The organism is Mesorhizobium sp. WSM4828, from assembly GCF_055811175.1.
In genome coordinates, this window is the sequence record NZ_JBVVQK010000015.1 from 1 (window position 1) to 57,671 (window position 57,671).

45 protein-coding genes, 2 pseudogenes and 1 riboswitch (1 of these 48 running past the window's edge) are annotated in these 57,671 nt (G+C 59.9%); of the genes and pseudogenes, 25 read left to right on the forward strand and 22 right to left on the reverse strand.

Features of this window, described 5'->3' with window-relative positions; genetic code table 11:
• Nucleotides 1–209 precede the first annotated feature (209 nt).
• From virD4 to AC0L2X_RS18065, 4 genes and pseudogenes are all read left to right on the forward strand, one after another.
• Nucleotides 210–1,901 carry a type IV secretion system ATPase VirD4 gene (gene virD4, locus AC0L2X_RS18050; RefSeq protein ID WP_473600139.1) on the forward strand — a complete coding sequence of 564 codons (1,692 nt, stop codon included), beginning with the start codon at nucleotides 210–212 and terminating at the stop codon, nucleotides 1,899–1,901.
• Nucleotides 1,902–2,241: 340 nt separating this feature from the next.
• Nucleotides 2,242–3,282 carry a type III secretion protein gene (locus AC0L2X_RS18055; RefSeq protein ID WP_473600140.1) on the forward strand — a complete coding sequence of 347 codons (1,041 nt, stop codon included), beginning with the start codon at nucleotides 2,242–2,244 and terminating at the stop codon, nucleotides 3,280–3,282.
• A gap of 244 nt (nucleotides 3,283–3,526) precedes the next feature.
• Nucleotides 3,527–3,727 (forward strand): annotated as a pseudogene (locus AC0L2X_RS18060) (type IV secretion system ATPase VirD4); the annotation flags it as partial.
• 200 nt (nucleotides 3,728–3,927) lie between these two features.
• Nucleotides 3,928–10,014 (forward strand): Ulp1 family isopeptidase, encoded by a 6,087-nt coding sequence (locus AC0L2X_RS18065; protein ID WP_473600141.1) that lies wholly within the window; start codon nucleotides 3,928–3,930, stop codon nucleotides 10,012–10,014.
• A gap of 30 nt (nucleotides 10,015–10,044) precedes the next feature.
• Here the strand turns inward: AC0L2X_RS18065 and AC0L2X_RS18070 are convergent.
• Together AC0L2X_RS18070 and virG are read right to left on the reverse strand one after the other, a co-directional pair.
• Nucleotides 10,045–10,623: pseudogene (locus AC0L2X_RS18070) on the reverse strand (ISKra4 family transposase); the annotation flags it as partial.
• A 27-nt stretch (nucleotides 10,624–10,650) separates the two neighbouring features.
• Nucleotides 10,651–11,370, reverse strand: a complete 720-nt coding sequence (virG, locus tag AC0L2X_RS18075; protein ID WP_473600142.1) for a two-component system response regulator VirG — start codon at nucleotides 11,368–11,370, stop codon at nucleotides 10,651–10,653.
• A 1,397-nt stretch (nucleotides 11,371–12,767) separates the two neighbouring features.
• On the opposite strand from virG, the gene AC0L2X_RS18080 reads away from it, so the two are divergent.
• The 11 genes from AC0L2X_RS18080 to virB11 are packed head-to-tail and all read left to right on the forward strand — an operon-like array spanning nucleotide 12,768 to nucleotide 22,182.
• Nucleotides 12,768–13,541: a type IV secretion system lytic transglycosylase VirB1 gene (locus AC0L2X_RS18080; protein WP_473600143.1), complete on the forward strand. Its 774-nt coding sequence runs from the start codon at nucleotides 12,768–12,770 to the stop codon at nucleotides 13,539–13,541.
• A 14-nt stretch (nucleotides 13,542–13,555) separates the two neighbouring features.
• On the forward strand, nucleotides 13,556–13,921 hold the full coding sequence (virB2, locus tag AC0L2X_RS18085) for a pilin major subunit VirB2 (protein WP_473600144.1): 366 nt from the start codon (nucleotides 13,556–13,558) through the stop codon (nucleotides 13,919–13,921).
• Nucleotides 13,921–14,247: a type IV secretion system protein VirB3 gene (locus AC0L2X_RS18090; RefSeq protein ID WP_473564846.1), complete on the forward strand. Its 327-nt coding sequence runs from the start codon at nucleotides 13,921–13,923 to the stop codon at nucleotides 14,245–14,247. Before virB2 ends, AC0L2X_RS18090 begins: the two co-directional genes overlap by 1 nt.
• Nucleotides 14,247–16,616: a type IV secretion/conjugal transfer ATPase VirB4 gene (gene virB4 / locus AC0L2X_RS18095; RefSeq protein ID WP_473600145.1), complete on the forward strand. Its 2,370-nt coding sequence runs from the start codon at nucleotides 14,247–14,249 to the stop codon at nucleotides 16,614–16,616. Before AC0L2X_RS18090 ends, virB4 begins: the two co-directional genes overlap by 1 nt.
• Nucleotides 16,617–16,629: 13 nt before the next feature.
• Entirely contained in the window at nucleotides 16,630–17,316 is a 687-nt protein-coding gene (locus AC0L2X_RS18100) for a TrbJ/VirB5 family protein (RefSeq protein WP_473600243.1), read from the forward strand.
• 58 nt (nucleotides 17,317–17,374) lie between these two features.
• On the forward strand, nucleotides 17,375–18,262 hold the full coding sequence (locus tag AC0L2X_RS18105) for a type IV secretion system protein (RefSeq protein ID WP_473600146.1): 888 nt from the start codon (nucleotides 17,375–17,377) through the stop codon (nucleotides 18,260–18,262).
• 22 nt (nucleotides 18,263–18,284) lie between these two features.
• On the forward strand, nucleotides 18,285–18,443 hold the full coding sequence (locus tag AC0L2X_RS18110) for a type IV secretion system lipoprotein VirB7 (protein ID WP_473600147.1): 159 nt from the start codon (nucleotides 18,285–18,287) through the stop codon (nucleotides 18,441–18,443).
• Nucleotides 18,440–19,150, forward strand: coding sequence for a type IV secretion system protein VirB8 (locus AC0L2X_RS18115; protein WP_473600148.1), 711 nt, complete (start codon nucleotides 18,440–18,442; stop codon nucleotides 19,148–19,150). Before AC0L2X_RS18110 ends, AC0L2X_RS18115 begins: the two co-directional genes overlap by 4 nt.
• Entirely contained in the window at nucleotides 19,147–20,028 is an 882-nt protein-coding gene (locus AC0L2X_RS18120; RefSeq protein ID WP_473600149.1) for a TrbG/VirB9 family P-type conjugative transfer protein, read from the forward strand. The genes AC0L2X_RS18115 and AC0L2X_RS18120 overlap by 4 nt, the downstream gene beginning before the upstream one ends.
• Nucleotides 20,025–21,158, forward strand: coding sequence for a type IV secretion system protein VirB10 (gene virB10 / locus AC0L2X_RS18125; RefSeq protein WP_473600150.1), 1,134 nt, complete (start codon nucleotides 20,025–20,027; stop codon nucleotides 21,156–21,158). Before AC0L2X_RS18120 ends, virB10 begins: the two co-directional genes overlap by 4 nt.
• Complete coding sequence (gene virB11, locus AC0L2X_RS18130) at nucleotides 21,142–22,182, forward strand: P-type DNA transfer ATPase VirB11 (RefSeq protein WP_473600151.1); 1,041 nt, start codon at nucleotides 21,142–21,144, stop codon at nucleotides 22,180–22,182. Before virB10 ends, virB11 begins: the two co-directional genes overlap by 17 nt.
• 119 nt (nucleotides 22,183–22,301) lie before the next feature.
• On the opposite strand, the gene AC0L2X_RS18135 is transcribed toward virB11, so the two are convergent.
• Nucleotides 22,302–24,833, reverse strand: a complete 2,532-nt coding sequence (locus AC0L2X_RS18135; RefSeq protein ID WP_473600152.1) for a two-component system VirA-like sensor kinase — start codon at nucleotides 24,831–24,833, stop codon at nucleotides 22,302–22,304.
• Between the two features lie 185 nt (nucleotides 24,834–25,018).
• Nucleotides 25,019–25,771, reverse strand: coding sequence for a carbonic anhydrase (locus AC0L2X_RS18140; RefSeq protein WP_473600153.1), 753 nt, complete (start codon nucleotides 25,769–25,771; stop codon nucleotides 25,019–25,021).
• A gap of 498 nt (nucleotides 25,772–26,269) precedes the next feature.
• Here AC0L2X_RS18140 and AC0L2X_RS18145 point away from each other — a divergent pair, with 498 nt between their 5' ends.
• Together AC0L2X_RS18145 and AC0L2X_RS18150 are read left to right on the forward strand one after the other, a co-directional pair.
• On the forward strand, nucleotides 26,270–26,575 hold the full coding sequence (locus AC0L2X_RS18145; protein ID WP_473600154.1) for a hypothetical protein: 306 nt from the start codon (nucleotides 26,270–26,272) through the stop codon (nucleotides 26,573–26,575).
• Nucleotides 26,576–26,783: 208 nt separating this feature from the next.
• The gene (locus tag AC0L2X_RS18150; RefSeq protein ID WP_473600155.1) at nucleotides 26,784–28,697 is read left to right on the forward strand and encodes an acyltransferase family protein; all 1,914 of its coding nucleotides are present in this window, start codon (nucleotides 26,784–26,786) and stop codon (nucleotides 28,695–28,697) included.
• Nucleotides 28,698–29,321: 624 nt separating this feature from the next.
• Here AC0L2X_RS18150 and AC0L2X_RS18155 read toward each other — a convergent pair.
• The 7 genes from AC0L2X_RS18155 to AC0L2X_RS18185 all read right to left on the reverse strand — a co-directional run bounded on the left by AC0L2X_RS18155 (nucleotide 29,322) and on the right by AC0L2X_RS18185 (nucleotide 36,106).
• The gene (locus tag AC0L2X_RS18155) at nucleotides 29,322–30,113 is read right to left on the reverse strand and encodes a hydroxymethylpyrimidine/phosphomethylpyrimidine kinase (RefSeq protein ID WP_473600244.1); all 792 of its coding nucleotides are present in this window, start codon (nucleotides 30,111–30,113) and stop codon (nucleotides 29,322–29,324) included.
• The gene (locus AC0L2X_RS18160) at nucleotides 30,104–30,709 is read right to left on the reverse strand and encodes a thiamine phosphate synthase (protein ID WP_473600156.1); all 606 of its coding nucleotides are present in this window, start codon (nucleotides 30,707–30,709) and stop codon (nucleotides 30,104–30,106) included. The genes AC0L2X_RS18155 and AC0L2X_RS18160 overlap by 10 nt, the downstream gene beginning before the upstream one ends.
• Entirely contained in the window at nucleotides 30,706–31,479 is a 774-nt protein-coding gene (locus AC0L2X_RS18165; RefSeq protein ID WP_473600157.1) for a thiazole synthase, read from the reverse strand. The genes AC0L2X_RS18160 and AC0L2X_RS18165 overlap by 4 nt, the downstream gene beginning before the upstream one ends.
• 3 nt (nucleotides 31,480–31,482) lie before the next feature.
• On the reverse strand, nucleotides 31,483–31,680 hold the full coding sequence (thiS, locus tag AC0L2X_RS18170) for a sulfur carrier protein ThiS (RefSeq protein ID WP_111545250.1): 198 nt from the start codon (nucleotides 31,678–31,680) through the stop codon (nucleotides 31,483–31,485).
• Nucleotides 31,649–32,650 (reverse strand): glycine oxidase ThiO, encoded by a 1,002-nt coding sequence (gene thiO, locus AC0L2X_RS18175; RefSeq protein WP_473600158.1) that lies wholly within the window; start codon nucleotides 32,648–32,650, stop codon nucleotides 31,649–31,651. The genes thiS and thiO overlap by 32 nt, the downstream gene beginning before the upstream one ends.
• Nucleotides 32,647–34,482, reverse strand: a complete 1,836-nt coding sequence (gene thiC / locus AC0L2X_RS18180; RefSeq protein WP_473600159.1) for a phosphomethylpyrimidine synthase ThiC — start codon at nucleotides 34,480–34,482, stop codon at nucleotides 32,647–32,649. Before thiC ends, thiO begins: the two co-directional genes overlap by 4 nt.
• A 103-nt stretch (nucleotides 34,483–34,585) precedes the next feature.
• Nucleotides 34,586–34,702: riboswitch (TPP riboswitch) on the reverse strand.
• Nucleotides 34,703–34,945: 243 nt separating this feature from the next.
• Nucleotides 34,946–36,106, reverse strand: a complete 1,161-nt coding sequence (locus AC0L2X_RS18185; RefSeq protein ID WP_473600160.1) for a porin — start codon at nucleotides 36,104–36,106, stop codon at nucleotides 34,946–34,948.
• A gap of 838 nt (nucleotides 36,107–36,944) precedes the next feature.
• On the opposite strand from AC0L2X_RS18185, the gene AC0L2X_RS18190 reads away from it, so the two are divergent.
• Both AC0L2X_RS18190 and AC0L2X_RS18195 read left to right on the forward strand, forming a co-directional pair.
• Nucleotides 36,945–37,277 (forward strand): helix-turn-helix domain-containing protein, encoded by a 333-nt coding sequence (locus AC0L2X_RS18190; RefSeq protein ID WP_473600161.1) that lies wholly within the window; start codon nucleotides 36,945–36,947, stop codon nucleotides 37,275–37,277.
• Nucleotides 37,274–38,560, forward strand: coding sequence for a type II toxin-antitoxin system HipA family toxin (locus tag AC0L2X_RS18195; protein ID WP_473600162.1), 1,287 nt, complete (start codon nucleotides 37,274–37,276; stop codon nucleotides 38,558–38,560). Before AC0L2X_RS18190 ends, AC0L2X_RS18195 begins: the two co-directional genes overlap by 4 nt.
• Nucleotides 38,561–39,047: 487 nt before the next feature.
• On the opposite strand, the gene AC0L2X_RS18200 is transcribed toward AC0L2X_RS18195, so the two are convergent.
• The 10 genes from AC0L2X_RS18200 to AC0L2X_RS18245 form a co-directional block, all read right to left on the reverse strand.
• Nucleotides 39,048–40,694 carry an MFS transporter gene (locus tag AC0L2X_RS18200; protein ID WP_473600163.1) on the reverse strand — a complete coding sequence of 549 codons (1,647 nt, stop codon included), beginning with the start codon at nucleotides 40,692–40,694 and terminating at the stop codon, nucleotides 39,048–39,050.
• 350 nt (nucleotides 40,695–41,044) lie between these two features.
• The gene (locus tag AC0L2X_RS18205) at nucleotides 41,045–42,028 is read right to left on the reverse strand and encodes a beta-ketoacyl-ACP synthase III (RefSeq protein ID WP_473600164.1); all 984 of its coding nucleotides are present in this window, start codon (nucleotides 42,026–42,028) and stop codon (nucleotides 41,045–41,047) included.
• Entirely contained in the window at nucleotides 42,025–43,290 is a 1,266-nt protein-coding gene (locus AC0L2X_RS18210) for an adenosylmethionine--8-amino-7-oxononanoate transaminase (protein ID WP_473600165.1), read from the reverse strand. The genes AC0L2X_RS18205 and AC0L2X_RS18210 overlap by 4 nt, the downstream gene beginning before the upstream one ends.
• Nucleotides 43,290–43,925 carry a dethiobiotin synthase gene (gene bioD / locus AC0L2X_RS18215; RefSeq protein WP_473600166.1) on the reverse strand — a complete coding sequence of 212 codons (636 nt, stop codon included), beginning with the start codon at nucleotides 43,923–43,925 and terminating at the stop codon, nucleotides 43,290–43,292. The genes AC0L2X_RS18210 and bioD overlap by 1 nt, the downstream gene beginning before the upstream one ends.
• Entirely contained in the window at nucleotides 43,922–45,061 is a 1,140-nt protein-coding gene (locus AC0L2X_RS18220; RefSeq protein WP_473600167.1) for an 8-amino-7-oxononanoate synthase, read from the reverse strand. Before AC0L2X_RS18220 ends, bioD begins: the two co-directional genes overlap by 4 nt.
• Nucleotides 45,058–46,026 carry a biotin synthase BioB gene (bioB, locus tag AC0L2X_RS18225; RefSeq protein WP_473600245.1) on the reverse strand — a complete coding sequence of 323 codons (969 nt, stop codon included), beginning with the start codon at nucleotides 46,024–46,026 and terminating at the stop codon, nucleotides 45,058–45,060. Before bioB ends, AC0L2X_RS18220 begins: the two co-directional genes overlap by 4 nt.
• 231 nt (nucleotides 46,027–46,257) lie before the next feature.
• Entirely contained in the window at nucleotides 46,258–47,139 is an 882-nt protein-coding gene (gene nadC / locus AC0L2X_RS18230; RefSeq protein WP_473600168.1) for a carboxylating nicotinate-nucleotide diphosphorylase, read from the reverse strand.
• 1 nt (nucleotide 47,140) lies between these two features.
• On the reverse strand, nucleotides 47,141–48,682 hold the full coding sequence (locus AC0L2X_RS18235; RefSeq protein WP_473600169.1) for an L-aspartate oxidase: 1,542 nt from the start codon (nucleotides 48,680–48,682) through the stop codon (nucleotides 47,141–47,143).
• Nucleotides 48,679–49,653, reverse strand: coding sequence for a quinolinate synthase NadA (gene nadA / locus AC0L2X_RS18240; RefSeq protein WP_473600170.1), 975 nt, complete (start codon nucleotides 49,651–49,653; stop codon nucleotides 48,679–48,681). The genes AC0L2X_RS18235 and nadA overlap by 4 nt, the downstream gene beginning before the upstream one ends.
• Nucleotides 49,654–49,718: 65 nt before the next feature.
• Nucleotides 49,719–50,684 carry an NUDIX hydrolase gene (locus AC0L2X_RS18245; protein WP_473600171.1) on the reverse strand — a complete coding sequence of 322 codons (966 nt, stop codon included), beginning with the start codon at nucleotides 50,682–50,684 and terminating at the stop codon, nucleotides 49,719–49,721.
• Between the two features lie 165 nt (nucleotides 50,685–50,849).
• On the opposite strand from AC0L2X_RS18245, the gene panB reads away from it, so the two are divergent.
• From panB to AC0L2X_RS18265, 4 genes are all read left to right on the forward strand, one after another.
• Nucleotides 50,850–51,686: a 3-methyl-2-oxobutanoate hydroxymethyltransferase gene (gene panB / locus AC0L2X_RS18250; RefSeq protein WP_473600172.1), complete on the forward strand. Its 837-nt coding sequence runs from the start codon at nucleotides 50,850–50,852 to the stop codon at nucleotides 51,684–51,686.
• Nucleotides 51,683–52,582, forward strand: a complete 900-nt coding sequence (panC, locus tag AC0L2X_RS18255) for a pantoate--beta-alanine ligase (protein ID WP_473600173.1) — start codon at nucleotides 51,683–51,685, stop codon at nucleotides 52,580–52,582. The genes panB and panC overlap by 4 nt, the downstream gene beginning before the upstream one ends.
• Nucleotides 52,583–52,688: 106 nt before the next feature.
• Nucleotides 52,689–53,414: a LuxR family transcriptional regulator gene (locus AC0L2X_RS18260; RefSeq protein ID WP_473600174.1), complete on the forward strand. Its 726-nt coding sequence runs from the start codon at nucleotides 52,689–52,691 to the stop codon at nucleotides 53,412–53,414.
• A gap of 94 nt (nucleotides 53,415–53,508) precedes the next feature.
• A complete protein-coding gene (locus AC0L2X_RS18265; protein ID WP_473600175.1) occupies nucleotides 53,509–54,138 on the forward strand; it encodes an acyl-homoserine-lactone synthase in 630 nt (209 codons plus the stop codon).
• Nucleotides 54,139–56,008: 1,870 nt separating this feature from the next.
• Here the strand turns inward: AC0L2X_RS18265 and AC0L2X_RS18270 are convergent.
• Nucleotides 56,009–56,398, reverse strand: coding sequence for a hypothetical protein (locus AC0L2X_RS18270; RefSeq protein WP_473600176.1), 390 nt, complete (start codon nucleotides 56,396–56,398; stop codon nucleotides 56,009–56,011).
• Between the two features lie 501 nt (nucleotides 56,399–56,899).
• On the opposite strand from AC0L2X_RS18270, the gene queC reads away from it, so the two are divergent.
• The gene (gene queC, locus AC0L2X_RS18275) at nucleotides 56,900–57,598 is read left to right on the forward strand and encodes a 7-cyano-7-deazaguanine synthase QueC (protein ID WP_473600177.1); all 699 of its coding nucleotides are present in this window, start codon (nucleotides 56,900–56,902) and stop codon (nucleotides 57,596–57,598) included.
• Nucleotides 57,598–57,671, forward strand: partial view of a 6-carboxytetrahydropterin synthase QueD gene (gene queD / locus AC0L2X_RS18280; protein ID WP_065010611.1) — the 5' end (the start) only. 283 nt of this gene lie beyond the right edge of the window; 74 of the gene's 357 nt are visible here — the first part of the coding sequence; it begins with the start codon at nucleotides 57,598–57,600; its stop codon lies off the right edge, out of view. Before queC ends, queD begins: the two co-directional genes overlap by 1 nt.

Here is a 57,671-nt window from a genome sequence, read left to right on the forward strand (position 1 = left end):
CCCACCCCCCATCCATATAAACACCCCGGGGGCGCTTCCCCCTCTGATTTTTCCTTAAAAAAAAAAACCCCCCGGGGGGGGGGGGCGCCCCCCCCCCCCCCCCCCCCCCCCGCTCCGGCATCGATCTGTCGAGCGGCGACATCGCGCGACGTCGGTCCAGTGTCTGAAGCGGGCGCAGCATTAGCTACGGCTAATCCGGCAATGGGACAATGCCTTCAACAAAAACGACGCCCCCCAACATAGCCATTAGCATCGCGTGCTCGCTCGCCTTGGGCTTCTGCGCGGCAAGTCTGTACGCAACGTTCCTTCACGGGGGTGGCGGCGAGGCTTTGATGACGTTTGACGTCCGTGCCTTTTGGTTTGAGACGCCCTTCTATCTGGGTTTCGCAAGCCCCGTCTTCTATCGGGGCGCAGCTATCTTGCTCTCGACGTCCGCGGTCGTCTTGCTGATTCAGCGGATCGTATTACGCCGCAAGCTCGAACACCACGGGACGGCTCGTTGGGCTCGAGTGGATGAAATGCGACGCACGGGATATCTGCGACGATACCGTGGCGTGACAGGGCCGGTATTTGGGAAGACAAGTGGCCCTTTCTGGCCTGGCTACTACCTGACCAATGGCGAGCAGCCTCACAGCCTTATTGTTGCACCAACCCGTGCTGGCAAGGGCGTCGGCATAGTCATTCCAACGCTCCTTACATTCAAAGGCTCGGTGATAGCTCTCGACGTGAAGGGGGAGCTCTTTGAGCTTACCTCGAGGGCGCGCAAAGCCGCAGGCGACAACGTGTTCAAATTCGCGCCGCTGGATTCGGAGCGGCGCACCAACTGCTACAATCCGCTGTTGGATCTTATAGCGCTGCCTCCACAGCTGCAATTCACCGAAGCCCGCCGCTTGGCCGCAAACCTGATCACGGCCAAGGGGGAGGGCGCGGAAGGTTTTGTCAGCGGCGCGCGAGATATCTTTGTCGCCGGGATCCTTGCCTGCATCGAGCGGGGTACGCCAACAATCGGCGCCGTCTATGACCTCTTCGCCCAGCCGGGGGAGAAGTTCAAGCTCTTCGCGCAACTCGCCATGGAGACCCGGAACAAAGAGGCACAACGCATCTTCGACGACATGGCGGGGAACGATACAAAAATCCTGACCTCCTACACGTCCGTCCTCGGCGATGGCGGGCTCAATCTGTGGGCGGATCCGGCTGTAAAGGCAGCTACAAGTCGCTCGGACTTTTCGGTCTATGATCTTCGCCGTCGCAGAACGTGCATCTATCTGTGCGTCGGTCCGAACGACCTTGAGGTGATCGCGCCTTTGATACGCCTGTTCTTTCAGCAAATCGTTTCAATTCTACAGCGGTCGCTGCCCCGCCAAGATGAAAAGAACGAGGTTCTCTTTCTGCTCGACGAGTTCAAGCACTTGGGTAAGCTGGAGGCGATCGAGACCGCAATTACGACCATCGCGGGCTACAAGGGGCGTTTCATGCTCATCATCCAAAGCCTTTCGGCACTGACGGGGGCTTATGGAGAGGCTGGCAAGCAGAATTTTCTGAGCAATACCGGCCTGCAAGTGTTTATGGCCACTGCCGATGACGAGACCCCAACCTACATTTCCAAAGCCATCGGTGAATACACGTTTGAAGCCAAGTCGATTTCCTACAGCCAGGCGCGAACGTTCGATTGGAACATTCAGAATTCGCATCAAGGTGCACCGCTGTTGCGTCCCGAACAGGTTCGGCTGCTCGATGAAGACTACGAGATTGTTCTCATCAAAGGGCTGCCACCATTGCAATTGAGGAAGGTGCGATATTTTTCGGACCGCATCCTTAAACGCATCTTCGAAAGCCAGACAGGCGCCCTCCCGGAGCCGGCACCCTTGATGGAAGCTCATCCAGATGACACTGACGGTTAAGCGCCTCTCGCGTATCCCGTCCCTCGGCGATCAGAAACTCCACTACAGGTGAACGGCTATGGGAATTTGCATTTCCAAATCCTCCGGATCGACTCGACATGCGGAAGAGTCGCCGCGAGAATCCACGGCAGCGCTGAGGGTCTCCCTGGGCACGCCTGCCGACAGGTTGCGACGGGGCGGAGATGCGCCTCTGGAGCCACATCAGATCCAGCAGGCCGCCTATCATATGGGAGCGTGTGTCGTCGGTGACGACGTCACCAGCCCGATAAGACTCGCGACAGCGGGGCAAACAGTTCACGACGTTCGCCTGCTGCTCAAGCATGGCCGGGGAAACGTTAAGGTGGACGACATTCCCTCTCGCGGCCACAACAGCATCGGATCGTCGGTTGCAATGAGGGGAGCAGACGACAACATTAAGGTTGCAGTGGCCGTAGTCATGGGAGCGGCGTGCTGCAATCAGACCGCTCCCCTTTCCGCTATCGTCCACGCCCCACACATGGCGGCCGACGAGCGGAGTATGACCTCTAGTGCTTCCGTGTCAATGAAAGAGATAACCCGCGAAGGTGATGAGATCCCAGTCAAGACGGGTCACATTTGGAACGAATTGCGGCGCGGAAGCCGCGACCCGAGGTCGACCGTGGTCATGGATGCCTGGGCCAACGGTCCCGCTGTTCGGTTGAAAGACAGCGCATGGAGCGGAGTGCCGGTCAAGGAAGGTCATTGGTCGATGGACAAAAGCACCGCCGAATTCCTGAAAAACCGTGTTGAGGGGTTGATTCCGTTCGTGCATCCGGACACAAATGAACAGACTGCCAACGATTTGCGCCGGAAGCAAAACGCACCCGTATCGTGGGAAAAATATGCAGAAGTACAAGTGATCTCACCTGAGTTCGCTGATAGTGTACGCAACGCATTGTCCCGTATTCCTGAAGACCATCAAAAGGAAATCGCATCACTGATGATTCAGGAAGCGTACGGAATGGATCCTTCCTCGCGCACGCACCAAGACGCAGTGGAATCAGTTCTGGTGGCCGTCAACCAACTGGACTCGCTGCCCCGGCCTCCTGTCGAGCCGCCGCAATTGGCGGCGTATCACCAGTTCGACGCAAATCAACAGGCCCAAGCTTACGCAGTTCCCGGCATGCAAGATATCTTGCCGCACATGCCTCCGCCGCAGCATGCAGCAGAGGAACGGAATGCGAATCTGGACGGCCACATAGCAGGTATTGCGGCGTCAGTCCGTGATACAGTAAGCCCGCAAACCTCCCGTCAACAGTTGCGGCGGGGTGGTGAAATCGGGCAGTCCCTAAGTCACGCCTATAATCACGCCCGCGAGGATCTAATGGCTGGCTCCAGAAGCAGAGATCGCTCAGGCCGTTGAGGTCTCGGCTATGGTAAGTGACGCCGTCTCCTCGAATCCCGTTCACGGCCTTGCCATCTCTAATGCGCTGGCCGTTGATGTACCTGCCTTAGGGTAACTTTCAGAATCACGTCTGCCGGGCGGTGCAATGCAAGCATCGCACCACCCGCTCCGCATCGATCTTTGGAGCGGCGACATCGCGCGACGTCGCTCCGGTGTCTGAAGCAAGCGCAGCATTAGCTATGGCTAATCCGGCAATGGAACAATGCCTTCAACAAAAACGACGCCCCCCAACATAGCCATTAGCATCGCGTGCTCACTCGCCTTGGGCTTCTGCGCGGCAAGTCTGTACGCAACGTTTCGCCATGGGGGTAGCGGCGAGGCTTTGATGACGTTTGACATCCGTGCCTTTTGGTTCGAGACGCCGTTCTATCTGGGTTTCGCAACTCCCGTCTTCTATCGGGGCCCTCTTCGCCCAGCCGGGGGAGAAGTTCAAACTCCTCGCGCAACTCGCCATGCGGACGCATCTCGAAAGCCAGACAGGCGCCCTCCCGGAGCCGGCACCCTTGATGGAAGCAGACGAGGGCTCTTGGCAGAATCTCAACCGATGAGCAGCTGCGCGGATTGGCACAGAACTTTGACGATACAGTTTGATGTGAGGCTAGTATGAACCCGCGAAATAGTAACCCATCCCGTGTAACAGCTTTGTCGCAGGTGCAGGGCGCCGGCTTGGAGGAGGGGCAAGCTGACCAGGCCCGGCAAGTGGTCTATAGGCAGCACCTTGCCGAGACCCGCAGGCTGTTGGATCAAGCTGACGAGTCGCCAACGAATCCAGAAGAGGTTCTGCGACTTGAACAGGGGTTCCGCGAAGTCCTTCAGCGACGGCAGGATGATCAAGCCGCCTCGTCTTTTTTCAGCGAGCCAGGGATGCCCGCTGGGCCGGGTGACCTCAACAGCATAGTGGCGGACGCTTTCGCAGCGGCCGGCTCTGGGCACGCCGGAGTTGAGGCCGCCGCCCCGCCGCCGTTAGCTGCCAGCCAACAGCAGATTCGGCCCTGGCCGGAAGCGCTTGACCAGGGCAACCACCTGCTACCCGAGTGGGTGATCATCAACGACGAACATTACACAGCGCTGGTGCGGCCAGCCGAGAGGCAGAGGGTCCTGAATACGCCGCAAGCCGCCGCCATTCAGCCGTCACTGAGCGAAATCGGCAATTCAGGCGGCCGCGTGCCGATGCAGCCCCTCGTGCAGCAATTGGGTGAATTGCCATTGGAAGGGGTACCCGTTCAAGGGATAGGGTCCGAGCACACCCGAAGGCTGCATGCGGAGGCCGCGCCGTCCGCATGGTCTGAGAAGCACCTCGCTGCGATCGAGAACTCCATAAACGTCTCATTTGCGGTCCCCAAAGGCTTCTCCCATGGGACTCAACGCGTCCCAGACGCGATGCTCCCTTTCGTGGGCCGCCACGACCCCTTGCCTGATGCGGGCCAGGCCCGGCAAGCGGGCTTTGAGCCGCACGTGGCCGAGCCGCGCCGAGCGGATCCTGTCGCGAGTGGCGCCCGTGCCACCGGCTATCCCCATTTGTCCTACGAACACCGGGACCTTATTGATAAAGCGATCGCCCACGCTGCGGCTCAGAAAACATATGACGAGAGCACGGTTCGAAAATACACGTCTGCACTTCGCCTATTGGCAAATGATCTCGGCGCTCGTGGCCAAGCGATTGACCTAAAAAATCACCAATCCCTGGTCGATCACGCCAATGCTTTCTTTCCGAAAAAGGAGGAAATAAAGAGGGCGTTGAACGTCCTGCGTGCCTATCATGAGCCGGGCTATTCAGCGGCTGTTGGTGCCTCTGCCACCCGCTATCCCCATCTGTCCAACGAACACCGGGACGTGATTGATAAGGCGATCGCCCATGCTGAGGCTCAGCAACACCATAGCGCGCAGACGCTCGGAATATACACGTCTGCACTTCGCCGATTGGCAAATGATCTCGGCGCTCGTGGCCAAGCGACTGATCTAAGAAATCACCAATCCCTGGTCGATCACCTCGAGACTTTCTTTCCGAAAAACAGGGACATAAAGCCGGCGTTGAACCTCCTGCGTGCGTATCATGAGCCGGGCTATTCAGCGACTGGCCGGTGGCCAGTGACGGCGCCCCCAAAGGCAGACGCGCATGTCCTGGAACAAGTGGCCAGTGACAGCAGCTTGGCCTTAACCACCCGTCTTATCTATGGTCGTAATCTTCGCAATTTTTCTATGGCGCTTGAGAGGCAGGGCCGGACGATCTCTGGGCTGGATCATGATTCGCGGATCAAACTCGCCGAGGGGTTGTTTCCAGGCAATCGTTATCTCCGCTTGGCGTTGGGACGGGTTCGCGATGCGAAGCCCGCGTCAGACAGGATCGTGGCGGACGCTTTGGCAGCGGCCGGCTCTGGACACGCCGGAGTTGAGGCCGCCGCCCCGCCAGCGTTAGCTGCCAGCCAACAGCAGATCCGGCCCACGCCGGATGCGCTTGACCAGGGCAACCTCCTGCCACCCGAGCGGTTCATCATCAACAATGAACATTCGACGGCGCCGTTGCGGCCGACAGAGAGGCAGTGGGCCCTGAATCCGCCGCAAGCCGCCGCCGTTCAGCAGCCGCCGAGCGAAATCGACAATTCAGGCGGCCGCGTGCCGATGCAGCCCCCCGTGCAGCACTTGGGTGAATTGCCATTGGCAGGGGTACCCGTTCAAGGCACAGGGTCCGAACACATTGGAAGCCTGCATGCGGAGGCCGCGCCTTTTGCAAGATCTGAGGCGACCCCCGCTGCGGTCGAGGACTTCATAAACATCCCATTCGCCGTCCCTGAAGGCTTCTCCCATGGGACTCAACGCGTCCCAGACGCGATGCTCTCTTCCTTGTACCATTATGGCCTCTTGCCGGACGCGGACCAGCCGGAATGGAACTACGAGATTAAAGGTCACGGCTACACCGCCCGGAGGCCAGAGGGAGGCAACGACGTTTGGCTTGTCGATCGCGGTGCGATGAGGGAAGCTGCAGTGGCGGCAGTAACGGCAAAGGCTCCAGGACACGCCTTGCCTGCGACCGCGAGGCTGTCAGACACCTATCGCGGTGTTCCGTTGGTCGATCTGACCACCTCTTCCGATGCACGGATCGGAGCTTTTCCGTCAGGCTCGTCCAACCTCCCCGAGGGGGCGGTGCTCGGCGCCGACCTGCTGGGCGACGCCCATATCCACAGGGATTACCGGTTGCTGGAGCAGGACCTGCAGGTGGCCCACCCAGCGCTCGCCGCCCGAACGCGGCTGGTGGATCCCTTGGTCTCCCAGCAACTGCGCCGTCACGACCGGGACCCGCAACCTACATTGCTGTCCATCTATCATCAAAACGACGTCGCAGCCGACTTCGTGTTCCTGCCGGTGAACAGTGGCAATCCTATGGCTATGGTGGAGAATGATGGACGCAACGAGCATTGGTCGCTGCTGCTCGTTGATCGCCGCGACCCGGAGAGAGCGGTCGCCTATCACTACGACTCCATCCATCAGCGCGATGGACGGGGATACAACAACGCGCCTGCACTAGAGCTCGCAACAAGACTGGATGCGACCGCCCTGGTGACACCCGAAATGGCCCGGCAGAACAACGGTGTTGATTGCGGCGTCTTCGTGGTGGACGGCACGCGCGCGCTGGTTCAGAGATTGGCGAACCAAGAGTGGCCGGAACGGCAGCGGCCGCTGCACCTCGACACCCTCGTCGCCGATCGGCAGGCGCTGCAAAACCGACTGAGGCAGGGCCGCTTGGCGCACGAGCTTGCCGCAATCCCCGCGGACGCTTTTGCAGCAGCTGGGTCGCAGGCGCAACACGCCGTCTTGCAAGAGCAGCAAGCCCGACAAGTCGCGCCAGCGCCGTTTGAAAGGCACTTGGGCAAGTCGCGTGAGGCCCAGGACGAGCTGACGCGTACACTTGACAGGAACAACCTCGTGAACAGCGGCGGCGTCATCATCAACAATGAACATTCCACGGCGCTGTTGCGGCCAGCCGAGAGGCAGAGGGCCCTGAATACGCCGCAAGCCGCCGCCATTCAGCCGCCGCTGAGCGAAATCGGCAATTCAGGCGGCCGCGTGCCGATGCAGCCCCTCGTGCAGCAATTGGGTGAATTGCCATTGGAAGGGGTACCCGTTCAAGGGACATGGTCCGAACACATCGGAAGGCTGCATGCGGAGGCCGCGCCCTTCGCAAGGTCTGAGGCACCCCCCGCTGCGATCGAGAACTCTAACGTCTCATTCGCCCTCCCCAAAGGCTTCTCCTATGGGACTCAACGCGTCCCAGACGCGATGCTCTCTTTCGTGGACCGCAATGACCCCTTGCCGGATGCGGGCCAGGCCCGGCAAGTGGGCCTTGAGCAGCACGTGGCCGAGCCGCGCCGAGCCGAACCTGTCGCGAGTGGCGCCCGATATCCCCATCTGTCCGACGAACACCGGGACACTATTGATAAGGCGATCGCCCACGCTGCGGCTCAGCAAAAATTGAGCGTGAGAACGCTCCAAAATTACAGGCGTACACTTCGCCGATTGGCGAATGATCTCGGCGCTCGTGGCCAAGCGACTGATCTAAAAAATCACCAATCCCTGGTCGATCACGTCGATGCTGTCTTTCCGAAAAACGAGGATATAAAGGCGGCGTTGAACGTCCTGCGTGCGTATCATGAGCCGGGCTATTCAGCTACTCGCGGGTGGCGAGTGCCGGTGCCCTCAAAGGCAGACGCGCATGTCTTGGAACAAGTGACCAGTGACAGCAGCTTGGCCTTAACCACCCGTGCTGCCTATGTTAGTAGTCTTCGCAGATTTTCTGAGGCGCTTGAGAGTCGGGGCCAGACGATCTCTGGGCTGGATCATGATTCGCGGATCGAATTCGCCGAGACGTTGTTTCCAGGCAACCGCAATCTCCTCTCCGCGCTGGAACGGGTTCGCGATGCGGAGCCCGCGTCAGACAGGATGGTGGCGGACGCTTTCGCAGCGGCCGGCTCTGGGCACGTTGGAGTTCAGGCCGCCGCCCCGCCAGCGTTAGCTGCCAGCCAACAGCAGATCCGGCCCTGGCCGGATGCGCTTGACCAGGGCAACCTCCTGCCACCCGAGCGGGTCATCATCAACAATGAACATTCCGCGGCGCTGCTGCGGCCAGCGGAGAGGCAGGCCCTGAATACGCCGCAAGCCGCCGCCATTCAGCAGCCGCTGAGCGAAATCGGCAATTCAGGCGGCCGCGTGCCGATGCAGCCCCCCATGCAGCAGGTGGGTGAATTGCCATTGGCAGGGGTACCCGTTCAAGGCACAGGGTCCGAACACATTGGAAGCCTGCATGCGGAGGCCGCGCCCTTTGCAAGGTCTGAGGTGACCCCCGCTGCGATCGAGAACTCCATAAACGTCTCATTCACCGTCCCTGAAGGCTTTTCGCATGGGACTCAACGCGACGCGATGCTCTCTTCCTTGGACCATTATGGCCTCTTGCCGGATGCGGGCAGGCCGGAATGGAACTACGAGACTAAAGGTCACGGCTACACCGCCGAGAGGCCAGAAGGGCGCAACGACTTTTGGCTCGTCCATCGAGGTACGATGAGTGAAGCTGCAGCGGCAGCAGTACCGGCAATGGCTCCAGAACCCGTCTCGCCAGCGACCGCCAGGTTGTCAGACACCTATCGCGGTGTTCCGTTGGTCGATCTGACCTCCTCCTCCGATGCTCAGATCGGAGCTTTTCCGTCAGGCTCGTCCAACCTCCCCGCGGGGGCGGTGCTCGGCGCCGACCTGCTGAGCGACGCCCATATCCACAGGGATTACCGGTTGCTGGAGGAGGACCTGCAGGAGGCCCACCCAGCGCTCGCCGCCAGGATGCAGCTGGTGGATCCGACGGTATCCCATCTGCTGCGCCACATGGAGCAGCAAGACGCGCGAGGCACGTTGCAGTCAATTTATAATCGAAACTTCGGCCCACCCGACTTCGTGTTCCTGCCAGTGAATGATGGCACTCTTGGTGAGAGCGGCACCCATTGGTCGCTGCTGCTCGTTGATCGCCGCGACCCGGAAAGAACGGTCGCCTATCACTACGACTCCATCCAGCACAATCGACAGGGATACAACAATGCGCCTGCACTAGAGCTCGCAACAAGACTGGACGCGACCACCATGGTGACACCCGCCATGGCGCAGCAGAACAACGATGTTGATTGCGGCGTCTTTGTGGTGGACGGCACGCGCGAGCTGGTTCTTCGATTGGCGAACGAAGAGCGGCCAGTCCCGCAGCTGCCGCTGGACCTCAACTACCTCGTTGCCGATCGGCAGGCGCTGCAAAACCGACTGAGGGAGGAGCGCTTGCCGCACGAGCTTGCCGCAATCCCCGCCGACGCTTTTGCAGCAGCCGGGTCGCAGGTGCAACACGCCGTCTTGCAAGAGCAGCAAGCCCGACAAGTCGCGCCAGCGCCGTTTGAACGGCACTTGGGCAAGACGCGCGGGGCCCAGGACGAGCTGACGAGTACACCCGACAGGAGCAACACCGGGGGCGTCATCATAAACACTGAACATTACACAGCGCTGTTGAGGCCGGCGAAGAGGCCGAGGACTGAGAATCCGCAAAGCCTCGCCGTGGGACGCCAGCCAAGCGAAGCAACCACAACGTCCATCAGCCAAGCCTCCGATCAAGCCCGAGCGGACCTGATGGCTTCCTTCAGAAGCAGAGAGCGCTCCGACGCGGGACGTTGAACTCCATGGCTGGGGTCAAGCAGAACAGCTCGTTTGACGACAGAGGCGCGATGCGATCTCCGGACCGTAGCTCTTGCCGAAATTTATCTGGCTGGCACTGTTGGAAGGCGATGTAAGCTTGGAACCCGCCGACGGCGCTCAGGAACTTGCGCATGTTCGGCTAGCCTGTTTCGAGACCTTCCGCGTCGAACTGCAGGTCGGCAATTTCGTCACGGGCACGATAGACGTTACGATGCCAGAGATGCCATTTGATCGTGCGCAAGTTTTCAAGCAGGTCCTGTCCGGCCTGCTCGTCGTGGTTTTCGAGCCCTTGCACCAACTGGCGAAGGACCGTGGTGCGCATGGTGATATGGAACCAGTCGAGGACATGCTCGCCCGCCGGTGCAATCATTTCCGCGAGCGAGCGGACTTCTTCCCCACCGTCGGTAATGAAGGTAATATCCTGATTGGCCTGGACACCCTGCTTCTTGAGATGGTCGAGAATGCGCCATTGCAGCTCGCGAACAGCGCCGTGGGACGAAACGGATGTAGCGCAGAGCGCCGTCTTCAGGCCGCGAGCGGCCTGCGATCAGATCGATTTTTCTTCCGGTCGTCACGGTGGCGGATGTACTCGGGAAAGTCCAGAATAGCTCCCGGTCAAGCGGCCAAGGTGCCTCCGTAGCTGACATCTACGTCAGCGTTGAAGAAGTACCCTGCACCACGGCATGTTTTGACCAGGCGAGGATTGGCCGCATCAGCCTCCAGCTTTCGGCGCAAGCGCAAGATTAGGACATCGATACTTCGATCATAGACCTCTTCTCCACGCACACGGCTCGCGAGCAAAAGCCGTTCTCTGGATAACACGTTGCGTGGGTTCTCCAGAAACGCGATCAAGAGATTGAACTCACATGCGGTAAGCTTGACCTCGCCACGCTCCTCACAGATCAGTCGCCGCTGCTTGACGCTGAGCTTCCAGGCCCCAAAGCGAAATGAGCGCTGATCTCTGGTTCGCGGAATGCGCTGGCGTAACGCTACTCGAATGCGGGCCAAGAATTCGCGCATCCCGAAAGGCTTGGGAATGAAATCGGTTGCGCCGAGCTCCAGTGCAACCACTTTTTCCGCCTCATCAAGCCGGTCGCCGCTGATCACTATGATGGGAACATCCGATTTTGTCGCCAGATTGCGGACGATCGCAAGTCCATCCTCCCGGCCTAGGTTAAGATCAACAACCACCAGATCGACTGGCTCGTGTGAAAGAACATGGTCAAACTGCTTGCTATCGTGGACTGCAGTTACCTTCAAGGCATGCATCGTGAGATACTCGGCGATGACGCGCCGCATTGCGGCATCATCATCGATGACAAGAACATGTTTCAACGGCTCACCTTCAATCTCGAATCGCACTATCTAAGCTGTTGCCGAGCAACCCTAGGGAACCGATGTAGGACAGCTCCCCCTTGGTCCCACTCGCCGCTGCGGGCGGCCAGCAACGAGGGCCTTGCTCGTCCAGAGTTGGTAGAAAGCTGGGGCCTTGTCGACCGCGAATTGGCCGCATGCATTTAGCCGTGTCACCAGACAGGTTCAAGCGCCGACATGAGCTGCCGTGAGGTCTTTCGCTTTTTTCGCATCGAGCTTCCCGTTTTGTCAGTTTGGTGCAGGCCTGCTCATACCACTCGTTCGACGGCATGGATGCCGAGTTGCCTGCCATGTCCTGAATCTTCGTCACGTTATCTGGCGCTTGCGGACCTGAATCATCTCGACATCCTCCTGCTCGCGGGTCGGGCTCGGATGTGGTTGAGCAGCGGCGTTTGATTGATCCCCTGAGAGGCGGTCGGCAGGAGGACGAATGTGATTCGCCATTGATGGCTTGTGCCAAATGGTACGTACTCCCGCAAAGTCGGGTTCTTCCGAGGTGGCCGGCGTCAATCCTGTTTCGGGCGACGGCTGGTCCGGTGACGGTTGCCGTCCGACCCAACATTCTCATTTTATTCAAGACCCCACTTGGAGCCTGTCACGTCACCGGTAACGCCACAAAGTCGACAGCGCCAAATCGAACCTCGTGATCATCCTTGGCGATAGCCCCGTCGGTCCGTTAATGGCGTGCGGTTTTCTGCCGATGGGACTGTGCAGGCTTCTTCACCTAGCGCGGCGAAAAGCTGAACCAAGGTTGCAACACAATGCGCAGCGTGCTGGTCGCTACGCCTTCCCAGTTGACCCTCGCGCCCACGGGTTTGCGCCTTGGAGCCAGCACTTCGCGGGTGAGCTCGCGGTGTTGGATCGGTGACTTGAGTGTGTATGGCCGCGCATGGCTGTCTGTTCAACCAATGGCAGCATACCGCAATATGCGGCGGCTTGGCGCCTCGCGTCGGTTTCTCCCGTTCGATCGACCCACGATGATCCGCAGCCAGAACGAACCGGCCAACCGTCTCATTGTGTGCTTTGGCTTTGGCCCTGAGAGAAGATGCTATCCCTATCCATCATGACGCCGAAGTCGCGGCTTGCGATCTAGGAGCAACGGACGGCCCGGGGGCGAGCAATCCCGCTGAGGAGTGATCGTACCAAGATGCTCCGGATTTGTCGGTGACTGATCGGGCCGGCGCCACGCCACGGCATGAGCAAGGTGCTTTCACGCACGCTCATGCCAACAAATGTCCTTTGCTACAGTTGAAACCGAAAAGCTGGACTTGAACATCACACAGTAACAAACCTCCCCGATAAGCGCGTGCCGGACAGGCCAAAATCGTCCGGCCGCTTAGAGAGGTAGGTGATAGGGAATGTTTATTGCAGCTTGGCCCCTGGCCATCGTCCTATTGACCTCCATGTCAGTCCCGGGCGAGCCTGCGCCACTTTCCCCCGGTGAGTTCGACAGCCTATCGCGCAAATGCGCTCCCTGGGTTGCGCCGTCCACGCTCGCCGCGATTGCCAAAATTGAAAGTGGCTTTGATACGCTCGTGGCTCACGACAATACCACAGGTGAGCAGCTTCGCTGGATAGATCACCTGGAAGCCACGCGGGGCGTCAAGAACCGCCTCGAAGCACAACATTCTGTCGATGTTGGATTGATGCAGATAAACAGCAAGAACTTTCCTATGCTCAATCTCACGCCGGAAAAAGCCTTCGAGCCCTGCGCCTCGCTTTCGGCTGCCGCCCACTTACTTGAAAGCCGGTATGCCGGCGGCACGACTGCTGTGGCGCAGCAACTGGCGCTTCGCCGTGCCATCTCGGCCTATAACACCGGCGACGTCTCGCGCGGCTTCGCCAACGGTTATGTGCGCAAGGTCGAGTCGGCCGCGAAGGATATCTCAAGGCTCCGTGAGCGGAGGTTGGAGCCGACTGCTCGAGACGTGCGACACCTTGAGGCACCCGGTCGGAAAGCCGTGCCGCCTCTGCTCGAACAAAGCGAGCAGACCAATGAAAAGCAGCCCACACAAGATTCGTGGGACATCTGGGGCTCTTATCAGCCGAACCGCTCGGGGGCAGACCCCTCCGGTCCCCAGGCTGCGGAAGAGCGGGAACCCTCGAACCCCAACAAACTCGTATTCGATTGAATCATGGAGATACAATGATGCAGCCACTCAAAACACTTCGTGCGCTTAAAACGCGTATTCCTTCGCCTTTTTCCATGCTGCGCATGGCGGCTGAATATGTACCGGCCGCTGCCGCAGGCGCGGCGTGGACGGTCTTCTCCAGCGGGCCAGCCGCGGCTCAGGTGACCGGAGGGACGGATCCTGCCAAGATGGTCCAGAATATCTGCACCTTCATACTTGGCCCCTTCGGACAATCGCTGGCCGTGCTCGGACTCGTGGCCATCGGCATCTCGTGGATGTTCGGTCGTGCTTCCCTGGGCCTGGTTGCGGGCGTCGTTGGAGGAATCGTCATCATGTTTGGCGCCAGCTTCCTGGGCAAGGCGCTCATAGGCGGCGGCTGATGAGCGACCGGTTGGAAGTGAGCACCCTCTATGTGGCGGCGACACGCCCCGCATTGTTTCTGGGGGTGCCGCTGACGCTGGCCGGAGCGCTCATGATGTTGGCGGGGCTCGTCATCATTATCCTTAAGAACCCACTTTATGAAGTCGTGCTCGTGCCACTCTGGTTCGGAGCACGGCTGATTGTTGAGCGTGACTATAACGCCGCAAGCGTCGCGTTCCTCTATTTGCAGACCGCCGGCAGAAGCGTGGACGGGCCGGTCTGGGGCGGCGCGAGCGTAAGCGCCAATCCGATCAGAGTGCCGAAACGCGGAAGAGGAATGGTGTAATGTTTGGCGCCAGCGGCCGGACCGAGAGATCTGGCGAGATCTATCTTCCATATGTCGGTCATCTAAGCGACCAGGTTGTCCTTCTGGAAGACGGATCGATCATGGCCATGGCACACGTCAACGGGCTGCCGTTTGATTTGGAGGACGCCGAGATGCGCAACTCGCGCAGCCGCGCGTTCAACACTCTCTTGCGCAACATCGCCGATGACAATGTCACGCTATACGCTCATCTTGTGCGAAACAACGATGTGCCGGAGCCGGCATCGCGCCAGTTTCAAAGTGCATTCGCTGGCAGTCTGAGCGAGGCCTACGAGAGCCGTGTGCTGTCGGGCAAGCTCTTTCGCAACGATCACTTCCTCACTGTCGTCGTGTTCCCCCGCACCGCGATCGGCAAGATCGGCTGGCGCATTGCCAAATCCCCCAGGCGGAATGACAATGATCTCGCCACACAAATGCGAAGCCTGGAGGACCTCTGGCAGATCATTGCTGGGTCACTGGGCGGTTACGGTCTGCGCCGGTTGGGTATTCGTGAGAAAGGCGACGTGCTCTTCACGGAAATCGGTGAGGCGCTTCGGCTGATAATGACTTGCCGGTTTCTTCCGGTTCCGATGGTTACCGGCTCACTCGGCGCCTCGATCTACACTGACCAGGTCATCTGCGGGAAGCGGGCGCTTGAGATTCGAAGACCCGGAGGTAGCTCCGTGGGATCATTGTTTTCGTTCCGTGAATATCCGGCGACGACGCGGCCGGGCATGCTAAATCCCTTGCTGTCCGCCAACTTCCCGCTTGTCCTCAGCCAGAGCTTTTCCTTCCTCACTCGGCCACAAGCTCATGCGAAGCTTAGCCTTAAGTCCAGCCAGATGACGAGCGCCGGCGACAAGGCTCTCACCCAGATCAGTGGACTTGCCGAAGCAGAGGACGCACTGGCAAGCAACGAGTTCGTCATGGGGTCGCATCATTTGAGCCTGTGCGTCTATGCCGACAGCCTCAATAGCCTTGCAGATCGCGCAGCAAATGCGCGCGCAAGGCTGGCTGACGCAGGGGCCGTTATCGTTCAAGAGGGTATCGGCATGGAGGCCGCCTACTGGTCCCAACTTCCGGGGAACAACAGGTGGCGCACACGCCCCGGGGCGATCACCTCGCATAACTTTGCCGGGCTTGTCTCTTTTGAGAACTTCCCAAGCGGTTCCACTTCCGGCCACTGGGGCAAAGCTGTTGCGCGTTTTCGCACGAACGGTGGAACTTCTTTCGACTACATTCCCCATGAGAATGACGTCGGCATGACGGCGATATTCGGACCCGTCGGCAAAGGCAAGACGACGCTGATGACCTTTATCCTCGCGATGCTTGAGCAAAGCGTGGTCGATCGAGATGGTGCCATCGTCTTTTTCGATAAGGACCGGGGTGGTGAACTGCTGGTGCGAGCCACCGGAGGGACATATCTAGCGTTGCGCAGAGGCGCTCCGAGCGGCTTGGCCCCTCTACGTGGACTGGACAACACCTCCGCCTCGTTGGACTTTCTGCGCGAATGGTTGATGGCTCTAATCGAGAGTGACGGCCGTGGCCCGATCTCGCCGGAGGAAAGCCGTCGACTGGAGCGTGGCATTGTTCGTCAACTTTCGTTCGAACCCGTCATGCGCTCAATTGCGGGCCTGCGCGAATTCCTGCTGCACGGCCCCTCCGAGGGCGCTGGAGCGCGGCTGCAGCGCTGGTGTCGAGGGAATGCGCTTGGATGGGCCTTTGACGGCGATGTCGACGAAGTAAGGCTGGATGCCTGCATTACCGGCTTCGACATGACGCAGCTCCTGGAATTTGAGGAGGTCTGTGCGCCCGCCGCCGCGTATCTTCTGCATCGCGTGGGCGCTGTTGTCGATGGCCGTCGGTTCGTCATGAGCTGCGACGAATTTCGCTTCTATCTGCTCAACCCCCAGTTCTCGGCTGTTATCGACAAGTTCTTGCTCACCGTCCGCAAAAACAACGGGATGTTGATACTCGCAACGCAGCAGCCTGAACACGTGCTTGAATCGCCTCTCGGAGCCAGTCTCGTTGCGCAATGCATGACGAAGATTTTCTACCCATCACCGACGGCGGACCGGGGTGCGTATGTCGATGGCTTGAAGTGCACCACGCAGGAGTTCGAGGCAATCCGCCAGGGAATGGCAATTGGCAGCCGCAAGTTTTTGCTCAAGCGCGACAGCGGGAGTGTTGTTTGCGAATTCGATCTCGGCCAGATGCGCGAGTATGTAGCCGTACTCTCGGGGCGAGCCAACACCGTGCGCTTTGCCGACCAGCTTCGTGACCAGCACGGAGATGCCCCAGGTGGGTGGCTCGACAAGTTCATGGCCCGTTACCATGAAGTTCAAGACTGACGGAGAAATATTCATGAAATTTGCTAAACTTGCAGCAACGACGCTTGCCGCTTCCCTTCTGCTTAGCGCAGAGGCCAGGTCACAGTTTATCGTCAGCGACCCTCTAACAGAAACACAAGCGACCGCGACAGCCGTTTCCACTGCGGCGATCCTCATAAAGTCAGCCCAGACGCTCGCTACCACGATCGAAATGGTGGAGATGCTGAAGTCGTCATTTGCTGTCACGGGCCTGCTGGGCGCACTGAACCAAGGAAATCACTACCCGTCGAGCAATAAGCTGGAGGGGCAGATGTTTGATGCTCGGGCGCCAGCTTCGATTATGGCGCGTAACATTGCGCAGGACTCAGATCGGAGAGTCACCGGCACCGATGCAGAAGGGAAACTGTTAGAGGAGCAAATCGCTGGTGCCGCCAATGCCGCGGGTCTTGCAGCCGACACTCTGGACGTAATGGACAAGCGCCTTAAGGCTAACGACAACACGCTTGGTCAGCTTTCCAGCTCGAGAAATATTGTGCAGGCCACAGTGACCAACGGTCTGGTCCTCAAGCAGATTCACGATGCAATCATCCAAAATGCCCAGGCCACGAGTCTGCTGACGATGGCCACTGCACAAGCGAGCCTTCACGCCGCAGAGGAGGCCGCGATGCAGCGTCGCGAACGCCAGACGACTGCTAACCTGTTTTTTGGCATCCGCCCTTAAACAGACGCTGAGTTCATCCGGCTCAGCTGGCTGATCAGGGACAAATCAGGCTCACGCCATGAATTTCAAGATTCCCGCGCCATTCACGGCCATACACACGATCTTTCATTTGGCCTTCACGTCAGGGCTGCACAACGTGCTTGAAAAAATCCAAGAGGCGGTCAGTGCGCCTCTGGTTGCGTGTGTGACGCTTTGGATAATAATCCAAGGCTGTCTGGTCATGCGAGGTCAAGTCGATGCGCGCGGGGGTATCTCGCGCGTAATCATGGTGTCGATTGTCGTTGCCCTTATCTTAGACCAGTCCAAATACCAGCATTACATTGAAGCGTTCTTTGACGACACGATTCCAAGGTTTGCTCACCAGATGAGTAGCAGCGACTTGCCATTCGTCGATATTCCCCGGAAGCTCGACTTGATGTTTGCTTCAAGCCAGTTTGCGTTTCAGATGATTGCTTCCGAAATTGGGCCTATGAACGGCCAGGACATACTTGCGTTCGAGGGAGCGCAATGGATTTTCTACGGCTCGCTGTGGACAGCGTTCGAAATCTATGATGCCGTTGGAATTTTGACGAAGGTGCTCTTGACGATCGGCCCTTTGGTCCTTGTAGGCTATCTTTTCGATCACACGCGAGACATGGCCACCAGATGGATCGGCCAACTGCTCTCGTACGGGCTGCTGCTTCTCCTCCTCAACATCGTTGCAACGATAGTTATCGCTGCCGAAGCAATCGGGCTGGGGGGCATGCTTATCATGATCAAAATGTCGGGCACGACAGCTGCCAAGATCATCGGGCTTTACGAGCTCGACATGCTCTTCCTGGCTGGCGACGCTCTGATCATCGCGCTTCCGACGATCGCCAGCAGCATCGCCGGCGGCTCTTGGGCAGGCGAGAACCGACCTCTTAGCAACCTCAACCGCTACTTTGCCAAAACGGCGCGTCGTTAATCAATCAACCGGTGCCAAAAACATGAAACGCTACCTACTTTTGTCAATCCTAGCTTTGGCGGCTTGCAAGACAACCGATCGGCTTGCGACCTGCACGGGTACGCCATTCCAACTGAACGTTGGACAATGGGAAACCACCCCTGAGGATCTTCAGGTCGAATGTGCGGAAGAGCCCAAGTGAAATTTCCTGAACATGCCCTTCTGGTGGAGAGAGAAACCCTAGCCGCTCACTACAAGAAGGTGGAAGCGTTTCAAACTTCACGAGCGAAGTCTGCGCGGCGCCTGTCAAAGGCCCTTATAGCCTTTGCCGCAGCGGCGGTCCTAGGAAATGTTGCCCAGGCATTTACCATCGCTGCCATGGTCCCGTTGGCCAAGCTCGTACCTGTGTTCCTCTGGGTACGGCCGGACGGGACCGTTGACAGCGAAGTGTCAATCTCTCGACTGCCCGCAACCCAAGACCGAGCCGTCATAAACGCTTCGCTGTGGGAATATGTACGCCTGCGCGAGGGCTACACGGCAGATACAGCCCAATACGCCTATGATCTCGTATCCAGTTTCAGCGCACCGGCTGTGCAACAGCAATATCAAGATTTCTTCAACTATCCCAATCCCAGCTCGCCGCAAGTCACGGTCGGCAAGCGCGGCAAGCTAGAGGTCGGGCATATTTCCTCAAACGACATTAGTCCGGACGTTCAACAGATCCGATACAAACGTACGCTTCTTGTCGATGGGCAGATGCCGATAGTGACCACCTGGACAGCTACCATCCGCTACGAGCGCTTGACGGGTCTGCCTGGGCAATCGAGGCTCACCAATCCGGGAGGTCTACGCGTCACGTCCTATCAAGCCTCGGAAGATACCGTATCGAATCTGGGCTACCAGCCATGACAAAAAGAGCATTTCTCGCCCTGGTCTGTTCACTCTTCCTAACGATGGAAGCGTCCGCGGAAGACACACCACTTGCCGGCAAGCATGATGCGCGGATGCGCTACCTGGCTTACCGTCCCGACGAAGTGGTGCGCCTATCGACCGCAGTGGGGGCAACGCTTGTTGTCACATTCGCGGCCAACGAGACCGTCGCAGCCGTGGCCGTTTCCAATAGCAAAGACCTGGCTGCGCTCCCGCGCGCCAACTATCTTTTTTTCAAGGCTAGCCGGATGCTGCCGCCGCAGCCGGTCATCGTGCTGGCCGAGAGCGAGTCCGGTACACGAAGATACGTCTTCAGTATTTCAACGAAAGCGATGCCAAAACTCGATGAGCAGCAACCAGACCTATACTACAGTGTGCAGTTCACCTATCCTGCTGATGAGGCTGCTGCTCAGAGAAAGGAAGCAGAAAGGCGCTCGATACTTGGCCAGGCCCGGGCGAAAGTGCTGCAAGACGAGAGAGTTCAGGATCTGTTGAATCGGCCCGCCGCAACTGCCAGTCCGGACGAAAGCAATTTTCACTACGTCGCAAAGGGCGATCGATCGCTGGCGCCGCTGGCAGTTTTCGATAATGGCTTTACGACCGTATTTGGCTTCGCAAGTAATTCCCGCATACCCTCCCTCTACATTATCAATCCCGACGGCAAGGAAGCCGCTGCCAATTACACGGTCAAGGGCGACTATGTTGAAGTCTCCGCGGTCGCCCGGGAATGGCGTCTGAGAGATGGCAATACGGTCTTGTCCATTTTCAACAGGGCTTATGATCCTGTGGGACGAGCGCCAGGGACCGGTACAGTGACACGCGACGTGTGGCGTCTTTTGAAAGGCTCGGGCCGATGAATGGAACCGGCCCACAGGCGGGACATGATGTCCATGGATCCGGATCGATGGTCGCGGAGCCGGCCCGCCGGCATGTTTCGGGATTGCAGAAGTTGGCCGTCGCCGCTCTTGTCCTCATCTCATCTCTGTCGCTCATCTGGCTGGGAGGTCGTCCCAGCACACAAGACGAACCATCTCAGCCAAAACCGCCAATTGTCGCCAACGCCGAGCCATTCCGTCCCGTGCCAATCGAGGTTGCTCCAGAACCTCCAGCACCCGTACAGGCGGCGCAGGCGGCAGATCCTGCGCCATCCACGCCGCCATCGGCGCCAGCTGATCCGCCGCCCGAGGAAACACCAATTTTCGCCTACAGTAGCAGCAGTCAAATGCCCAATGGCGGTCAGCGGAGCGAAGACGACCATAAGGATGCTCCCACGACGCCGGACGAGATTTCAATCGGTGGCGATCTGTCAAACCGATTGAAGCCAGATATACAGGAGCCGAGCCGGGCCACACTTTTGCCGCACCCTGATCTCGTGATTACTCAAGGAACGATCATTCCCTGCATTTTGCAAACGGCAATTGACACAAATTTACCCGGCTATGTGAAGTGCGTCTTACCTAAAGACGTCCGCGGCACAACCAACAATGTCGTGCTCTTGGACCGCGGGACGACCGTGATTGGGGAGATCCAGCGCGGTCTTCAGCAGGGGGATGGGCGTGTCTTCGTGCTGTGGACGCGCATCGAAACACCTGACCATGCCCTCGTTTCGATAGCATCGCCGGCCGCTGACGAGCTCGGCCGCTCCGGAATGCCTGGGACGGTGGACAATCACTTCCGGGAACGCTTTGGCGGCGCGATTCTCATGAGCGTCATCCAAGGCGCGTTTCAGGCGGCCGGCCAATACGCGGCCAGCTCTGGCGGAGGAAGCGGCATCAACAGCTTCCAGAGCAATGGTGGACAAGCCGTCGAGACGACATTGAGAGCGACGATCAACATTCCGCCAACTCTGAAGAAAAACCAGGGAGATGCTGTATCCATCTTTGTGAATCGGGACCTCGATTTCTCAGATGTATACGATCTTAGAGCGACTGCCGTGGCCCCCCAACATCGCGAACGCCGGAGAGACAACAATGCGATCGGAGGCTGATCCTCAATTGCGTTTGCTTCTCGACCCCGTTCTGAAATGGCTTGAGGAGCCAAGGACCGAAGAGGTCGCCATCAACCGGCCTGGGGAAGCCTTTGTCCGACAGGCCGGCGTTTTCACGAAACATCCGCTACCACTAGCTTATGACGATCTGGAGGACATCGCGATTCTCGCTGGAGCGCTGCGCAAGCAAGATGTCGGACCGCAAAGCCCCCTCTGTGCGACTGAGTTGCCGAACGGAGAGCGGCTGCAGATCTGTTTGCCGCCCGCTGTTCCCTCAGGAACAATAAGCCTGACGATACGGCGTCCTTCAAGTCGTGTGTCCGAACTCAAGGAAGTTTCAACTCGCTACGAATACTCGCGTTGGAATCAATGGCGGTCACGAAAAGAGCGCCAAGCGCAGCAGGATGAAACGATTCTTCAGCACTACGACCATGGTGACTTGGAGCAATTTTTGCAAGCGTGCGTTTGGGGACGGCTCACGATGCTGCTTTGCGGACAGACTGGAAGCGGTAAAACTACAATGAGCAAGACTTTGATCAGCGCCATACCCCTGCAAGAAAGGCTGATAACTATCGAGGACACGCTCGAACTTGTAATCCCGCACGAGAACCATGTCCGGTTACTCTATCCAAAAGACCGGGCAGGCATAGCTGCGGTGACGGCAGAGCAACTGTTGCAAGCCAGCTTGCGCATGCGCCCTGATCGAATATTGCTTGGTGAGATGCGCGACGATGCTGCATGGGCCTACCTTAGCGAAGTCGTCTCCGGCCATGCGGGATCAATATCAACGATTCACGGGGCTGATCCTGTCCAAGGCTTTAAAAAGCTCTTTTCACTCGTCAAGAGCAGCGCGCAAGGAGCCGCTGTGGAAGACCGCACACTTCTTGACATGCTGTCGGCTGCCATTGACGTCATCGTACCGTTCCGTACCCAAGGCGACGTGTATGAGGTGGGAGAGGTATGGCTCGCCGCCGATGCCCGGCGACGGGGAGAGACAGTAGCCGACCTTCTCAACAAACACTAAGGCTGGAACAATGTCTCGGGATCGATAAGCCGGTGATGTGACGCGTTATTTTTTTCTGCTCGATGTCTTTTTGACGGGCCTTCTCGGAGTGCTTGGATAGCCGGAGCGAGTCGGCGACATCATGCCATCATCATTGTACGAATCGCATGCTCCAGTGTCCGGGACGAGACCGGCTTCGCCAGCCAAAGGACGAAGGCCTGATTAGCAGATGTGACCGGCATGGGATCGATTTCACCGACGACTATGACAGGCACCATCATGAGGGTGGGGCATACGGATTCGGCCTGTCCTCGCTCGAGGAAAGGCATTTTACCCAAGATCAGCAGGTCAGCTGCGTTCCCGCTCTCGATCCAGCCGCAAAGACTTTCGAAGGTCGGGAAGCCGACCGCCTTATAACCCAGCGCGGCGATCTTGTCCTTGTAGATCTCCAACTCTGCTGGATCGGGCTCCACGACTGCAACGATTTCTCCGTTGCCAAGTGATCCGTCGTATGGGCCGAAAGCGATGCCCGCGCTGACTGGCTCCTCCTCGGAGGCCGGTAAGTAGATATCAAAACGCGTCCCTCGGCCAACAGCCGAGGTGACGTCAAGGCATCCTGCGAGCGCGCTCACGTGCCTGTCAACCGCAGCAAGACCCAGCCCGGTGCCGCCGACGCGAGAGCGCGTGGTAAAAAAGGGCTCAAAGACATGCGGAAGTATCGAACTTGCGATTCCTGGGCCATCGTCGCTAATGGAGAGGAGAACGTAATCTCCAGGTCTCAAGGTGCCCTGAGCCAGCGGCTTGGTTTGGCACACCTGGGCGCGAGAAACGCTAACCTCGACACGGCCCTCGTTCAAGACAGCCTCCGACGCGTTCTTGCACAGATTCATGAGGATCTGCTGTATCTCGGTTGGGCTGCCCTCGACCACCGTTTGCCACTCGTTGATCTTGAAGTTCAGCTGAACATGCGCACGAACTGTAACCCGCAGCAATGGCGCAAGATCCATAACAATCTCGGACACGTTGAAAGGCACTGCTGCGCGCTTTCGGTTCCGGCTGAGTGACAAGATCTGGTCAACGATCAGCTTGGCTCGGTGTCCAGCTAAGATGATCTGGTCGATGTGGTTCCGAATTCTAGAGGGGCGACGAACAAGGCCTTGGGCAATCTCTGAATATCCGATTATTGCGCCTAAAATATTGTTGAACTCATGTGTGGCGCCGCTTGCGATCGTGCCGACGGTCCTCAGCCTTTCCAAATGCTCCCATCGACTCACCAGAACGTCGCGGTCGGCATTTACACGTTGCATTTCAAGATGGTTGCTCAAACGCACAATAGCACTGGCAAGAACCCGGAGGTCGTCAGCTGAGGGGAGTGAGCGATCTCCTTCAAAAACAAGGATGCAAACCGCAGCCTGCTGATCGGAGGCCCTGCAAGCAACAATTTGACAAACGCCGGAAGCGCCTATGGTCCGAACCACTTCGGCCGCCGGAACGACGCGAAACACTGGCCGTCCGGCGCGGACAAGTGAAACGACTTCATCAACAAGTGCGGCGTTCCAGACGGGTATGCACGTGTTTGCCACAAAGCACTCGGTATGCCTGCTGAGGCTCGGATCAACCAGGGCAAGCGCGCATTGATCCGCATCGAAAACGCGTTGAACGAGTCTAAGCGCTGCTTCGGTGGAAAAGCGCGCCGCGTCGTTCTTTGCTCTACTGTCGTTGAAGCGAGCTTCGATCTCACTCATTGCCTCTTCAAGCTCCAACCGCCTTTTCAGTCGGTTCGTCCGCAGATGCTGTCTGGAGGAGCGAACGATCGCAAACAAGCAGATGCATATGGACAGCAAGCCAAAGAAAAGTCGCGCACGCTGCGCTTGCGCGCTGGCCAGGCTGTAGCCTTTCAGATGCTCTCGCTCCAGTTCGGCGGCCTTGGAGGACGTGTCGAGGGATGCGATCTGATTGGCAGCTTGGTCCAACCTCCATAAAGAAGACGCGGCAGCGCAGGCCTTGCCCACAACATCCGCGGCAGCCCGGGCCTGCCTAGCAGCAAATCGGTCGAGAGGCTGATCCATGTGTGATGCGAGGATGAGCCCCGGTTCGGACGAAAAGACCGCTAGCTTGGAAAGTTCAAGCCTGCCCGACGGTGCCTCCCCAGGGCGAAAAATCGCGCGAGCAAGGTCTGCGACAGAGCTTTTCATAAGCTGATTTTGCTTGATCAAGGCTGAGATGGCAGCCTCTGTATTTTTGATCGAGTTTTTAAGCTGCGCGAGCAGTGCGGATTCCCCGGAGCTCTCATCGGGCGAAATCTCGAGATAGCGTTGCAAGTTTTCGAAGTTGCTTTGCAGCGCCTGTCCAGTAGACGCAACCGAACGGAAGTCCAATGCCATATCGGTTCGAGCGCGGGCGACGTCCCACTGGAGCAATGCATCGTTGATCTGAATGGTTCGCAGCTGGCTTAGGACCGCGTCGTTGATCTGGGGGGCCTGCCACTGCGTCCCGACCAAGAGCGCAATCGAGGCGGCTAGGGCAATTAGAATTGCCTTGTCGGAACCGAGCCATGTTTCCCAAGGAAACGGCGTTTGATCCGTGGTGCACGCCTGGCGACGGTCCGACGTGAATTCCAGCGCCTCTTGGGCTCGGTATGCGGCCGGATGCTGCTGGAACAGGAAAGCCACGCACTACCTCTCTCCTTGTAAGGACGGCTTAAACACCGTTGCCGAATTTGGTCTTGGTCCGTTTCCAGGACCAGAATGAGCGCCCCAGGGGGCGCCTCCGCGACACGGAGCACATCCTTACGATCTTGGAAGCAGATGAATATGCCGCGCAGGCGGTGCTTCGACCCCTCACGGCGGCAGGGGCCTCAGCTGAGGCCCAGGATGAAGCGCCGATTGGGTGAACGGATAGGGCGCGCGTTCCGGGGATAGAGCGAGGTAAATCGCTTGATGTCCGCTGGGTCGACCTCAACCGGTTCCGTGGCCACCATCCAGTCGACGTTTTCGGTGCATGGCGGCGTCGTCAATGATCCCTCATATGTCCAGTAGCCAAGCGAAGCCGGCAGAAGCCCGTTCGGATCGACCTCGTCGACGGCTGCCTCTTCGCCTGAGATTGCGGGAAATGCTGCGGCAAGGCTGGCGAAGCTGGCATTTGTCGCGCCTGGCGCCAGAAACACGCCCAGCACACCCAGAGTGTCGCTGTTGCTGTCCTTATGGACAAAATGCGCTTCCATCGGAAACTTCTTGCCTGCCACGTGGTGTTCGCTCGGCGCATGGAAATGCAACTGTACCAGTTCGTAGACACGATCCCCGCGGGTGAGGGTGCTGCCTTGCGGCAGGTTGACTTGGATGGTGTGACCGTTGTTCACCATCCTGCCGCCGCCCTTGTGCCAACCTATGGCGATGTGCGGAATATCCGCTTTGACCGCGCCCTTGATATCGATCGGCGATTGCTGTGTGCCCGCCGAGCAGACGAAATTTCTCTTATCCAGATCGCCCCAGTGTTCGGGCCCGGCCGGGCCGGCATATCCCCAATGGGTGCCCGCCGCCCCCGCGGCATCAGCGCAAATGGGACACGCGCCGAGTGCAACGAACCCTTTGATCAGATTACGACGATGCATTTTGCTTTCGCTCCTGGATGTGAACTGAGTTTATCATTTGCGGTTGGCATGGCGGGAACTGCGTCGCAACTGTGATGTGGCAACATCATCGTAACCACGTCGAACAACTCGGCATACGACCTGAGCATCGACACGGCTTCACGTCGGCGCATAGACGACATCCTCGTCGGGACCGCCACTGAGCTTGTCATTGTCCTCACCGACTGTATGCGGTTTGTAGCGGCCATTCTCACCGGGTAGATGGTCCGAGCTATCTGTGCCGAATAGGTGGTTGTTGCCTCCACGACCACCGATTGCCTGGGTATCCCAGATCGCATTCTCGGCCTCGTGACGCCTTCATATTCATCATCCGTCGACTAGAGAAATCGATTGCTTCAATTAAGAACATTCACGTTTTGGATGCATTCACGCGCAATCCGCGGTACTGCTGAGGACGCCGCCCTTCGGCGGGCTTGCTATTGAACCGTTTGCCCTCCTCCAGCAGCTCAGGGCCGCCCCGTGTCGAAGCTGTTGCCGGCGAGTCTCGATGCGGCAACCGTGACCGCATCAAGCGAGCACCCTGCCATCCTCGCCTCGGAGCATCTGGTCGACGCGGCAGCGTTTTGGGTGAAATCGGCCGAAGGTGCGCTGCTGCCACAGCTTTCCACTTCAACTGGCGTGTCGAGCGCCTGTCGCAACATCTCGCCTATTGCCAGCCAGTGCGACGGCACGACTAACTCAGCCAGCATCGGCGCGACGTTGATCATACCCAAGCGATCCATAGCCTGGATGTATGGCATTCAACTAATCGATTTTACGAATTAGCGGGCATGCTCCATTAGAGGAAGAACAATTGGCCGAAAGCAAGTACGCCGACACCTGCTGCCGGCAACTTTCTTAGTTATGTTATGGGCGAGCGCGGCAGATCGGCCGAAATCGATCCAGCGGATGATTCTAGAAGGGCACCATTTTCACATCGTTGGTGCGAGGCCTCAGTCCATCCAATTAAACCGGGAATGTCATCAGGTCTTCTATGCCGCGAGACTTTCGAGCCGATGTCCAGGCCTTGCGGGGTCTATCTGTCCTGCTGGTTGTCCTTTATCATACCCAAATCGCGCCGTTTGGTTATCTTGGCGTTGATATTTTCTTCGTAATTTCGGGCTTTCTGATCACCGGCCTCATCGCGACCCAGCTTGAGCAGTCACGGTTCAGCTATTGGGAATTCTATTATCGTCGTGCGAAGCGCCTGTTGCCCGCGGCCTATGTGGTCATTGCGCTCACGACGATCGCTGCACCCTTTTTCCTGTCAGATGTGGGCCTGCGGGACTTCCGAGGCCAGGTCCTCGGGGCGCTCACATTCACCGGCAACATCGTTCTCTGGTCTCAGGCGGACTATTTCGGCGAATCCGCCGAAACGAAGCCTCTCCTGCATTTCTGGTCGCTCGCTGTCGAAGAACAGTGTTATCTGCTGCTTCCTGCTTTCTTGGCCTTGGCTCCCAAGAGATGGCGGCTCACAGCGGTTAGTTTGCTCCTGGTTGCCAGCCTGGCACTGTGTCTCTACGTGGCCATTCGTCACCCATACGCTGCATTTTATCTTTTGCCGACCCGCTTTTGGGAAATAGCAATTGGTTCGCTCGGGGCATTGCTTCCCGCCAGCGCTCGCGTGGCGGCCAAGTTTGCGGCGCTGCGCCTCCCGGCGCTCGTGCTTATCCTCCTTATTCCCATTGGACTTGGTTCGCAGAACCCGATCGTGGATGCCGCTTTGGTTTGCTTGGCAACCCTGATCCTCCTGCTGTCGCCCAGCAGAGATAATGTGGCGGTTCGAAGCATGGCAAGGATCGGGGATATCTCGTACTCGCTCTATCTGGTCCATTGGCCGGTGCTTGTATATGTGCGGGCTGCTTGGCTGGCAGAGCCTCCCGCGCTTGCGATCTATGCGGCAGTTGCCTTCTCAGTCGTAGCAAGCTTAGTTCTTCACCGTTTCGTGGAAAAGCCGTTCCGGCAGGGATTCTTCGCATCTCGTGGACGGATGGCGTCAGGACTCGTTGCCGCAACGGTTCTTCTCGGCTTCGCACTGTCAGTCGACATTGGCGCAGCCGAAAGTAGGGTTGGCTTTTCCGAAAGCCGACGCATCAATTACGGCCTGGCAAGGGCATGTGATATCACATCTGGATCGCCTCCCCAGGCCATTCCGGAGGCCTGCCAGACGACGGACAGGCCCGAATTGCTGGTCTGGGGCGATTCATTTGCCATGGCACTGGTTCCCGGCTTGGCCAAGACGATCGGAGAGGCCGGCTTGGCTCAGCTCACGATGAGCGGGTGCTTCCCCGCCATCGGCGTTGCCGCCTTCAAGCGCGCAGCGTCTCCCTCCTTCGCTGAGGACTGTATTCGCTTCAATGACAGTGTTTTGGGTATCCTGAAAAATCGGCCGGGGATAAAGACCGTTGTCATTTCGAGCCCATTTGACGCCCCTGACTCCAAAGACTTCATGCTGCTTAAGAGGCGTGACCGGACATTCACGGAAGTTGACACTTCGGTAGATGGAGCCGTTGAGGGTATCAAGTCTCTCATCGAGGCCGTTCGCGCTTTGGGCAGGCGAGTAGTCGTAGTTGCTCCTCCGCCAGTCGCAGGCTTCGATATCGGCGATTGCCTTGAGCGAAAGGTGAGAGGAAATCTTATGCTCGGGAGGCACAGTGATTGCGAAATCTATGTCACCGATTACCGTCGGATGAGATCCCGCACTCTTGAGCTCTTGAACCAAGTGGCTGTGAAAGCTGACGTAGAGGTTGTCTCTTACCACGACTTTCTCTGCGACGACACAAAATGCAGAACCGAGATCGATGGCAAATTCCTCTACCGGGACAGCGGCCACCTTTCCTATGAAGGATCAGAGATCATCGCTCAAAAGACAAGGCTTGCTGAGAGGCTGATCAGGGCTGCTCGTTAGAGCATTTTCGATATGAATACTGTTTCAAGACTATTTTTTTAGGCTTCAGACATTGGAATGCTCCCAATTAGCCCGCAACTTGGGGTCGAATTGTTACCATACCTAAGTGTCCGCTCCAAAAAGAAGTGGGTGAGTTCAGCGGGTTACAGTCATTGGCTGGATTCGGCGCCTCGGCGGGCCGAGACAGGTTTGCGCGATCTCATTCATCCGCCCGACTCGACAAAGCTCCCGGCCCGTTGGTCGTGCACGGAGTCGGGCGATGGGTAAACGGAAGCTTCTCAAGGCTCAAAGCTTCAAGCACCTACTGCAAAGGCCGGTGGTCAGACGATCTCGCTTCTTAAGAGCTGGTGGCGTCTAACTCTGCAGATGTACTCCACCGATCCGAGCAGGGGCGTCCCGGCTTCTGGCCGACGATCTGACGATAGGTCGCCACGGTCACCAGGAGCTGCTCACGGGCAGCGGCCAATTGCGCCGCGGCAGAGCCGCGCGAAGCGTCGGCCTGAGAGAGGTCAGTACGTGTAGCCCTCGCCGACCTTGAAGCGCGAACGCGCAGCTCGCGCCTGCTCCGTCAGGAACCGCACGTTTTGGTGCGTCAGCATCGCTACCTCCGGTCGCGAACGACGTTCATATAGGCCCGGGCCAGTGAGCCGCTGTCACGGTGGCCGCCTTCTTCTGAAGCTTCTCGAAAACAAACAGCTTGCCTTCGCGCACGCTGTCTTCGAGCGGCTTCGCCTTCGCCAGATGCGCCGCAATCGCGCTGGCCAGCACGCAACCTGTTCCGCGCATCGATGCGCCAAGGCGCGGTGCATCGAAGGGGATGGGTTCATGACCGGAGCGTAACAGAATATCGGTCGATCGGGGTCCCGACGAATGCCCACCCTTGATCAGCAGGGCTTGAGCCCCGGCGGCCAGCAGTCTTTGTCCTTGTTGGAGCGCTCCGTCCTCATCCAATGCCAGTTCGGAGCCAATAAGGAGCGCCAGTTCAGGGAGGTTGGGGGTGACAATGCAGCAAAGTGGCACCAGATCGCGCTTCATGGCAGCGACGGCGCCTGCTTGCAGAAGTGCGCCGCCTGAGGTGGAGGCCAGCACAGGGTCGAGTACTGCGGGGACATGCGGAAATTTGCGCAGCACTGCGGCAACGGCAACAATGATCTCGGCATTCGCCAGCATGCCGATCTTGATTGACGCCACTTCGTTGGCCTGTAGCGCGGCGCGCATCTGATCGGCGACCAGGCGTGGTGGCGAATGATGGATTTCCATGACGGCGTCGTGCGTTTGCACCGTTAGCGCTGTGACGGCGAGACAGGTGCGCACGCCAATGGCAGAGATCGTCTCGATGTCGCGGGCGATTCCAGCACCCCCGCTGGAATCTGATCCCCCAACGACAAGCACATGCGGTTCTCGTCTCATCGCCATCGGTCCGTCTTTTCGATCCATTCTCGCGTGCGCGCTTCAGGGTCGGAGCTCAACGCGATGTCCGTGACCACTGCCGCGCTATCGGCGCCGGCCTCAAAGACGCCGTTGAGGCGGTCAGGGCTGAGGCCGCCGATGGCGACCAATGGGATCGGCGCCACCCGCCGGTTCCACTCGCTGATTCGCTCTAGCCCTTGTGGTGCCCACCTCATCTTCTTCAAGACGGTGGGATAGATCGGACCGAGCGCAACATAGTCGGGCTCAGCAAACATGGCCGTTTCCAGCTCGACATGATCATGCGTGCTCAACCCGAGCCTGACACCGGCTGACCGTATCCTCGAGAGGTCGGCGGTTTGCAGATCCTCCTGGCCGAGATGCACGAAATCGCAGCCCTCCTCGATTGCAAGGCGCCAATGGTCGTTGACGATGAGCTGGCACTGGTGCTCGGCGCACAAGGCCTTTGCCTTCCGGATTTCGGCGCGCAACCCGGCCTCATCCATGGTCTTGATACGCAGCTGCACCAGGTTCACACCGAGCGGCACCAGCCGCTCGATCCAGGCAGCGCTATCGACGCTCAGGTAGAAGGGATCGAGCTTCATGCAAAAACCGCCCTGCCGATCGTCGGTGTCGATGGCATGGCAACGTCGCGCGGTTCGAGCATTCCGGAAAGGAAGGCTTCACGGCCGGCTTCGACCGCCTTGCCGAATGCGCGCGCCATGCCGACGGGATCGGCCGCCCTGGTGACCGCCGTGTTCAAAAGCACTGCGTCAAAGCCGAGTTCCATGACGGTCGTCGCGTGCGAAGGCCTTCCAAGGCCCGCATCGACAATCAGTGGGACATCGGGGAAATGTCCGCGCATCGAGCGCAGCGCCGTCATATTGACCGGCCCGAGGGCCGAACCGATCGGCGCGCACCACGGCATCAGCACCTTGCAGCCCGCTTCCAGCAGCCGCTCGGCGACAACGAGGTCGTCGGTGGTATACGGGAATACCGCAAAACCGTCTTCGCACAGGATGCGCGCGGCTTCGACCAGGCCGAACACATCCGGCTGCAGCGTGTCGTGGTTACCGATCACTTCGAGCTTGATCCAGTTGGTGCCGAACACTTCGCGCGCCATGTTCGCGGTCGTGACCGCTTCCTTGACGGAGTGGCAGCCAGCCGTGTTGGGGAGGATTCTCGTGCCGAGCGAGACGATCAGCGACCAGAACTTTTCGCCGCCCCTGCCGCCGGCCATCTCACGCCGCAGGGACACGGTCACCACCGACGTGCCCGATGCCTGGACCGCATCGGCAAGGATGGCGGCCGATGGATATTGAGCCGTGCCGAGAAACAGGCGCGACGGAAGCTCGGCTCCATAAAGTTCGAGCATGGTCTAGCCTCCCTGCATGGGCGAGAGAATTTCGATCCGATCGCCGTCGCTCAACTGGAATTCCGCCCGGTTGGCCTTGTGCACGAGGTCGCTGTTGACGGCGGTCGCCAGCCAATCGCCTTCATAGTCGAGCGCGGCAAGCAGTTCGGCCAGTGTGGTCGCGGCAACCTCATGCGCTTCGCCGTTGACGGTCAATTTCATGAGCAAGCTCCTTGGTTCTGTCTTGACTGAAAATCAGGTCGGCAGCCTGGCGCGCCATGGTGGGGGCGAGGAGAAAGCCATGGCGATAAAGCCCATTGATCGCGACGGTGTCTCCGCTCGTTTCGACGCGCGGCAGGTTGTCGGGAAAGGCCGGACGAACGCCGACACCGGTTTCAACGATCTCGGCCTCGCCAAAGGCCGGATGGAGGGCATAGGCGGCCCCCAGCAGCTCCATCATGGAACGCGCCGTGACCGGTCCGGCGGACTGGCTCTCAATCATCGTCGCGCCGATCATGAACTGCGTGTCGGCACGCGGCACGGCATAAAGCAGAAAGCGAGGATGAAGCAAACGGACCGGGCGCGACAGCGAAATATCAGGCGTGCGCAGGATCAGCATTTCGCCGCGAACGCCGCGCAGCCGGTCGTCTTCCGCCGCCATCCCCGTGCAGTCGATCTGACGATCGAAACCGGAGACGTGCCGGGCATCGGCGCCGAAGCGCAATTCGACACCCATCGCCGCCAGCCTGTCATGAAGTGCCGCCATCGCCTGCCGCGGGTCGAGATGCGCTTCGTCGGGGAAGAGCAGTCCGCGCCGGAAGCGGCCGGCGAGGTCGGGCTCCAGGATCGCAATTTCGTCTTCATCGACAAGCCGATGCCCCGACGTGCGACTGGCGAACCGGTCGAGCTCGCCGGCATCACGCGGTGCGGCCACGACCAGCGTTCCGGCCCGTGTGACCTGACCCGGCAGTACCGCATCCCACCAGTCGGCGGCGTCGCGTCCGAGATCCAGCACCGGCTGCTCGGCGCTCTCGCGCTCGCACCATGGCGCCAGCATGCCGCCGGCGAACCACGACGCATTGCCGCCAAGGCAATGTCGCATCTCGGCGACTGTGACCGTCGCGCCGCGAGCGGCGAGCTCGAAAGCGGCGGTGAGGCCGGCGACGCCGGCCCCTTTGACCAGCACCCTCATGGTCGCTCATGCGCCTGTGGCATGAGCGGCGCGCCGGTCTCGTCCGCCGGCACATAGAGATCGCCGCCCTCGCGGTATTTCGCCGCCATCGCTGCCATGCCCTCTTTCTGTGCCTCGGCGCGGATGTCGTGAGAAATACGCATGGAACAGAATTTCGGCCCGCACATAGAGCAGAAATGCGCCAGCTTGTGCGCCTCCTTGGGCAGGGTTTGGTCGTGGAAGGAGCGCGCCGTTTCGGGGTCGAGCGACAGGTTGAACTGGTCTTCCCAACGGAACTCGAAGCGCGCGCGCGAAAGGGCATCATCCCTAACCTTTGCCGCCGGATGGCCCTTCGCCAGATCGGCGGCATGGGCGGCGATCTTGTAGGTGATCACACCAATCTTGACGTCGTTGCGATCGGGAAGGCCGAGATGCTCCTTGGGCGTGACATAGCAGAGCATGGCGGTGCCGAACCAGCCGATCATCGCAGCGCCGATGCCGGAGGTGATGTGGTCGTAGCCTGGCGCGATGTCGGTCGTCAGCGGCCCAAGCGTATAGAACGGCGCCTCGCCGCAGACGGCGAGCTGCTTGTCCATATTCTCCTTGATCTTGTGCATGGGGACATGGCCCGGACCCTCGATCATCACCTGGCAATCCTTCGCCCAGGCGATCTGCGTCAGCTCGCCGAGCGTTTCCAGCTCGGCGAATTGCGCCGCGTCATTGGCATCGGCGATCGAGCCGGGACGAAGACCGTCGCCGAGCGAGAAGGACACGTCATAGGCGCGACAGATGTCGCAAATTTCCGCGAAATGCTCGTAAAGGAAGCTTTCCCGGTGATGGTGCAAGCACCATTTGGCCATGATCGAGCCGCCGCGCGAGACGATGCCCGTGACCCGGTCGATGGTCAGCGGGATGTAGTGCAACCGCACGCCGGCGTGGATGGTGAAATAGTCGATGCCCTGTTCGGCCTGTTCGATCAGCGTGTCGCGGTAGACCTCCCAGGTCAGGTCCTCGGCAATGCCGCCGACCTTTTCGAGCGCCTGATAGAGCGGCACCGTGCCGATCGGGACCGGCGCATTGCGCACGATCCAGTCGCGGATGTTGTGGATGTTGCGGCCGGTCGACAGGTCCATCACCGTGTCGGCGCCCCAGCGGATCGCCCAGACCATCTTTTCGACCTCTTCGGCCATCGACGACGTGACGGCGGAGTTACCGATATTGGCATTGATCTTGACCAGGAAATTGCGGCCGATGATCATCGGCTCGCTCTCCGGGTGGTTAATGTTGGCGGGAATGATCGCCCGTCCGCGCGCCACCTCGTCGCGGACGAATTCCGGCGTGACGAAATCGGGAAGCGCCGCGCCAAAGGCTTCGCCATCGCGTTGCAGCTTGCCGCGGACGATCTCGCGGCCGAGGTTCTCGCGGATGGCGACGAACTCCATTTCGGGCGTGATGATGCCGGCGCGCGCATAGGCTAGCTGGGTCACCGCCTTGCCCGCCTTGGCCCTGAGCGGTCGGTTGCGAACGGGAAATTCCGGCGTCAGGCGCTCGCCCGCCGCAAATCCGTTGTCCTCCGGCCGGACGTGGCGGCCCTCATAGGCCTCGACGTCACCGCGCGCTGATATCCATTCGTGACGAAGCCGGGCAAGACCCTTTTTGATACTAATTTCGACGGTGGGGTCCGTATAGGGGCCAGACGGATCGTAAACGGTGACGGGCGGCTCACCGGCCGTCGGATGGACGGAGATTTCGCGCATCGGCACCTTGATCTGCGGGTGGATGGCACCGGGCTTGTGGATTTTCCGCGAGGCGGGCAGCGGTCCCGTCGAGACAGCGGGAGTGAGGGCATTCATCTTGAGGCTCCTTTGCTCATGCATTGGAGACCCAGTTCTGTGCCGGAAGGATGAAAAGACGCTTCTGTCGACCTGCCGAAACAGGACCTCGGGCGTAAACTCCCTCAAAGCGCTTGCACCGTCCCTACGCCAGTATGAACTGGATCAGGTTCAACGGGTCACTGCGCCGCGAAAGCCAGCAGTATCTCAGCCCCTTGCCGGGACTCCCCTGGTGAATGCGTCAGGTTGAACGGGCCGGCTCCGATTTGTCAAGCGCATTCGGGCCGAGGCGATGATCGGTAGCCGGTCAGACCATATGTCGGCGACAAACCAGGCGTTGGAGACGAAGACATGGATAAGGGGTCGCAAACGGTTGAACTAAAGATCGGTCCTTATGATGATTACGCCTTCAATCGGCACCGAAGGTTTGCGCGTAAATCGCCTTCGGGCGATCCGCTGGGGCGCCGACACCAGATGGAGTTGTTTAAAATGAGCTTTGGAATCGGAGTGTGCCGCCGAGGCTGTTCTTTTTGCCGACGTGAGTCCAGTTCACGCGGGAACGGTCGACCGCGCCTACGCCGAAGTTGCTGTAGTGGTCATAGTCGACTTCGGCTGTGACTGTGAAACCTGGAACGACCAAGTAGGCGACGTTTGCAGCCACACCAGAGTTCCTGAACTGATCACCCGAGACCTGAAGGTTGAACGAAGTTTTCTCGTTGAGTGTGTAAGTGGAGCCGGCCCAGAAAGCCCAGTTGCCGCTCCAAGTTTTGTAGAAGCCGCGACCGTGAGCGGCGACTGCATTGGTTGGGTCATCGTTGAGATTGCCAATGGAGCCATAGCCGAACATTCCGAATAGCGACAGGTCATCTGTGACATTGACATCGACGCGGACCTTGCCGGCCAAAGCATCGTAGTTGCTGTCACGGGCGATTACGCCGGTGATCGCGCCCCAGCCCTGCGTCTGTTTTACGCCGAAGACGACGTGCGGAACATGGCTGTCGATAGTACCGACTACACCCGACCCTTGTTCAAGTGAAACCAGAGCCGAAAAGCCATTGCCGGCATCGAAGTAATACTGGGCCACGTTGGTATCGAAGTCGCCGTACGGAACGAGTACGTTATTGAGGACGTTCCCGGCGTAGCCTGTAAACGTGTCGAAGGCCGACTCGTCCTTACCAACTCGGAGGCCACCAAGCTGGATCCAGGCGGAAGCCAACTTGACGCCGCTGTTGAAGCCATAGTTCTGAGGGCTGTCCGGACCCGGATGAGCGTTGCGGTTGCCGAAGTTCACGCGGTTTTCAGTATAGGTCTTCAGTGCACCGAGTTCGGTCTCCTGGCGCGTCCAAGTTTTGAACGTGAAACGCGCGTTGTTTCGCCAGGTGCCCTGAGCCTCGCCAGGGCTCCCATCGGTGGTTCTTGCCCCGTCATAGGATCGGACATCGCCGAGGCCGACGTCGTAACGGATGTAGCCGCCGATGCGCAGGCAGGTCTCGGTGTCGGGGATATGGAAGTAGCCCGAACCGTAGACGTCGCAGATCTTGACGTATTCGGTCGGGTCCGGCGCAGAGACTTGGTCCGCCGCGCGAGCGACGGAAACGGAGATCAGGGCCGCAACTGAGCCGAGAAGAAGGCTGCTTACGATCATTCCGGATCTCCATTCAAAGGTTAAAAGATAATCATCAAGATGAGTTCTCGTGAATGCTAAAAGTTCGTAATTGAACGTTTGAAACTTTTTGTTGCACAAAAACGAACTGCTCAAACGACTGGAGATTAACGGAAGAACAACTGTGCTTGGTCATGCATTGCCCGAAAAAGGTGGGATTCGACCTGTGTCAGGCTCAAAGAAAGGCAGGACGCCTATTGCTTTGCCCCGCTGCGCTTCCACACAGCTGTTCAGCCATTCAGTTAGATTCAGCACTTCTGAACCAATCGCCATTATTCATCTCTGCTATTTGTGGGTTGGGCGTCGGCGTTCGATGCAGAGCAGCAAGCGACGTGCCATACTGAAGAGGTAGCTCGCGCTGACATTTAAATGCCCGGCGCAACTTCGTCGTGCTCCCTTCTTTTTTGCTTTTTGGGGGTCAGGCTGAGCACCCGAGCAGACGTTTGGGACACGGCTCGTATGTTTGATATGTGACACTTTCGTTCGATACCGACAGCACCTGTTTGCTGTGAAGCTCGGGTCGAGACAGGATGCGGCGGCGCCGCTCGGTACGTCAGGCTGGAACCCGCTGCAGCACACATCTGGATCGTGCCAAGCATGGCCCGTTTTCGTTTTGCAGCGGCGCAATCGTTCACACCCCTGTGCGACTCACCTGGCGCTCATTGCGGATCGGATGGATGCATGCTCACGAGAGTAGTGTGGTTGGTTGCAACGCCACCGCCTTGTCGATTCGGTCAAACAGGCCAACTCTCGACAGATCACGGGTTAGGGCTTATATAAAAGCCCTAAAAAGAGTTAAGGCCCTTTTTATGAGACAAACATGCGCTCAACAGTGACAGATACATTGCCTCCCAGAGTCAAGAGGGCGCTTGGCAAGCTCGGCGCCGACATTGCGCTCGCCCGTAAGAAGCGCAGCCTGACGATCATGATGATGGCGGAACGAACGGGTGTCGCAAAGAGCACCTATCTGAAGATCGAAAAAGGAGACCCGACCGTCGCTATGGGGGCCTACGCCATGACCTTTTTCGTTCTGGGCTTTGATGAGGCTTTGGCGCAGATCATCGACGCGCATCGCGATGAGCAAGGCCTGCTCCTCGACGCCGAACGTTTGCCCAAAAGGGTAAGGGCGCGGAAGCCACCGGGTGCAATATGAGACGTTCTATTGCTGTTCACATTGGCGAGGAAGCGACGCCACTGGGCAAGTTGCGCTATGACCAGCAGGGTGCCCGCGAAAGCGCTGCGTTTGAATACGATGCAGGCTGGCTGAGAGCAGCGGAAGGCTTCTCGATCGAACCCGGTCTGCCACTCGTCACAGGCCCTCAATTCCATCGAAAGACCCGCGACGGATCCGTGTTCCACAACGCGATCGCCGACACAGAGCCTGACGGATGGGGCCGGCGTGTCATCCAGCGCGACCACGCCAAGCGTCGCCAAGAGGCGCGCCGGGCGGGAAATGGCGCCGAGACGCGGCCTCTGAACGCGATGGATTACCTCTTGGCAGTGGATGACATGAGCCGCATTGGTGCGCTCCGCTTGAAGGACGAAGAGGGCCGTTACCAAAGAACGGTCGAGGAGGGGCGACGCACCACGCCGCCGCTCATTGAAATCAGCCAACTCCTCGCAGCGACGCACGCCGTCGAGACGAACACCGAGACGGCAACGGATCTCGCCTATTTGCGTGGACGTGGCACGTCCCTTGGTGGCCTTCGTCCGAAATGTTCTGTTGTGGACGACGACGGACGCCTCGCTATCGGTAAGTTTCCGAGCGTTGCCGATGATCGCTCTGTCACAAAGGGCGAAGTGCTTGCTATGACTTTGGCCAGAAAAGCCGGCGTGGATGCTGCTGAGACACGTCTGCTCGACAGCGACGGCGCCCCTGTCGCGCTCATACGGCGTTTCGATAGGACTCCGAACGGCAATCGACTCATGTATATCTCGGCCGCCACGATGATCGGAGCAGAGTCAGGGGACGTTGGCGAGCATAGCTATACTGAACTCGTGGATGTGCTTCGTCAGCACGGCAGCCAGCCAGCGGCCAACATCGAAGAGCTTTGGCGGCGCATCGCGTTCTCGATCCTTATCACCAATGTCGATGACCACCTCCACAATCAGGGCTTTCTCCATGTGCATCGCGGGCAATGGCGCCTGGCGCCTGCATTCGACATCAACCCGTTCCCTGAGCGCGTGCGAGAGCTGAAAACCTGGATATCCGAGGAAACTGGGCCCGAAGCGACTGTCGACGCACTGATGTCGGTAATCGCTTATTTCCGGATCAGGAGCGATCGAGCGAAGACGATACTCGCAGAAGTCGAAAAGGCGGTTGCGTCATGGCGTGAGGAGGGGCGGGCGCTTGGGATGACCCCCCAAGAACTCGATAGCTTCACCGACGCGTTCGAACATCGGGAACGGCAAGCCGCCCAAAGGGCGCAGCAATGATCCTGAAAGCTTGCCGTTCGCGGTTAAGATGGCGTCCTGCAAGGACGTCAAGGCGACTGGTGCTCCGTTTCGCCCGCCCTCACTCCATGTCCGGCGCCGAAAGGTCGAGCGCCAGCGCCGCCCTCGAACAGGCCTGGTTCCGGCTGGCCCAGCGCCAGCCAGTAACGAGTCAGATCCTCCTCTGCCAGTCTCTGAGTCGCACAGCGCTGCTGAAGCGCACGTCGAACGTGATGCTGATCGGCTTGTGCGCAGGCGCGACCAGCAGCGCTCGAAACCCATGCCCTCCTTCTTGCCGTCGCGCGCCGCATCGAAGATGGCCCAGAATGGACCGTTCCTGCCCCGGCCTCGAGCCCCGCGGCGGCATAGGTATTCGCGAGAGAGCGCCGGACGCATAGGCTCCGCGTACTGGCGATGCGGCCTTCGCGCTGGTTGAAGTCGACCGGCGCGGCAGATCCCAATGCGCGATGCGATCGCTTTCGTGATCACGTCACCTCGGAGGGCGAGAAAAGATTGCTGAGGCACGGGTACGAGCTGCCTCAGTCGTTCGTTCGATCGAAAGCACTGTGTGCGGAGGACGCTCTCCATAGTGCAGTGCCAGGAGACGCTGGCCGACTTCGTTATCCGCTGCCGTGAGCCGATGATTCAGGCGAAGAAAGTCCATCCAGGTTGGCGTGCGAAATGTCTCTGTCCAAATCGAAGGCGTTTGAAGATTGCGCTGGAGTGTCCAGTTTCGCGCACCGGCACGGCTCTGAACATGGCGCCTTGCGCGCATGTGGCCCAGAAAGGTCTCGATATTCTCTTCGGATATAAGATACTCGACCTTGACCACTATGGGGCCACTCCTGGGCTTCAACTCGAGTGCCAGCTCCGGCGGGTGAAAATCCGAACTCTCCTGATCCGTTTCTTCCCATGGACGGACCGGCAACAATATTCCCGCAGCTGCAACGAGCAACAGAGCGCCTGCGGAACCCTCCAAGGCCCAGTCTAGCGAGTAGTTCTGTGCGACAGTACCCCAGATCCAGCTGCCGGCCGCCATCCCGCCTGCGCTCAAGGCGTAGTAGATCGACAGTGTGCGGCCAACGACCCACCTTGGGCTTGCCAGTTGCACCGACACGTCAATGCCCGTCCAGGTGATAAGCCAACCCGCGCCACCAAGTGCCAGCGAAATGGCCGCCACAGCGACTGACGATGTGAGTGCAAGGGAAAGACAACATGCTGCACAAGCAACAGAGGCGAAGGACACCAGCCTGTTTTGAGACGTGATCCGCCTTAGAAAGCTATTGCTCATGCCGGCGATGAACGCACCCATGCCGAACCCGGCCAGCAAGATGCCGTAGATGATTGGGCCGCTCTTCAGCTGATCCCGGACGACTAGCGGGAGCAGCGCAAGGATGGAGATGCTTGCCAACCCGAAAAGGGTTGCACGGGCAATCGCTGCCCTGATTTCCAAGGACATTACGGTGAAGCGCACTCCGTCATGAATTGCCATCGTCATGCGCTCACGAGGGAGAGGTGAAGTGCGAACATTCCATCTGGTGCGCCATATTGCGGTCAGCGGCGCCAGATCGCTCAGCGCTGCCAACGCGAAAGCGGCCAGCGGCCCAAAAAATGCCAAGACCACGCCCCCCAAAGCCGGACCAACGCTGCGCACAATGTTGTATCCGACAGACATAAGCGTCACCGCAGCCGGGATGTCGCGCTTATGAAGAATATCGCCAACAGAAGCGTGCCAGGCCGGATCATTCAAGGCAAAGCCGCAGCCGGCCAGGAAACCTAATCCGAGAATTAGCCAGGGACCTGCAAATCCCAGACCCACGGAAATCATCAGCGTCGTTGATGCCAATGCTATCAGGCAGTGCCCCGCAAACATCACCCATCGGCGGCTGAAGTTGTCGGCGATGGCTCCGGCCAAGATCGAAAGGAAGAACACCGGTAAGGTCGATGCGGCCTGCACGAGTGCAACCATCAGATCCGAAGCGGAAATCGTGGCCATCAGCCAACTGATGGCGACCGTTTGCACGAGCCACCCGAGGCTGGATATTTGTGTGGCCGTCCAGATCGAGCGAAACACCTGGTTTCGAAATGGAGCGAGCGTTGTTGAGACAGGCAGATGAGTATTTTTTTCGGACTGCATGACGGTTGACGCCTTCGAGGGCCGCTTATTCAATTCACGGCTGCCACTACTGCCGTTACGATGGTGATTGATGGATCAGAAGGGCCGACATATCGATTGGGATGACTTCGTCGCAATGAGGAGGGCGCGCATGAGTTCGGATACCTCCGCTCTCCTGAACTGGTGCCAACCACTCCTCGCCCCACCAAGGTAGCCTCGCAGATCGTCCTGCTCGACAAGAAATCGTCTGCAGGGTGATCTCGCTCGTTGACCGAGCCAGCGCCCAATAACTTGCCGGCGAGTACTTTTTCGCATTGAGCCCGTGGTGCTAGCGTCATTCGTCACTAATCCTGTTCATGGCCGTCGTACCGCTAAATGCCGAGGATGAGGGCGCCTCCGGTGAGGCCGGCACCCGCCGCCGCAAGGAGAATCTTTTCGCCCGCGCGAAACGGCTGCGTCCGATGGGCGAGCGACAGCGACAGCGGGATGGTCGCGGCGGAAGAGTTGCCGTAGTCGGCGATCGTCTTGACGATTGCCTGATCCGCTATTCCGAGGTTCCTCCCGACCACATCAAAGATCCGAGCGTTGGCCTGATGCGGCACGAAACGATCAATGTCTTGCGGCAGCATTCGGGCAGAAGTGAGCGCGTCCTGCGAGCAGGCCGTCATCATGTCCACGGCCTTGCTGAACACTTCACGGCCGTCAGTGATGGTCATCCGGGTCTGCGCCAGATCCAGGTCGCCATGGAACGGCGTGTTGCTTCCGCCGGCGGGAATCTGGATCAGCCCGTAGCGCGACCCATCCGAATCCACCGAAGCGCCGAGAATGCCCCGATCCGGGTCGCTGCACGGGCCTATCACCATGGCGCCGGCGGCGTCCGCAAACAGCACGGCACTGGCGCGCTCCGCCGGATTGATGCGACGGCTGAGGATATTGGCGGCGATGACAAGGCTCGCCTTCCCGTGCAGACGGGTGAAGCCTTCGGCGAACATCAGCGCATAGATGAAGCCGGCGCAGGCGCCGGTCAGATCGATCGCGCCGGCGCGGCTGAGCCCCAGCCGATGCGCGACCAGCGGCGCGCTGGGCGGCAAGAGGTGATCGGGTGTCGAGGTGGCAAGCAGCAAAAGACCGATGTCGCCGCGGTCGATGCCGGCATTCGCCAGCGCCATGTCGCCGGCGTGCGCGGCAAGACCCGACAGCGTGTCTTGGTCCGTTGCCCAGAAGCGCGAGCGTATCCCGGTCCGCTGCTCGATCCAGCCGGCCTCAAGCCCGAGACGGATTTCGATTTCCGAATTCTCGACCTTGCGCGACGGCGCATGATGACCCAAGCCGAGAAAGCGCGACGATCTCATCATGGCCGGGAACCGAAGCGTTCGCCGGCCTCCTCGATGGCGTCATACAATCGGTCGAGTTCCTCTCGGGCGATGCAATATGGCGGCAGAACATAGAGCACATTGCCGAGCGGGCGCACGAGCAGCCCGCGGTCGAGGAAGAAAGCGCGCAGCTTTGGTCCGATCTCGGCCAGATAACCGGCCGAGCCGGCGCACAGATCGAGAGCTGCGATCGTGCCGGTTGCCCGGCAGTCTGTGAAGTTGGTATTGTTGCGAAAGCGTCGAAGTCCGGCGGCCTGCCCGGCGCTCAAGGCCGCAATCCGCTCCGCCACCGGCTCCTCCCGCCATATCTCGACATTGGCAAGTGCAGCGGCGCAAGCGATCGGGTTGGCGGTGTAGGAGCTCGAGTGGAAGAACGTCTTCTGCCGGTCCTCGGAATAGTGGGCCTGGAAGATCGCATCGGTCGCGAGCGTGGCCGCCAGTGGGATCGCGCCGCCGCTCAAGCCCTTCGAGGTGCATAGTATATCCGGAGAGATCGACGCCTGCTCGCAGGCGAACATGGTTCCGGTGCGCCCCCAGCCGGTCATCACCTCATCGGCGATCAGCAGCGTGCCGGAGGCGTCGGCGACCTTTTTCAATTCGGCCAGAACCCAGGCCGGATACATCAGCATGCCGCCGGCGCCAAGCACTAGCGGCTCGACGATCAGCGCGGCGGCGCGGCGGTCGCGACAGAATGCCTCGAACCGATCTAGCGTTTCCTGCTCGCGCCCTGCGGCCGGAAACGGAATGGTGTCGACCTCGAACAGCAGGGGTTCGTAGGCGGCGTTGAACACGCCGCGGGCTCCGACGCTCATCGTGCCGATCGTATCGCCATGATAGCTGTGTTCCATGACGACGATGCGCGAACGCGGCGCGCCGATGTTGCGGTAATAGCCGAGCGCCATCTTCAGCGCGACCTCTACGGACGTCGATCCACTGTCGGAATAAAAGACCCAGTCGAGGCCTGCCGGCACTATTTCGATCAGCGCCGAGGCCAATTGCTCTGCCGGCTGATGGGTGAGTCCGGCGAAGATCACCTGGTCGAGCATCTCCGTCGCAATCCGGATTGCTTCCATGATCTGTGGATGGCGGTGGCCGTGGGTGACCACCCACCAGGAGGAGATCGCATCCAGGATACGCCTTCCGTCATTCGTCTGTAGCCAAGCCCCTTCCGTGCGGACAACGGACGGGATGGCCGGCTCAATCGCGTGCTGGGTGAATGGATGCCAGACCCGCGAACGCGACATCATTCGCCTCCGGCTATCTGGGCAAGGTCGAAGCCGGCAACCATGGCCTTCCGCAGAGTTTCGCGCGTCAGCGGAACAAGGTGTGGCAGCCTGCCGAGCTGACGCACCGAGCCGAATTCTGTGATTGTCCTTTGCGTGTCGGCCACCTCTTCGCCGATAAAGGCGATGCCGATCAGCGGGATGGAGCGAGTTCGCAGGGCTTCGATCGACAGCAGGGTGTGGTTGATCGTGCCGAGCTCGGTGCGGGCGCACAGAATAACCGGCAGCCGCCATTCAGCGAAGATGTCAAGAAAGCTTGTCTGTCGGTTGATCGGCACCATCAGTCCTCCAGCGCCTTCGATGACGAGCGGTGTCGGCAGGACCGGAAATGAAAGATCGGCAGCTTCGATCGAGACGCCGTCGATTTCGGCTGAACGATGCGGCGACAGCGGGCTCTTCAAACGGTGGGCTTCCGGCAGCACGCGCCCTGACGGCAGGCCGGCGAGCCGTTCAACCACCTCGCTGTCGGTCTCCTCATCGAGACCCGATTGCACGGGCTTCCAGTAGAAGCCGTCGAGCAGGCCGGCGAGCCCCGCCGAAAAGACCGTTTTGCCAATTCCGGTATCTGTTCCGGTGACGACGATACGCTTGGTCATGCCGAGGCCAACACCGCGGCGAGAGTCTCGACCATGGCCGAAATGTCAGCGTGGCCGACATTCAGGGTCAGCGAAATGCGCAGCCGCGACGTGCCCTCCGGCACCGTCGGCGGACGAATGCCGCGTATGTCGAAGCCGCGGGCCTGCAGAGCCGCCGCGACCTCCATTGTGCGCGTCACCTCGCCGATCACAAATGGCTGGATCTGCGAACCGTTGAGCTTTGCGCCGCAACGCTCGGCCAGTTGCCGGCTTGCGAAGGCAACGTGCTCATGCAGCTGAACGCGGCGCATCGGCTCGTCGACCAGCATTGCGAGCGCTTCGCGGGCCGCTACGGCCATGAGCGGCGAGGGCGCCGTGGCGTAGATGAAGGGCCGGCAGCGGTTGACAATATAGTCGCACAGCGTTCCTGGCCCGGTGACGAGCGCGCCGGACGCGCCGAGCGCCTTGCCGCATGTATGCAGCGCGACGATGTTGTCGCGGCCCTCGAACGCGGTGGCAAGACCGCGGCCGTCCGGTCCCCAGACCCCGGTGGCATGTGCCTCGTCGACGACTATGAATGCCTCGTGCCGATCGGCAAGGGCGACCAGGCTGTCCATCGGCGCGAAGTCGCCATCCATGCTATACAGGCTTTCGACCGCGATCCAGATATGCCCCATGCCACCTTTGGCGCGCCAGCGCCTGATAGCATCCTCGAAAGCATCAACGTCATTGTGCGTGGGCGACCTGAACTCGGCCCGTCCGGCCCGCGCCCCTTCGTGCATGCTGGCATGGGCGAGTTCGTCGAGGATCAGCAGGTCGCCCTTCTGCGGCAGGGCGGTCAGCAGGGCAAAGTTGGCGATGTAGCCGCTGCTGAAGAACAGCGCCCGCTCGGCCCCGAAGAACGACGCCGCATCTGCCTCCAAGGCCTCATGCTCCGGCGCGTTGCCGCGCAGAAGCCGCGATCCGGTTGAGCCGACCGGGGTGCCCCGCGCGATTGCCGCCCCCACTGCCTCGCCAAGTCTCTTCGAGGCGGCAAGCCCGAGATAGTCGTTGGACGAGAAGTCGAAGCCGACGCGCGGCGCCAGTCTCCGCAGCCGGTCCTTGCGTGCCAGTCCCTGCAACGTGGCTTCATAGCGGGCTAGCGGTTGCCCGTTCATTTCGCCTCGCATTGCATCGACTCGATGCCGAGACGTCTAAATAGGCGCATATCCTTGTCCTCGCCGGGATTGTCGGCTGTCAGCAGCGTGTCGCCGACAAAAATGGAATTGGCGCCGGCAAAGAAGCACAGCGCCTGCGTTTCGTCGCTCATCGCCGTCCGTCCGGCAGAGAGCCTTACATAGGACTTCGGCATCATGATGCGGGCGAGCGCAATGGTACGGACGAAATCAATCGGATCGATGGGTTCGGCCTCGGCTAGCGGGGTGCCTTCGATAGGGATCAGCATGTTGATCGGCACGCTTTCCGGCGGCTCGGGCAGGTTCGCGAGCGTGACCAGCATGTCGATGCGATCGGCCTTTTCCTCTCCCATCCCGACAATGCCGCCGCAGCAGACCTTCATGCCAACTTCGCGCACGTGCCTAAGTGTTTCAAGCCGGTCGGCAAAGGTCCTGGTTGAAACAACCTCCCCGTAATAGCGCTCGGACGTGTCGATGTTGTGGTTGTAGTAGTCGAGACCGGCCGCCTTCAGGCGCTGCGCCTGACTGAGGTCGAGCATGCCAAGCGTCATGCAGGTCTCCATCCCGAGTGCCTTCACGCCCTCGATCATGGCGACCAAGGCGTTCATGTCGCGCTCCTTCGGACTGCGCCAGGCAGCCCCCATGCAATAGCGGGTTGCGCCCGCATCTCGTGCCTTGGTCGCTTCGTCGATGACACGACTGACCTCCATAAGCTTCGACGCCTTGAGGCCGGTTTCGTAATGCGCAGACTGGCTGCAATAGCCGCAATCCTCCTGGCACCCGCCGGTCTTGATGCTGAGCAGCCGCGACAGCTGCACCCGGTTGCGATCGAAGTTCTGCCGATGGACGGTCTGAGCCAAGAAGAGCAGATCGTTGAACGGCATGGCTTGGATAGCCTCGGCTTCTTTGCGGCTCCATCGGGCTAGGGCTCCATCGATCGTTTGCATGGCCTGGTTCACGTCGCACTCCGAGTTCTTCATTCCAGTCGTCATCGTCAAAGCCTCTGTTGCTGATCAGCGAGTGCGCTCAGGAGTCCGTCGAGTCGCGAGCCCGTCTGATATGGCTCGTCGCGAGCGCAATACCGCAGGTTTAAAGGGTGAGCCGAATGGGGGCGCAGGCTCCTTCGAGCCTCTTGCGCCGCGTGCAGTCCGAGCCTGTTGCTCCTCATTCCGTTTCCGCTAGTTCAAGTGAGTGCAGATGTTCGCGTGGCCCGGCATGTCTAGACCGATGTCGAGGATCGGAGCGCTGTGTGTGAGCCATCCGACCGAGATGAGGTCGACACCCGTCGCAGCAATCGACGGAGCCGTTTCCAGTGTCACCCGACCAGAAGCCTCTGTGATGGCGCGGCCAGCGACCAGTGCCACGGCGCGGGCAATATCCTCAACCGACATGTTGTCCAGCAGCACTGCGTGGACGCCCAGCGCGAGCGCTACATCGAGTTGCTCCAGAGTGTCGACTTCGACCTCGACCTTCACCATGTGGCCTGCGGTGGCGCGTGCTCGCTCTATTGCCGTGCGAATGTCGCCGGCGATGGCGATGTGGTTGTCCTTGATCAGCACGGCATCATCGAGCCCGAAGCGGTGATTGGCGCCGCCGCCGACGCGCACGGCATATTTCTCCAACGCGCGCAGGCCGGGCGTCGTCTTTCGCGTACACACGATCTTCGCCTTGTGGCCACGCACGGCCTTGACCATCGTCGCTGTGGCAGTGGCGATGCCACTCAGGCGGCACAGAAAATTGAGCGCCGTGCGCTCGGCGGTGAGCAGACCTCGCGCCGGTCCGCACAGCTTGGCGATAGTCTCGCCCGCCGCGACATCGCTGCCGTCAGCTCGCCAGATGTGCATGTCGATTGCGGGATCGACGAGCGTGAAAGCGAAGGCGGCCAGATCGAGCCCGGCAACGATTCCCGTCTGTCGCGACTTGAGCACCATGGTGGCCGTGCAATCATGCGGGATCACCGCATCGCTGGTCAGGTCGCCGCATCTGCCCAGATCTTCCAGAAGAGCAGCGCGCACGATCGGTTCGATCAGGGCGGAGGGAAGGGGTGAGATTGACACCATGTCAGGTGCTCCGTTTCGGTGCTCGCCAGCTGAGTGCGACCGCGGCCTGCATTGCGGTGCGCAGTGTCAGCCGTGCCGGGCGCGCGTCTGCATCGCGCCCGGGGAAATCGGACCGACAGTGCGAACCGCGGCTCTCTTCGCGCCGCAGGGCCGCGATGGCGATCATCAGCGCGACCAAGGCTGGGTCCGAGGCAGCGCTGCCGTGGGCTGCAATCGGCAGCAAGGTCGCCACCGCCTCGCGTAGCGTCTCGCCATCGCGGATGATGCCGAGCGCGGCGGAGACGACTGGGCGGATGCCGGAGGCGTCTGGCCGTCGAGGCACAGATGTTGAACATACGCGCGGTCGCCGGGTATGGGATACGCCGGCAACGCTTTCAGCAACCCAGCTCGCGGTGACCACCGCTTCGGTGAGCGAATTGCTGGCGAGGCGGTTAGCGCCGTGCAGTCCGGTACATGCGACCTCGCCGCATGCCCACAACCCCTCGACGGAGCTGCGGCCGGCCGCGTCAACAGCAACGCCGCCCATGTGATAATGAGCCGCCGGGCGTACTGGGATCGGGTCGACGGAGGGATCGACGTCTGCCTCGCGGCACAAATGGGCTATGGCCGGAAAGCGATTGCCAAATCTCGGACCGAGGCATTGCCGGGCGTCCAGGAACACTCGGTGCCCGCCAGTTATCTGTTGCCACACCGCACGCGCGACCACGTCGCGAGGTGCAAGCTCGCCGCCCGGCGTTTCAGCCAGGAAGCGTTCCCCTGCTTCGTCGATAAGCACCGCGCCTTCGCCGCGAACCGCCTCGCTCACCAATGGCATCGGCCGGCGCGGACCGTCGAGCGCGGTCGGGTGGAACTGCACGAATTCCAAGTCGGCGAGCTCCGCCCCGGCCAAGGCGGCGAGCGCTAGCCCGTGCCCGCATGAGCCAGGCGGATTCGTGGTATCGCAAAACAGGCCGCCGATGCCGCCGGTTGCCAGCACCGCCCGACGTGTAGGCAAGACGATCGTGCCGGTGCGCGAAACTGCGAGCACGGCGATGATTCCCCCGTCTTGCAGGACGAGCCGGCGAGCCTCCATATTTTCCAGGACGGTGATTGAGGCTGTGCACCGCACCGCGGCGATGAGCGCGCGGACCAGCTCGCGACCCGTGGCGTCGCCGTCAGCATGAACGATCCGCCGATGCGAGTGCGCCGCCTCGAGCCCGAGCCGCAACTGCCCGTCAGGGTAGCGGTCAAAGGCGAGGCCGAAGTCTTCGAGGGCCTTGATCGCTTTGGGCGCAGCTCGGACAACTCGCCGCGCGGTCGCCTCGTCGCAGAGCCCATCACCGGCTTCAAGTGTGTCGCAAAGATGAAATTCCGGGCCGTCCTCGCCGCCGAGACTTGCCGCAAGACCACCTTGGGCGAGCGCACTGCAGACTCCGGTTCCGAGCGGCGCATTGGACAGAAGCACGACCGGCTCCGGCGCCAAATGAAGCGCCGTCATCAGGCCTGCCACGCCAGCGCCTATGATGATTGGCGCCCCGCCGATGTCGTGAATGTCGCAGCTCATATCGAAAGCATGCGCTCGACCGCCAGGCGCGCGCGGCTGGCGGTCCCGGGCTCGATCCGGACCTCGTGCCGGTTCTCCTCAAGAGCGGAGCGAATATTGGCGAGCGTAATGCGCTTCATGTGCGGGCAAAGATTGCAAGGGCGCACGAACTCGACGTCGGGATGCGCGACCGCGATATTGTCGCTCATCGAACATTCCGTCATCAGGACTACGCGTGCGGGCGTTTCTCGTCCGACATATTCCGACATGGCGGCGGTCGAGCCCGAGAAATCCGCCTCTAGGACAACTTCTGGCGGACATTCGGGATGGGCGAGCACGATGATCCCTGGATGTGCATTGCGCAGTTCCCGGATGTCGGCAGGGGTGAAGCGCTCATGCACCTCGCAACGACCCTTCCAGGCGATGATCCCGACCTTCGTCTCGGCGGCGACGTTCTTGGCCAGATATTCATCGGGCAGCATGATCACACGCGGCGCGCCGAGCGATTCCACCACCGCCTTTGCGTTGCCCGAGGTGCAGCAGATGTCGGACTCGGCCTTCACGGCGGCGGAAGTGTTGACGTAGGTGACGATTGGCACGCCGGGATAACTCTGTCGCATCAGCCGCACGTCTTGTGCCGTGATCGAGTCGGCCAGCGAGCAACCGGCGCCCATGTCCGGGATGAGCACGGTCTTGTTCGGGTTTAGCAGCTTGGCCGTCTCGGCCATGAAATGCACGCCCGCAAGCACGATGACTTGCGCCTCCACTGTCACAGCCTTGCGTGCCAGCGCCAAGCTGTCGCCGACAATGTCTGCCACGCAATGGTAAATCTCGGGCGTCTGATAGTTGTGCGCCAGGATGACGGCATTGCGCTCACGCTTGAGTGCGAGGATGGCTTCGATATCCTCGACGAAAACCGGCCATTCAATCGGCGGGATCACGCGACGGACGCGTTCATAGAGGAACGCGGCCGTAGGCAGCACGGCGCTCATTGATGCCCCCGCTTATACTCTAGTTGAAGATAACCGGCATATACTTGCCGTGAGTATAAGGGATGTCAACCCCGCGCCAACGGCAATTTTGTCCCGGCGATGGCCCTTTCGTCGAGAACGGCGTGGCGAAAGCGGTAGAGCTTCGCCGGTCGACCTCCTGTCTCGGCGGTGGTCTCGCCAGTCTCCTCCACCAGTTCCTGCTGCTCGATCAGGCGCCGAAAATTCGGCTTGTGGATGAGCCTGCCGGCGAGCGCCTCCACGGTCCGCTGCAGCTGCAGTAGCGTAAAGGTCGGTCGCATAAGCTCGAAGACGACTGGGCGGTATTTGATCTTGGAGCGCAGCCGCGCAATGCCCGTTGCCACGATACGGCGATGATCTGCGACCATGGACTTGCTCGGCACCAGGGGAAGTGGCGGCGTTTCCCCTCCGCTTGCAGCCTCTTGGACCAGGCCTGCCTCATAAAGTAATTCATATCGCTGAAGCACGAGCTCCTCGTTCCAATAGCGGTCGTCGAAGCCAAAGGCGATCGCTGCCCGCTGTCGGCGCTCGCGTCGCGTGGCCGCGTCGCTGGCTCCGTCAGCCCAACCGATCAAGCGCGGTCGCACAACATCCAGCACCACCGGCGGGATGCCGGAGCGGTGGTCCTCCCACGGGAAATAGTCGTACCAGCTTTGCCACCCGCACTTGGATGAGCCCGTCGCCTGTTCTTTGCTGGTCAAAGCGAGATAGCTGATGGAGATGACGCGCTGCTGGCGTTCGGCGCCGATTCGGTCCCGATCGGCGAAGGTGTAGAGTTGCTCGATGTACCCCAAGGGCTGACCAGTCTGCTGCTCGACCCACCCCCTCAACCCGGATTGCGGCGACCGGTGCTCAAGCGCAAATGGTCCGGAGGGCAGGGTGTCAGCCTGACCGATAGTGAGGAGGCAGGGTTCACTTTCATTTAGGGCCACGACAACGGCGATCAGGTCCACTTTGACTTCGTCCGCCTTGCGGGCTTTGTCTTTCCTCGTTCCTGTTGCCTGATCGTCCATGTTCGTGACCTGAGCTCGGACGCATTAATCGATTTAATTGTAAGCGTGGCTGTTCGCACGTCAACACCGCACAGCCGCATCCCCTTTTTTTGCTCTTCGCACTTGCACAAAAGTGTGCCAAACGCGACACCTTCGGCGAGTAACGCTAGGGAAGGAGGGGGTGGATTGAGCGCAGCTGGTGACCCAAAGGGAATTGCACCACCGGATATTCGGATGCGGAAAGGCAAGACGCCACTCGTCTGCCTGACTGCATATACCACGCCGATCGCCAGTTTGGCCGATCGACACTGCGACATCGTTCTCGTGGGCGACAGCGTCGGCATGGTACTGCACGGCCTCTCGTCGACGCTGGGCGTCAGCCTGGACATGATGATCATGCACGGCCAGGCGGTGCGCCGCGGTCTGGCGCGAGCGTTGATGGTCGTAGACATGCCATTCGGCTCTTATGAAGAAAGCCCTGAGCAGGCCTTCCGCAACGCTACGCGCCTGATGGTGGAGACCGGTTGTGCAGCGGTGAAGCTCGAGGGCGGCCAGACCATGGCCGAGACGATCCGCTTCCTCGCCGTGCGCGGCGTGCCTGTCATGGCCCATACCGGGTTGACGCCGCAGGCCGTCAATACTTTCGGAGGCTACCGGGTCCAGGGGCGGGGAGATGATGCCGAGCGCATCAGGCGCGACGCCGGTGCAGTCACGGAAGCTGGCGCTTTCTCGGTGGTGCTGGAGAAAGTGCCCGAGCCGCTCGCACGGCGCATCACTGCGGAGATCGCCGTCCCCACAATCGGCATCGGCGCCTCGCCCGCCTGCGACGGCCAGATTTTGGTCAGCGATGATATGCTCGGGCTGTTCGGCTCTTTCCGGCCGAAATTCGTCAAACGCTACGCCGAACTAGGCAACCAGGCCGATGCGGCGATTGCGGCTTATGCCGCTGACGTGAGGGAACGGCGCTTTCCGGCGGCCGAACATCTCTACGCCGAGGAGACGAAGGCCGGAGACGTCACATGAGCGTGCCTATCGTTCGAACCGTTGCCGAACTCCGCGCTGTTGCCGCGGGATGGCGTCGCTCGGGCGCCCGTGTCGCCGTTGTGCCGACCATGGGGGCCTTGCATGAAGGCCATCTGAGCCTCGTGCGTGCCGCGCTTCAGAAGGCTGAGCGGGTAGTGGTGACGCTGTTCGTCAATCCCAAGCAGTTCAACAGTGCCGCCGACCTTGCCGCCTATCCCCGGACGGAAAACGAAGATGCTGCCAAGCTTGTGCCGACAGGCGCACATCTGCTCTATGTGCCGGATGCAGACGAGATGTATCCAGCGGGCTTCGCCACGACCGTTTCGGTATCAACTCTCAGCGAGGGCCTGTGCGGCGCCTTCCGGCCCGGCCATTTCGATGGCGTGGCGACGGTCGTGGCCAAGCTCTTCCTGCAGACCGGCGCTGACTTCGCCTGTTTTGGCGAAAAGGATTTCCAGCAGCTGCAGCTTGTCAGGCGCATGGTCCGCGACCTCGATATTCCCATGGCCGTGGTCGCATGTCCAACAGTCCGCGAACCCGATGGTCTCGCGCTATCGTCGCGCAACGTCCGGCTCTCGCCAGCAGAACGCGCCGTCGCGCCAAAGCTGGCTTCGGTCTTGCTCGACACGGCTGAGCGGCTTGCGCGCGGCTCCCCTGTCCTGCCCATGCTTGATGAAGCGCGTGCAGCAATTCTGGCGGCAGGCTATCGCGAGGTCGAGTACCTGGAACTCCGTGACGAAACGGACCTGCAGCCTTTAGCAAAGGTTGACCGACCGGCACGCTTGCTTGTCGCGGCTTGGCTCGGCGACACACGGCTCATCGATAACGTCTCAACATCCCCGGTCGGTACGTGGCCAGGTTCGCGGCGTTCGCTTCAAGTGGAAGCTGCAAAGTAATGCTGGTGATGATGGCGGCCGAATCGTCCGCGCCGCATCGATGCGGGGTCGTTTAGACCCGGTTTCCGCCGCATCGAGCAACATTCGGGAGGTTGCGCAAGGGCCGATGTATCGCGTATTCGAAAACTTCGTCGAGCAACTCTCTGCAAGCGTCGATGCTGTCGATCTCCATGAGGCAATGGCGTCCGCCGCAGCTGGATTCGATTTTCCGCTCTTTGCCTATTTCAGTTACCGGTCCGCCTCCGACCAGACGCCGCGGTTGATTTCGAATTATCCATCATCCTGGACATCAAACTATCTGCAACTGCGCTACCACAGCCATGATCCGGTGATCCTGCGCGGGCTGCAAGGCTGGGATACTTTCGATTGGGGCGTGGATCGACCCCGCCAGTGTCTGCCGGCCTCGCAGCAGGAAATCCTGGAAAAGGCAGCTCACTTTGGCATTCGCGGCGGATTGACCATGTCAATGCATGACTATCGCGGCCGGTTTGCGTCGCTGACCTTCGCTTCCGACCAGTCCCGTCCGCCTCTTTTGCGGTCACTGACACGTTACGAAAAGGCATTGCAGCTGGTCGCAATCAGCTTTCATATACACGCCCGGCGCAGGCTAGCCGAAGATTGCGTAGTGGATGGCATAACGCTGACCCCGCGGGAGTTCGAATCGCTGAAATGGGCGGCGCGCGGTAAGTCGGCCTGGGATATCAGCCAGATCCTCGGCGTTTCTAAACGCACCGTGACCTTCCATCTGGAAAACGCCAAGGCAAAGCTTGGAGTGCGAACCATCAACCAGGGCGTGGCGCGGCTGACTGCTTCCCGTCAGTGGAGATCCTGAGTCCTTTTGTCGGATAGCTGTAAAGGTCTACAGGCTGCATCAATGTCGGCTTTGCTCTTCGATGGCGGGAACACATCCTGCACGGAGGCGACAAATGATGCAGCTGATAACACCTGAACTCTACGGCGAGTTTTCAAACGAGCTCAAAGAAATGCACGGGCTCAGGCATCGGGTGTTCAAGGAAAGGCTGGATTGGGAAGTTCAGACCGAAAGCGAGATGGAAACAGACGCATTCGACAGCCTGAACCCCATCTATTTGCTTCTCAAGGGAGCCGACTGGCGAATTTGCGGTTGCGTCCGTCTTCTGCCGACCACCGGACCGACAATGTTGCGCGACACCTTTCCGATGCTGCTGGGTGAGACTGCGGCGCCCGCGAGTGCCCGCATTTGGGAGAGCAGTCGTTTCGCACTCGATCTCCCTCCATCAGCGCCTAAGGCTGGTGGACTGGCTCAAGCAACCTACGAGCTCTTCGCCGGCATGATCGAATTCGGCTTGGCGAACAATCTCACTCGGATTGTGACAGTTACCGATACGCGCATGGAACGGATCCTGCGTCTCGCAACGTGGCCGTTGTCGCGCATCGGACAGCCGAAGCCGGTCGGTAACACGGAGGCCGTCGCCGGCTTTCTCGAGATTTCCCACGCTAGCCTCTTGCGCATCCGCTGGAAGGGACGTCTGAACGGACCGGTGTTATGGCAACCGGTTCTCGGCCTGTCGGCATAGCGCCTGACGATGCTCAGCCTGACCAATACTCCTGCCCGCGGGCGCTACGAACTGTCGATGCTGACCGGACTGGCGTAGTTGCGAAGGTTACGACCTTCCGGTCAATTCCCCCGCACGGCCTGGCCCGGGAGTTCATCGGCGCAATCCGCAACCCAGCGTGACACGCCGAATGGCGCCGCCCGGCGCAGACACCCGAGTTTTTGGACGTCGTAAAGCCCGGATTTATTGACGCCGTCGAAAAGCAGCGGAACCTTGCACAGGGCAGTCAACGCCTGCAACGCTGGACCTCTCAGCGGTGCCATCTGACAACCCAAAAAAGCCCCGGCGCGGGATCGATGCGCCGGGGCTTTGGGCACGTACGAGCTACACCAACATGTCCACTTATGAACGTGCGCTAATAAAGTGAACGAATGGTGAATCGCGCAATAGGTCGCTGAACGCGGCTCGTATTCATGCTCCCATGTGAGAAGCGTTGCTGGCATGGATCAACGCTGCCGCAGGCCTAAGGGCGCACGCTCAAAGCTGGGCTGAAGCCCGCAGGATCGCGGCTATCGGCGACGGGCCTGGACACGACAAGACTCGTCGCGGAGATGTCCGTCATGCCGCCCCTTTTCGCAACTCGAGGCCGCACAGTGTTCAGACTCGCCCGTAGGGTGACCACGTTTTGTAGCCGGTCCCACCGAACGCCCGCGATGCGCACAGCTGCCCGGTCGCCCTCGTGCTACATTGACGACCGGTGAATGGTGGCTCCGACATGGCCAGGGAGCTGTCACGACGGCCATGGATCCAGCGCTCAGCAAGCATCGAGTTCCTGCTCAAGAAGTTCGGCGATGGGCAGCCGCCGGGCAGCGACTGGTACGGTACACCCTATCAGCCCATTTTAGGCAGGCAGGTTCTTCGGACTTGATCAGAACCAGTTCAACCGCCATATACCGGCCCGGCCGCCAGTCAGGTTGCCCATGGACGAGACCGAACCGGTCGATTGACCCATTTATTCGACTAGCTACGAGCGCCAACTCAGGACGAACTCTCCCGAGCTGTCAGGCGCCTTTGCTCTCCTTCGAGGTGGTATATGAAAGATTCGCGCATTCCCGAGCCAGTCTTGACGGCTATGTTGGAGGGAACCCACATCATCCGTGCTTACCGTGAGCACCTCGGATATTCCGTCGAGGACTTGGCGGTGGCGTGCGGGCTAGCCGCTGAGGAAATCCTGAATATTGAGTCCGGTCTGAGATACCACAAGGGTTATCGAGATCGGATCGCGAAATCGCTGTCAATACCCGTGGGAATTCTTGAGGCGGACATATTGGACGCGGCCTGATCAGGGGGAAGACTCGTTGCCCGTTGGATCTGTCGGGGAGCAGGTCGCGTACGAATCAACTGAATTGGTGTTCCGCTGGCGACAAGATTAATAAAAGAACGGAACCACCGATAAGCGCATGATTCTCCTAAGGTATCATTGCTCATCTGTTGATTTTAGAGGGGCAGCGGCGGCAATGGCGCCTTCGCCGAAGCGCCGGCGTTGCCCCGAGGAGTTGCGCGAGCGATCGACCTCCAGGCTCATAATCAACGCGCCGCTCTAAAGCGGCGGCACGCGCGTTGAGGCGTGGCTCTGCAGAGTTCGGGCGGGCGCCGATTGCACTTTTCCGGCTGGCGCGCAACCTAACCGCCAAGCAGTCGCACCGGCGGAACATTTTCGCGCCAACCCCTGCAATGTGAAGTAGGCCACTGGGGAGCTCGGCTCGTGCGCCGGAACGTGATCGTCGCGCTCTTCCTGGTCGTGACACATCCGCGCGCTGCAGAGCGTCGATGCCAGCTGCTCGGACGCCCAGGCGGATGTAAAAATCCACAGATGCATCCAGGTCATATACTAGCTGCCAACCATATGACCCGCCTTTCGCAAGGCGCCTAGGAAGAGACCGGCATGGATGATGACGTCAATCTTGGCCTGCATCGAGAGGGGCATGCTGGTCCAGTTCTCCAATGGCGAAAGGAAATGTGAGAAAGTGCCATTGACCATACAAGAGCGGGTGACAAGGCCTTGTCTGTCTAACGCGACCACGCCCGTCTGGTCGCCTCGATATCGGATGCCTGCGATCCGCTGGACCTCCGGGTCGCCATCGACCCGCACGTCGAAAACCAGGACACCCTGGCTCCTCGTGGCTATCTCTGCGGCTTTTTGGTTGAAGCTTAGGGAGAGTGAGCGGACGCTTTCGACCGCCATCTGGAAAATCGCGAAATCCAGTTCATCCAACGCCATCAGGCTATTGCGCGCAATATAGGGGTGATTGCAACGACGCACACGGCTTGTTCACAGGTGTCGGCTCACGATCAATCCTTTAGCTGGTTGGCCGCTCGGCCACCGACGGATTCGTGTTCCAGTTCGAACTAATGCTGAAGCGGGGCGCGCGCACTGTCCTTGAACTTGGGCTTTGCACTACCGACGTTGACGAACTCCTTTCCTTTCTCGTTGCTTCGCCAATTCGCGGGTGGCCGGGGCGTCTGCTCTCGATCCCAAATTTCGACAGGTCAGCTTCCTTCCCAGCCAGCCGCGAGGTCGCTTCGCATCTGTCCTTCTAAGCATATGCTTGGGCATGGACATCCACGGACGAGACTCAGCTCCGCTGTCGGGGTCCTGCTGCACCACGACACGTCAGCGCATCAGACTCCCACCGGGTTCACAAAGTTGACTCGCTGGGGTAGGGGGAGCGCAGAGAAATCTCCGGTCGCAGCCTTACCCGGTCAAAACAAGGATACCACAATGAAGACTCTCGTCATCTGCTCCGGCGGATTGGACTCCGTTTCCCTTGCTCACAGCGTGGCAGCGGAGCACGAGCTCGCCGGCCTGCTGTCTTTCGATTACGGCCAACGGCACAGGAAAGAATTGGGCTTCGCCGCTCTCTGCGCGGAGCGACTGAACACTATGCACCAGATCATCAACATCCCCGAAATCGGCCGCGGCCTTTCCGGCTCAGCGCTGACCGATAATGTCGACGTGCCTGAGGGACACTACGCCGAAGACACGATGAAGATCACGGTGGTGCCGAACCGGAACGCCATCATGTTGGCAATCGCCTTCGGTATCGCCGCCGCGAACAAGGCCGAAGCGGTGGCGATGGCCGTACATGGTGGGGACCATTTCATCTATCCAGATTGCCGTCCGGCCTTCATCGAAGCTTTCCAGATGATGCAAGACCGCGCGCTCGACGGCTACGCCAAGATTCGCCTTTATACGCCGTACGTCAACCTCACGAAGGGCGACATCGTCGGGGATGGAGCAAGACACGGAACCCCATTTGCGGAGACCTGGTCGTGTTACAAAGGCGGCGAGCGTCACTGCGGACGGTGCGGGACCTGCGTGGAGCGGCGCGAGGCGTTTCATCTCGCGGGGCACACTGATCCAACCGACTACGAAGACGCCGGCTTCTGGCTTGAGGCGCTGCGGAGGAGGAGCACCTGATGTTCCGCATCACCAAGGAATTCCACTTCTCGGCCTCGCACCAACTCACCTCCTTGCCACCCGATCACCAGTG

Bases quoted from the DNA above. Each gene is read 5' to 3' on its own strand.
- virD4 (WP_473600139.1), top strand. From the start codon at position 210: ATGCCTTCAACAAAAACGACGCCCCCCAACATAGCCATTAGCATCGCG.
- AC0L2X_RS18065 (WP_473600141.1), top strand. From the start codon at position 3,928: ATGAACCCGCGAAATAGTAACCCATCCCGTGTAACAGCTTTGTCGCAG.
- AC0L2X_RS18080 (WP_473600143.1), top strand. From the start codon at position 12,768: ATGTTTATTGCAGCTTGGCCCCTGGCCATCGTCCTATTGACCTCCATG.
- virB2 (WP_473600144.1), top strand. From the start codon at position 13,556: ATGATGCAGCCACTCAAAACACTTCGTGCGCTTAAAACGCGTATTCCT.
- AC0L2X_RS18090 (WP_473564846.1), top strand. From the start codon at position 13,921: ATGAGCGACCGGTTGGAAGTGAGCACCCTCTATGTGGCGGCGACACGC.
- virB4 (WP_473600145.1), top strand. From the start codon at position 14,247: ATGTTTGGCGCCAGCGGCCGGACCGAGAGATCTGGCGAGATCTATCTT.
- AC0L2X_RS18100 (WP_473600243.1), top strand. From the start codon at position 16,630: ATGAAATTTGCTAAACTTGCAGCAACGACGCTTGCCGCTTCCCTTCTG.
- AC0L2X_RS18105 (WP_473600146.1), top strand. From the start codon at position 17,375: ATGAATTTCAAGATTCCCGCGCCATTCACGGCCATACACACGATCTTT.
- AC0L2X_RS18110 (WP_473600147.1), top strand. From the start codon at position 18,285: ATGAAACGCTACCTACTTTTGTCAATCCTAGCTTTGGCGGCTTGCAAG.
- AC0L2X_RS18120 (WP_473600149.1), top strand. From the start codon at position 19,147: ATGACAAAAAGAGCATTTCTCGCCCTGGTCTGTTCACTCTTCCTAACG.
- virB10 (WP_473600150.1), top strand. From the start codon at position 20,025: ATGAATGGAACCGGCCCACAGGCGGGACATGATGTCCATGGATCCGGA.
- virB11 (WP_473600151.1), top strand. From the start codon at position 21,142: ATGCGATCGGAGGCTGATCCTCAATTGCGTTTGCTTCTCGACCCCGTT.
- AC0L2X_RS18140 (WP_473600153.1), bottom strand. From the start codon at position 25,771: ATGCATCGTCGTAATCTGATCAAAGGGTTCGTTGCACTCGGCGCGTGT.
- AC0L2X_RS18150 (WP_473600155.1), top strand. From the start codon at position 26,784: ATGCCGCGAGACTTTCGAGCCGATGTCCAGGCCTTGCGGGGTCTATCT.
- AC0L2X_RS18155 (WP_473600244.1), bottom strand. From the start codon at position 30,113: ATGGCGATGAGACGAGAACCGCATGTGCTTGTCGTTGGGGGATCAGAT.
- AC0L2X_RS18160 (WP_473600156.1), bottom strand. From the start codon at position 30,709: ATGAAGCTCGATCCCTTCTACCTGAGCGTCGATAGCGCTGCCTGGATC.
- AC0L2X_RS18165 (WP_473600157.1), bottom strand. From the start codon at position 31,479: ATGCTCGAACTTTATGGAGCCGAGCTTCCGTCGCGCCTGTTTCTCGGC.
- thiS (WP_111545250.1), bottom strand. From the start codon at position 31,680: ATGAAATTGACCGTCAACGGCGAAGCGCATGAGGTTGCCGCGACCACA.
- thiO (WP_473600158.1), bottom strand. From the start codon at position 32,650: ATGAGGGTGCTGGTCAAAGGGGCCGGCGTCGCCGGCCTCACCGCCGCT.
- thiC (WP_473600159.1), bottom strand. From the start codon at position 34,482: ATGAATGCCCTCACTCCCGCTGTCTCGACGGGACCGCTGCCCGCCTCG.
- AC0L2X_RS18185 (WP_473600160.1), bottom strand. From the start codon at position 36,106: ATGATCGTAAGCAGCCTTCTTCTCGGCTCAGTTGCGGCCCTGATCTCC.
- AC0L2X_RS18190 (WP_473600161.1), top strand. From the start codon at position 36,945: ATGCGCTCAACAGTGACAGATACATTGCCTCCCAGAGTCAAGAGGGCG.
- AC0L2X_RS18195 (WP_473600162.1), top strand. From the start codon at position 37,274: ATGAGACGTTCTATTGCTGTTCACATTGGCGAGGAAGCGACGCCACTG.
- AC0L2X_RS18200 (WP_473600163.1), bottom strand. From the start codon at position 40,694: ATGCAGTCCGAAAAAAATACTCATCTGCCTGTCTCAACAACGCTCGCT.
- AC0L2X_RS18205 (WP_473600164.1), bottom strand. From the start codon at position 42,028: ATGATGAGATCGTCGCGCTTTCTCGGCTTGGGTCATCATGCGCCGTCG.
- AC0L2X_RS18210 (WP_473600165.1), bottom strand. From the start codon at position 43,290: ATGTCGCGTTCGCGGGTCTGGCATCCATTCACCCAGCACGCGATTGAG.
- bioD (WP_473600166.1), bottom strand. From the start codon at position 43,925: ATGACCAAGCGTATCGTCGTCACCGGAACAGATACCGGAATTGGCAAA.
- AC0L2X_RS18220 (WP_473600167.1), bottom strand. From the start codon at position 45,061: ATGAACGGGCAACCGCTAGCCCGCTATGAAGCCACGTTGCAGGGACTG.
- bioB (WP_473600245.1), bottom strand. From the start codon at position 46,026: ATGCAAACGATCGATGGAGCCCTAGCCCGATGGAGCCGCAAAGAAGCC.
- nadC (WP_473600168.1), bottom strand. From the start codon at position 47,139: ATGGTGTCAATCTCACCCCTTCCCTCCGCCCTGATCGAACCGATCGTG.
- AC0L2X_RS18235 (WP_473600169.1), bottom strand. From the start codon at position 48,682: ATGAGCTGCGACATTCACGACATCGGCGGGGCGCCAATCATCATAGGC.
- nadA (WP_473600170.1), bottom strand. From the start codon at position 49,653: ATGAGCGCCGTGCTGCCTACGGCCGCGTTCCTCTATGAACGCGTCCGT.
- AC0L2X_RS18245 (WP_473600171.1), bottom strand. From the start codon at position 50,684: ATGGACGATCAGGCAACAGGAACGAGGAAAGACAAAGCCCGCAAGGCG.
- panC (WP_473600173.1), top strand. From the start codon at position 51,683: ATGAGCGTGCCTATCGTTCGAACCGTTGCCGAACTCCGCGCTGTTGCC.
- AC0L2X_RS18260 (WP_473600174.1), top strand. From the start codon at position 52,689: ATGTATCGCGTATTCGAAAACTTCGTCGAGCAACTCTCTGCAAGCGTC.
- AC0L2X_RS18265 (WP_473600175.1), top strand. From the start codon at position 53,509: ATGATGCAGCTGATAACACCTGAACTCTACGGCGAGTTTTCAAACGAG.
- AC0L2X_RS18270 (WP_473600176.1), bottom strand. From the start codon at position 56,398: ATGGCGTTGGATGAACTGGATTTCGCGATTTTCCAGATGGCGGTCGAA.
- queC (WP_473600177.1), top strand. From the start codon at position 56,900: ATGAAGACTCTCGTCATCTGCTCCGGCGGATTGGACTCCGTTTCCCTT.